Origin of the sequence: Pseudomonas sp. GV105 (genome assembly GCF_003058185.1) — a bacterium.
Taxonomy (GTDB): Bacteria; Pseudomonadota; Gammaproteobacteria; order Pseudomonadales; family Pseudomonadaceae; genus Aquipseudomonas; species Aquipseudomonas veronii.
Window position 1 is genome coordinate 1 of record NZ_QBUF01000024.1, and the last position, 52,715, is coordinate 52,715.

Annotated in this window: 46 protein-coding genes and 3 pseudogenes; 28 read left to right on the top strand and 21 right to left on the bottom strand. The window is 63.4% G+C overall.

Annotation, left to right across the window (positions count from 1 at the left end):
- Positions 1–109: 109 nt before the first annotated feature.
- Together rpmG and rpmB are read right to left on the bottom strand one after the other, a co-directional pair.
- Positions 110–265 carry a 50S ribosomal protein L33 gene (rpmG, locus tag C8K66_RS29670; protein ID WP_003176906.1) on the bottom strand — a complete coding sequence of 52 codons (156 nt, stop codon included), beginning with the start codon at positions 263–265 and terminating at the stop codon, positions 110–112.
- Between the two features lie 11 nt (positions 266–276).
- Entirely contained in the window at positions 277–510 is a 234-nt protein-coding gene (rpmB, locus tag C8K66_RS29675) for a 50S ribosomal protein L28 (protein WP_003176907.1), read from the bottom strand.
- 458 nt (positions 511–968) lie between these two features.
- Here rpmB and C8K66_RS29680 point away from each other — a divergent pair, with 458 nt between their 5' ends.
- Positions 969–2,561 carry an ABC transporter substrate-binding protein gene (locus C8K66_RS29680; protein ID WP_108526672.1) on the top strand — a complete coding sequence of 531 codons (1,593 nt, stop codon included), beginning with the start codon at positions 969–971 and terminating at the stop codon, positions 2,559–2,561.
- Between the two features lie 59 nt (positions 2,562–2,620).
- On the opposite strand, the gene radC is transcribed toward C8K66_RS29680, so the two are convergent.
- The gene (radC, locus tag C8K66_RS29685) at positions 2,621–3,295 is read right to left on the bottom strand and encodes a DNA repair protein RadC (RefSeq protein ID WP_017846051.1); all 675 of its coding nucleotides are present in this window, start codon (positions 3,293–3,295) and stop codon (positions 2,621–2,623) included.
- A 143-nt stretch (positions 3,296–3,438) separates the two neighbouring features.
- Between radC and coaBC the strand changes: the two genes are divergently transcribed.
- The 4 genes and pseudogenes from coaBC (at position 3,439) to argB (ending at position 7,703) form a co-directional block, all read left to right on the top strand.
- Positions 3,439–4,647: a bifunctional phosphopantothenoylcysteine decarboxylase/phosphopantothenate--cysteine ligase CoaBC gene (gene coaBC, locus C8K66_RS29690; RefSeq protein WP_017846052.1), complete on the top strand. Its 1,209-nt coding sequence runs from the start codon at positions 3,439–3,441 to the stop codon at positions 4,645–4,647.
- Positions 4,648–4,652: 5 nt separating this feature from the next.
- A complete protein-coding gene (gene dut / locus C8K66_RS29695; protein ID WP_017846053.1) occupies positions 4,653–5,108 on the top strand; it encodes a dUTP diphosphatase in 456 nt (151 codons plus the stop codon).
- A gap of 242 nt (positions 5,109–5,350) precedes the next feature.
- A pseudogene (locus C8K66_RS29705) lies at positions 5,351–6,775 on the top strand (phosphomannomutase/phosphoglucomutase); the annotation flags it as partial.
- 22 nt (positions 6,776–6,797) lie between these two features.
- Complete coding sequence (gene argB, locus C8K66_RS29710; RefSeq protein ID WP_017846055.1) at positions 6,798–7,703, top strand: acetylglutamate kinase; 906 nt, start codon at positions 6,798–6,800, stop codon at positions 7,701–7,703.
- A 148-nt stretch (positions 7,704–7,851) separates the two neighbouring features.
- On the opposite strand, the gene pyrE is transcribed toward argB, so the two are convergent.
- Positions 7,852–8,499 (bottom strand): orotate phosphoribosyltransferase, encoded by a 648-nt coding sequence (gene pyrE / locus C8K66_RS29715; RefSeq protein ID WP_017846056.1) that lies wholly within the window; start codon positions 8,497–8,499, stop codon positions 7,852–7,854.
- Positions 8,500–8,581: 82 nt separating this feature from the next.
- Here pyrE and C8K66_RS29720 point away from each other — a divergent pair, with 82 nt between their 5' ends.
- Entirely contained in the window at positions 8,582–9,361 is a 780-nt protein-coding gene (locus C8K66_RS29720; protein ID WP_003195493.1) for an exodeoxyribonuclease III, read from the top strand.
- A gap of 60 nt (positions 9,362–9,421) precedes the next feature.
- Here the strand turns inward: C8K66_RS29720 and C8K66_RS29725 are convergent, their stop codons facing one another.
- Together C8K66_RS29725 and rph are read right to left on the bottom strand one after the other, a co-directional pair.
- Complete coding sequence (locus C8K66_RS29725; RefSeq protein WP_017846057.1) at positions 9,422–9,790, bottom strand: DUF4870 domain-containing protein; 369 nt, start codon at positions 9,788–9,790, stop codon at positions 9,422–9,424.
- A gap of 22 nt (positions 9,791–9,812) precedes the next feature.
- On the bottom strand, positions 9,813–10,535 hold the full coding sequence (gene rph, locus C8K66_RS29730) for a ribonuclease PH (protein ID WP_046381645.1): 723 nt from the start codon (positions 10,533–10,535) through the stop codon (positions 9,813–9,815).
- Positions 10,536–10,764: 229 nt separating this feature from the next.
- Between rph and C8K66_RS29735 the strand changes: the two genes are divergently transcribed.
- From C8K66_RS29735 to C8K66_RS29760, 6 genes are all read left to right on the top strand, one after another.
- Complete coding sequence (locus tag C8K66_RS29735; RefSeq protein WP_017846058.1) at positions 10,765–11,628, top strand: YicC/YloC family endoribonuclease; 864 nt, start codon at positions 10,765–10,767, stop codon at positions 11,626–11,628.
- A gap of 10 nt (positions 11,629–11,638) precedes the next feature.
- Positions 11,639–12,259: a guanylate kinase gene (gene gmk, locus C8K66_RS29740; protein ID WP_017846059.1), complete on the top strand. Its 621-nt coding sequence runs from the start codon at positions 11,639–11,641 to the stop codon at positions 12,257–12,259.
- A gap of 167 nt (positions 12,260–12,426) precedes the next feature.
- Positions 12,427–12,690 (top strand): DNA-directed RNA polymerase subunit omega, encoded by a 264-nt coding sequence (gene rpoZ / locus C8K66_RS29745; RefSeq protein ID WP_003176920.1) that lies wholly within the window; start codon positions 12,427–12,429, stop codon positions 12,688–12,690.
- Positions 12,691–12,750: 60 nt separating this feature from the next.
- On the top strand, positions 12,751–14,856 hold the full coding sequence (spoT, locus tag C8K66_RS29750; RefSeq protein WP_017846060.1) for a bifunctional GTP diphosphokinase/guanosine-3',5'-bis pyrophosphate 3'-pyrophosphohydrolase: 2,106 nt from the start codon (positions 12,751–12,753) through the stop codon (positions 14,854–14,856).
- 24 nt (positions 14,857–14,880) lie between these two features.
- The gene (locus C8K66_RS29755) at positions 14,881–15,261 is read left to right on the top strand and encodes a RidA family protein (RefSeq protein WP_003176922.1); all 381 of its coding nucleotides are present in this window, start codon (positions 14,881–14,883) and stop codon (positions 15,259–15,261) included.
- A 56-nt stretch (positions 15,262–15,317) separates the two neighbouring features.
- Positions 15,318–16,061 (top strand): hypothetical protein, encoded by a 744-nt coding sequence (locus tag C8K66_RS29760; protein WP_017846061.1) that lies wholly within the window; start codon positions 15,318–15,320, stop codon positions 16,059–16,061.
- A 128-nt stretch (positions 16,062–16,189) separates the two neighbouring features.
- Here C8K66_RS29760 and C8K66_RS29765 read toward each other — a convergent pair whose 3' ends face one another.
- A complete protein-coding gene (locus C8K66_RS29765) occupies positions 16,190–17,041 on the bottom strand; it encodes an SDR family oxidoreductase (RefSeq protein ID WP_046381644.1) in 852 nt (283 codons plus the stop codon).
- A 189-nt stretch (positions 17,042–17,230) separates the two neighbouring features.
- On the opposite strand from C8K66_RS29765, the gene exbB reads away from it, so the two are divergent.
- The 6 genes from exbB to C8K66_RS29795 all read left to right on the top strand — a co-directional run bounded on the left by exbB (position 17,231) and on the right by C8K66_RS29795 (position 24,092).
- On the top strand, positions 17,231–18,202 hold the full coding sequence (gene exbB / locus C8K66_RS29770; RefSeq protein ID WP_046381643.1) for a tonB-system energizer ExbB: 972 nt from the start codon (positions 17,231–17,233) through the stop codon (positions 18,200–18,202).
- Positions 18,203–18,208: 6 nt separating this feature from the next.
- A complete protein-coding gene (exbD, locus tag C8K66_RS29775) occupies positions 18,209–18,634 on the top strand; it encodes a TonB system transport protein ExbD (RefSeq protein ID WP_017846064.1) in 426 nt (141 codons plus the stop codon).
- Positions 18,631–19,380, top strand: coding sequence for an energy transducer TonB (locus C8K66_RS29780; RefSeq protein WP_017846065.1), 750 nt, complete (start codon positions 18,631–18,633; stop codon positions 19,378–19,380). The genes exbD and C8K66_RS29780 overlap by 4 nt, the downstream gene beginning before the upstream one ends.
- Before the next feature lie 229 nt (positions 19,381–19,609).
- Positions 19,610–20,530 (top strand): hydrogen peroxide-inducible genes activator, encoded by a 921-nt coding sequence (locus C8K66_RS29785; RefSeq protein WP_046381642.1) that lies wholly within the window; start codon positions 19,610–19,612, stop codon positions 20,528–20,530.
- Between the two features lie 8 nt (positions 20,531–20,538).
- Positions 20,539–22,614: an ATP-dependent DNA helicase RecG gene (gene recG, locus C8K66_RS29790; RefSeq protein ID WP_017846067.1), complete on the top strand. Its 2,076-nt coding sequence runs from the start codon at positions 20,539–20,541 to the stop codon at positions 22,612–22,614.
- Between the two features lie 77 nt (positions 22,615–22,691).
- Entirely contained in the window at positions 22,692–24,092 is a 1,401-nt protein-coding gene (locus C8K66_RS29795; RefSeq protein WP_057004017.1) for an aminoacyl-tRNA deacylase and HDOD domain-containing protein, read from the top strand.
- Between the two features lie 108 nt (positions 24,093–24,200).
- Here C8K66_RS29795 and C8K66_RS29800 read toward each other — a convergent pair.
- Positions 24,201–24,314: pseudogene (locus tag C8K66_RS29800) on the bottom strand (helicase); the annotation flags it as partial.
- A gap of 11 nt (positions 24,315–24,325) precedes the next feature.
- Here C8K66_RS29800 and C8K66_RS29805 point away from each other — a divergent pair.
- Positions 24,326–24,547: pseudogene (locus C8K66_RS29805) on the top strand (histidine kinase); the annotation flags it as partial.
- 108 nt (positions 24,548–24,655) lie between these two features.
- Here the strand turns inward: C8K66_RS29805 and C8K66_RS29810 are convergent.
- From C8K66_RS29810 to tagH, 13 genes are all read right to left on the bottom strand, one after another.
- Positions 24,656–25,030 (bottom strand): hypothetical protein, encoded by a 375-nt coding sequence (locus C8K66_RS29810; RefSeq protein ID WP_046385148.1) that lies wholly within the window; start codon positions 25,028–25,030, stop codon positions 24,656–24,658.
- Between the two features lie 124 nt (positions 25,031–25,154).
- Positions 25,155–26,084 (bottom strand): type VI secretion system-associated lipoprotein TagQ, encoded by a 930-nt coding sequence (gene tagQ / locus C8K66_RS29815; protein ID WP_108526673.1) that lies wholly within the window; start codon positions 26,082–26,084, stop codon positions 25,155–25,157.
- An 84-nt stretch (positions 26,085–26,168) separates the two neighbouring features.
- Positions 26,169–27,881, bottom strand: a complete 1,713-nt coding sequence (locus C8K66_RS29820) for an SUMF1/EgtB/PvdO family nonheme iron enzyme (RefSeq protein WP_046381640.1) — start codon at positions 27,879–27,881, stop codon at positions 26,169–26,171.
- Positions 27,874–29,058: an ABC transporter permease gene (locus tag C8K66_RS29825; RefSeq protein WP_108526674.1), complete on the bottom strand. Its 1,185-nt coding sequence runs from the start codon at positions 29,056–29,058 to the stop codon at positions 27,874–27,876. Before C8K66_RS29825 ends, C8K66_RS29820 begins: the two co-directional genes overlap by 8 nt.
- Positions 29,058–29,762 (bottom strand): ABC transporter ATP-binding protein, encoded by a 705-nt coding sequence (locus C8K66_RS29830; RefSeq protein WP_046381638.1) that lies wholly within the window; start codon positions 29,760–29,762, stop codon positions 29,058–29,060. The genes C8K66_RS29825 and C8K66_RS29830 overlap by 1 nt, the downstream gene beginning before the upstream one ends.
- On the bottom strand, positions 29,762–32,731 hold the full coding sequence (locus C8K66_RS29835; RefSeq protein ID WP_108526675.1) for a serine/threonine-protein kinase: 2,970 nt from the start codon (positions 32,729–32,731) through the stop codon (positions 29,762–29,764). The genes C8K66_RS29830 and C8K66_RS29835 overlap by 1 nt, the downstream gene beginning before the upstream one ends.
- The gene (locus C8K66_RS29840; protein WP_046381636.1) at positions 32,728–33,447 is read right to left on the bottom strand and encodes a PP2C family serine/threonine-protein phosphatase; all 720 of its coding nucleotides are present in this window, start codon (positions 33,445–33,447) and stop codon (positions 32,728–32,730) included. Before C8K66_RS29840 ends, C8K66_RS29835 begins: the two co-directional genes overlap by 4 nt.
- Positions 33,448–34,101 (bottom strand): type VI secretion system-associated protein TagF, encoded by a 654-nt coding sequence (tagF, locus tag C8K66_RS29845; protein WP_017849971.1) that lies wholly within the window; start codon positions 34,099–34,101, stop codon positions 33,448–33,450. It abuts the gene before it with no gap.
- Entirely contained in the window at positions 34,098–37,598 is a 3,501-nt protein-coding gene (tssM, locus tag C8K66_RS29850) for a type VI secretion system membrane subunit TssM (protein ID WP_046381635.1), read from the bottom strand. The genes tagF and tssM overlap by 4 nt, the downstream gene beginning before the upstream one ends.
- A complete protein-coding gene (locus C8K66_RS29855; protein ID WP_046488985.1) occupies positions 37,595–38,884 on the bottom strand; it encodes a DotU family type VI secretion system protein in 1,290 nt (429 codons plus the stop codon). The genes tssM and C8K66_RS29855 overlap by 4 nt, the downstream gene beginning before the upstream one ends.
- 6 nt (positions 38,885–38,890) lie before the next feature.
- Positions 38,891–40,225 carry a type VI secretion system baseplate subunit TssK gene (gene tssK, locus C8K66_RS29860; RefSeq protein ID WP_108526676.1) on the bottom strand — a complete coding sequence of 445 codons (1,335 nt, stop codon included), beginning with the start codon at positions 40,223–40,225 and terminating at the stop codon, positions 38,891–38,893.
- An 18-nt stretch (positions 40,226–40,243) separates the two neighbouring features.
- Positions 40,244–40,756: a type VI secretion system lipoprotein TssJ gene (tssJ, locus tag C8K66_RS29865; protein ID WP_046381633.1), complete on the bottom strand. Its 513-nt coding sequence runs from the start codon at positions 40,754–40,756 to the stop codon at positions 40,244–40,246.
- 52 nt (positions 40,757–40,808) lie between these two features.
- Positions 40,809–42,143, bottom strand: a complete 1,335-nt coding sequence (tagH, locus tag C8K66_RS29870; RefSeq protein WP_108526677.1) for a type VI secretion system-associated FHA domain protein TagH — start codon at positions 42,141–42,143, stop codon at positions 40,809–40,811.
- A 394-nt stretch (positions 42,144–42,537) separates the two neighbouring features.
- On the opposite strand from tagH, the gene tssA reads away from it, so the two are divergent.
- The 9 genes from tssA to C8K66_RS31785 all read left to right on the top strand — a co-directional run.
- A complete protein-coding gene (gene tssA / locus C8K66_RS29875) occupies positions 42,538–43,560 on the top strand; it encodes a type VI secretion system protein TssA (RefSeq protein ID WP_046381631.1) in 1,023 nt (340 codons plus the stop codon).
- 54 nt (positions 43,561–43,614) lie between these two features.
- Positions 43,615–44,121 (top strand): type VI secretion system contractile sheath small subunit, encoded by a 507-nt coding sequence (gene tssB, locus C8K66_RS29880; RefSeq protein ID WP_017849978.1) that lies wholly within the window; start codon positions 43,615–43,617, stop codon positions 44,119–44,121.
- Positions 44,122–44,123: 2 nt separating this feature from the next.
- Positions 44,124–45,620, top strand: coding sequence for a type VI secretion system contractile sheath large subunit (gene tssC, locus C8K66_RS29885; protein ID WP_017849979.1), 1,497 nt, complete (start codon positions 44,124–44,126; stop codon positions 45,618–45,620).
- 175 nt (positions 45,621–45,795) lie between these two features.
- On the top strand, positions 45,796–46,284 hold the full coding sequence (locus tag C8K66_RS29895) for a type VI secretion system tube protein Hcp (protein WP_003195562.1): 489 nt from the start codon (positions 45,796–45,798) through the stop codon (positions 46,282–46,284).
- A 78-nt stretch (positions 46,285–46,362) separates the two neighbouring features.
- Positions 46,363–46,878, top strand: a complete 516-nt coding sequence (gene tssE, locus C8K66_RS29900; protein ID WP_005792513.1) for a type VI secretion system baseplate subunit TssE — start codon at positions 46,363–46,365, stop codon at positions 46,876–46,878.
- Entirely contained in the window at positions 46,875–48,734 is a 1,860-nt protein-coding gene (gene tssF / locus C8K66_RS29905) for a type VI secretion system baseplate subunit TssF (RefSeq protein WP_108526678.1), read from the top strand. The genes tssE and tssF overlap by 4 nt, the downstream gene beginning before the upstream one ends.
- Entirely contained in the window at positions 48,698–49,741 is a 1,044-nt protein-coding gene (tssG, locus tag C8K66_RS29910) for a type VI secretion system baseplate subunit TssG (RefSeq protein ID WP_057004025.1), read from the top strand. The genes tssF and tssG overlap by 37 nt, the downstream gene beginning before the upstream one ends.
- Positions 49,734–52,391 carry a type VI secretion system ATPase TssH gene (gene tssH / locus C8K66_RS29915; RefSeq protein ID WP_057004026.1) on the top strand — a complete coding sequence of 886 codons (2,658 nt, stop codon included), beginning with the start codon at positions 49,734–49,736 and terminating at the stop codon, positions 52,389–52,391. The genes tssG and tssH overlap by 8 nt, the downstream gene beginning before the upstream one ends.
- A 148-nt stretch (positions 52,392–52,539) precedes the next feature.
- Positions 52,540–52,715: hypothetical protein (locus tag C8K66_RS31785; protein ID WP_165933324.1), on the top strand; the 176-nt coding region annotated here is incomplete at its 3' end.

Below are 52,715 nucleotides of genomic sequence, written 5' to 3' on the forward strand. Positions count from 1 at the left end.
GCGACCGCATTTCTCCCTGAAATACAAAACGCCCGATGCGGTGCACCGGGCGTTTTGAGACTGAAATAGGTGTAAACCTATTTCAGGACTAGACAAGGAAGAAAATCAATTACTTGATTTTGCCTTCTTTGTAGATCACGTGCTTGCGAACGCGCGGGTCGAACATTTTCTTTTCGAGCTTGTCCGGGGTAGTACGCTTGTTCTTGTCGGTAGTGTAGAAGTGACCAGTACCGGCGCTAGAGATCATTCGAATCAATTCACGCATGATAGAGCTCCTTAGATCTTGCCAGCGGCGCGGATTTCGGCCAGCACGACAGTGATGCCACGCTTGTCGATAATGCGCATGCCTTTGGCAGATACGCGCAGACGCACAAAACGTTTCTCTTCTTCAACCCAGAAGCGGTGATGCTGCAGGTTCGGCAGGAAACGACGACGGGTTTTGTTATTTGCGTGGGAAATGTTATTCCCAGTCACCGGACCCTTACCGGTAACTTGACAGACTCTCGACATGCCTCAGCCCTCTAAAACCACATGCCCAACCCGGCATGGGTTGGCCGCTTAATCTCTCAGTCATTTGGCGCCAGGCGCCGCGTTTCTTTAGGGTCTTACCGGCTACACCTACAAGCGAAGGAACCGGGCCCCTAGAAAAGAGCGCTGCTTTATACCAGAAAGACCCAAGTGCAACAACAGCCCGTGTGTTTTTACCGGCGTAAATCTCGGCGACAGATGGCCGAACCGTTGCCAGGAGGGGCCGCTGCAATAGCCGACCGCTCGTCGCACAGAATGATTTACAACGCCCGCAAGTACCAAAAAGTACAAGGCGAAACGCGCTGAGGCGCCATCAAAACAGCATTTGAGCCAAAAGCACAGGCAAAAATGGACTAGTCATTTATCAATCAGACCACTACGGTAGGACTTTTCCAGACTGCACTCGCAGATGGGCCTTCGATCTGCACAGGAAACCGAACATGCGCCTCGCTGCCCTACCGCTTTTGCTAGCCCCTCTGTTTATCGCGCCGCAGGCCTTGGCGGCCACCAATCTGAGCGTGTGTACCGAAGCCAGTCCCGAAGGGTTTGACGTAGTGCAGTACAACTCGCTGACCACCACCAACGCCTCGGCCGACGTGCTGATGAACAGCCTGGTGAACTATGACGCAGCCAGCGGCAAGCTGGTGCCAAGCCTGGCGGACAGTTGGGAAGTGTCGCCGGACGGCCTGACCTACACCTTCCAGTTGCACCCCAACGTAAAATTCCACCGCACCGACTATTTCACCCCGAGCCGCACCCTGACCGCCGAGGATGTCCGCTTCAGCTTCGAGCGCATGCTCGATCCGGCCAACCCATGGCACAAGATCGCCCAGAGCGGCTTCCCCCATGCCCAGTCGCTGCAATTGCCCGCACTGATCAAGAAGATCGACGCCCTTGACCCGCTGACCGTGCGCTTCACCCTCGATCACCCCGACTCGACCTTCCTCGCCGCGTTGAGCATGGGTTTTGCCTCGATCTACCCGGCCGAGTACGCCGACAAGCTGCTCAAGGCCGGCACCCCGGAGAAGCTCAACAGCCAGCCCATCGGCACCGGCCCGTTCATTTTCACGCGGTTCCAGAAAGATGCCGTGGTGCGCTACAAAGCCAACCCGGACTATTTCGCCGGCAAACCGGCTGTGGATAACTTGATCTTCGCCATCACCCCGGATGCGAACGTGCGCCTGCAGAAACTGCACCGCGACGAATGCCAGATCGCACTGTCGCCCAAACCCCTGGATGTGGGCGAAGCCGAGAAAGATCCCGCACTCAAAATAGAAAAAACCGCAGCATTCATGACTGCATTCGTCGCGATCAACAGCCAGCACCCGCCGCTGGACAAGCCCGAAGTGCGCCAGGCGATCAACCTGGCCTTCGACAAGGACAGCTACCTCAAAGCCGTGTTCGAAGGCACCGCCGAAGCCGCCAACGGCCCCTACCCGCCCAACACCTGGAGCTATGCCAAGGAGTTGCCGGGTTATCCACAGGACATCACCAAGGCCAAGCTGCTGCTGGAGCGCGCCGGGCTCAAGGACGGCTTCAAGACCACGATCTGGACACGCCCCACCGGCAGCCTGCTGAACCCCAACCCCAACCTCGGCGCGCAACTGCTGCAGGCGGACCTGGCCGAGATCGGCATCCAGGCCGAGATCCGCGTCATCGAATGGGGCGAGCTGATCCGCCGCGCCAAGGCCGGCGAACACGACCTGCTGTTCATGGGTTGGGCCGGCGACAACGGCGACCCGGATAACTTCCTGACTCCGCAGTTCTCCTGCGCGGCAGTGAAATCCGGCACCAACTTCGCCCGCTATTGCGACCCGGCCCTGGACAAGCTCATCAGCGCCGGCAAGACCACCAGCGAGCAAGGGGTGCGCAGCAAGCTGTATCAACAGGCCCAGGCGCAGATCCAACAGCAGGCCCTGTGGCTGCCGCTGGCGCACCCGATGGCGTTCGCCCTGACCCGCAAGAATGTCGAGGGGTACCAGGTGAGCCCGTTTGGGCGGCAGGACTTTTCGAAAGTCAGCGTCAAGCCCTGAGCTGCAAGCTGCAAGCCCCCTTGAGGCTTGCAGCTGCAACCTTGCAACTGCTGCCCCTCCTACATCCACCCGTATTCCGCCATCGACAATGGATCACCATCGCCCACGATGATGTGATCCAGCACCCGCACATCCACCACCTCCAAGGCTTTTTGCAGGATTTTGGTCAATTTCCGATCAGCCGCACTCGGCTCCACGCTCCCCGAGGGATGGTTGTGGCACAGGATCAACGCCGCCGCGTTATACGCCAGGGCGCGCTTGACCACTTGCCGCGGGTAAACCACGGTGGCGTCGATGGTGCCCTGGAACAACGCCTCGAACCCCAGCACCCGATGCTTTGAATCGAGAAACAGGCAGCCGAAAATCTCGTGAGGCTCATGGCGCAACAGCGCCTTGAGGTAGTCACGCACAGCGACCGGGCTTTCCAGCACCGAGTCACTGCGCAATTGTTCGGCCAAGTGGCGCCGGGACATTTCCAGTACCGCCTGCAGTTGGGCAAACTTCGCCGGCCCCAGCCCCAACTGCTGGCTGAACAGCACCTGGCTGGCCTCCAGCAGCGGGCGCAAGCCACCGAACTGCGCCAACAGATGCCGCGCCAGGTCCACCGCGCTCCGCCCGGCCACACCGGTGCGCAGGAAGATAGCCAACAGTTCGGCGTCGGACAGCGTTGCGGCCCCCCATTCCAAAAGCTTCTCCCGCGGCCGCTCGGCCACCGGCCAATCACGAATACTCATCCCGCCTCCCTGTGCATGTGCGCCGCTGTTGCCTGGCGGACGCTGTGTTATCGTAGGCCCTCTTTTTTGCATGCGATTTCACCTGGGGAGGGGGCATCGCAGGCGTCACTGAACTGGCTTCACTGAACTGGAAAGGCAAACCAATGCAGCGTCTGTATCGGAAACGCATCGTTCTCGGCGTCGGCGGCGGCATTGCCGCCTACAAGAGCGCAGAGCTGGTTCGCAGGCTTCTCGACCAGGGCGCCGAAGTGCGCGTGGTCATGACCCGCGGCGGCAGCGAGTTCATCACCCCGCTGACCATGCAGGCCTTGTCCGGCCACCCGGTTCACCTGGACCTGCTGGATCCGGCCGCCGAAGCCGCCATGGGCCATATCGAACTGGCCAAATGGGCCGACCTGGTGCTGATCGCCCCGGCCACCGCCGACCTGATCGCCCGCCTGGCGCAAGGCATCGCCGATGACTTGCTGACAACGCTGGTCCTGGCCACCGACGCCACTGTCGCCATCGCCCCGGCCATGAACCAGGCCATGTGGCGCGACCCGGCCACCCAAGCCAATACGCAGCTCCTGCAAAGCCGTGGCCTCAAGGTGTTCGGCCCGGCCTCCGGCAGCCAGGCCTGCGGCGACGTCGGCATGGGCCGCATGCTCGAAGCCACCGACCTGGCACTGTGCGCCGCCGAGTGCTTCCAGCACCTGGCCCTGACTGGCAAGCACGTGTTGATCACCGCCGGCCCGACCCAGGAAAACATCGACCCGGTGCGCTACATCACCAACCATAGCTCAGGAAAAATGGGCTTTGCCCTGGCTGAAGCGGCGGTCGAGGCAGGCGCGCGCGTGACCCTCATCACCGGCCCGGTGCATTTGCCAACGCCCGATCGTGTCACCCGGATCGACGTGGTCAGCGCCCGGGACATGTTGGCGGCCTGTGAGGCGGCCATTCCCTGCGACCTGTTTATCGCCTCGGCAGCGGTTGCGGATTACCGCCCGGAAGTCGTCGCCCCGCAAAAGCTCAAGAAAGACCCTACCAGCGGCGACGGCCTGCTCCTGCAAATGGTGCGTAACCCGGACATCCTGGCCACCATCGCCAGCCGCCCGGACCGTCCGTTCAGCGTCGGTTTCGCCGCCGAGACCGAGCACCTGCTGGACTACGCCGCACGTAAATTGAAAGACAAAAACCTCGACCTGATCGTTGCCAATGATGTCGCCAACCCAAGCATCGGCTTCAACAGTGAGGAAAACGCCTGCAGCGTGATCGATCGCGACCTGCACGCCACCCTTTTCGCCCAGACCAGCAAGGGCAAGATTGCCCGCCAACTGATCTCTTTTATCGCCCAACGGCTGAACCAGGTTTAATTTACATGCACGCTTTGCAAGCCAAGATCCTCGACCCCCGCATCGGCACCGACTTCCCCCTGCCGGCCTATGCCACACCGGGCTCCGCCGGCCTGGACCTGCGCGCCATGCTCAAGGAAGACACCGTCCTCGAGCCGGGCCAGACCCTGCTGATTCCGACCGGCCTGTCGATCTATGTCGGCGACCCGGGCCTGGCGGCGCTGATTCTGCCGCGCTCGGGCCTCGGCCATAAGCACGGCATCGTGCTGGGCAACCTGGTCGGCCTGATCGACTCGGACTACCAGGGCGAGCTGATGGTGTCGTGCTGGAACCGCGGCCAGACCGCCTTCAACATCGTCGTCGGCGAGCGCATCGCGCAGCTGGTGCTGGTGCCGGTGGTGCAGGCGCACTTCGAACTGGTACAGGAATTCGACGCAACCCAACGTGGCGCAGGCGGTTTTGGGCATTCCGGCAGTCACTGACCACACCAAACCGGGGCGGACGCTACCGTCTGACCCGGTTAGATGCCACCGCATGGCCTTTCAGGATGAAGAATGCGCGGACCTGACGAGCGACATTTTCCAAGTAAAATCAATGCATTACGCAAACATAAGCGCGGAGCGGATGCTCCGATGGCCTTTTTGCACCACGAACTCTGCACCGAAAACGCCGTCATACCCTTCAGTTTAAGCCTGCCGGTCAGCCACATTAAGGCCAGCCTTGTCTCTTTCAGATGGAGTTTCCCCCCGCGATGAGTACCGCCGCCCGAGTAGCCCCGACCTTCCCCGACAGCATCTTCCGCGCCTATGACATCCGTGGCGTTGTGCCCAAGACCCTGACCGCCGAAACTGCCTACTGGATTGGCCGCGCCATCGGCGCCCAAAGCCTGGCCCAGGACGAACCGAACGTTTCGGTCGGCCGTGACGGTCGCCTGTCCGGTCCCGAGCTGGTGGAGCAATTGATCCAGGGCCTGGCCGACAGCGGTTGCCATGTCAGCGACGTCGGCCTGGTGCCGACCCCGGCGCTGTACTACGCCGCCAACGTGCTGGCCGGCAAATCCGGGGTGATGCTCACCGGCAGCCACAACCCGTCGGACTACAACGGCTTCAAGATCGTCATCGCCGGCGACACCCTGGCCAACGAACAGATCCAGGCCCTGCACACACGCCTGAAAACCAACGACCTGACCAGCGGCAAAGGCAGCATCACCAAGGTCGACATTCTTCAGCGCTACTCCGACGAAATCACCGGCGACGTCAAACTCGCGCGCCGCCTGAAAGTGGTGGTGGACTGCGGCAACGGCGCGGCCGGCGTGATCGCCCCGCAACTGCTCGAAGCCCTGAACTGCGAAGTGGTGCCGTTGTTCTGCGACGTCGACGGCAACTTCCCCAACCACCATCCAGACCCGGGCAAGCCTGAAAACCTGGTGGACCTGATCGCCAAGGTCAAGGAAACCGGGGCCGACGTCGGCCTGGCCTTTGACGGCGACGGTGACCGCGTGGGCGTGGTGACCAACACCGGCGAAAACGTGTTCGCCGACCGCCTGCTGATGCTGTTCGCCCGTGATGTGGTGGCGCGCAACCCGAATGCCGAAATCATCTTCGACGTAAAATGCACCCGTCGCCTGACGCCGCTGATCAAGGAATATGGCGGTCGCCCGCTGATGTGGAAGACCGGTCACTCGTTGATCAAAAAGAAAATGAAGGAAACCGGCGCGCTGCTGGCCGGCGAAATGAGCGGCCACGTGTTCTTCAAGGAGCGTTGGTTCGGGTTTGACGACGGCATTTACAGCGCCGCTCGTCTGCTGGAGATCCTCAGCAAGGAAAAATCCACGGCGCAGGAGCTGTTTCAGACCTTCCCGAATGATATTTCTACGCCAGAGATCAATATCCATGTGACCGAAGAGAGCAAATTCAGCATCATTGACGCATTGCACGATGCGCAATGGGGCGAAGGCGCCAACCTGACCTCCATTGATGGTGTGCGAGTCGATTACGCCAAAGGCTGGGGCCTGGTTCGCGCGTCCAACACCACACCGGTGCTGGTGCTGCGTTTCGAGGCGGATACCGAGGCTGAGTTGCAGCGCATCAAGGACGTGTTCCACGTCCAGTTGAAACGTGTTGCCCCTGATCTCCAATTACCGTTCTGATTTTTTTGCACCGGAGCCCTGAATGACCCTCGAACGCGAAGCCGCTGCCAACACCGCCAAGGTCCTGTCCGAAGCGTTGCCCTACATTCGACGCTACGTCGGCAAGACGCTGGTGATCAAATACGGCGGCAATGCCATGGAAAGCGACGAGCTGAAAACCGGCTTTGCCCGCGATATCGTGTTGATGAAAGCCGTGGGGATCAACCCGGTGGTGGTCCACGGCGGCGGCCCGCAGATCGGCGACCTGCTCAAGCGCCTGTCGATCGAAAGCCACTTCATCGATGGCATGCGAGTCACTGACGCGCAGACCATGGACGTGGTGGAGATGGTCCTCGGCGGCCAGGTGAACAAAGACATCGTCAACCTGATCAACCGCCACGGCGGCAGCGCGATTGGCCTGACCGGCAAGGACGCGGAGCTGATCCGCGCGAAAAAACTGACCGTAACCCGTCAGACGCCGGAAATGACCCAGCCGGAAATCATCGACATCGGCCAGGTGGGCGAAGTGATCGGTATCAACACCGACTTGCTGAACCTGCTGGTCAAAGGTGATTTCATCCCGGTCATCGCGCCGATCGGCGTGGGCGCCAACGGCGAGTCCTACAACATCAACGCCGACCTGGTTGCCGGCAAAGTGGCTGAAGCGCTGAAGGCTGAAAAGCTGATGCTGCTGACCAACATCGCCGGCCTGATGGACAAGCAAGGCAAGGTGCTGACCGGCCTGACCACCCAACAAGTGGACGAGCTGATCGCCGACGGCACCATCTACGGCGGCATGCTGCCGAAGATCCGTTGTGCGCTGGAAGCGGTACAGGGCGGCGTCGGCAGCTCGCTGATCCTTGACGGCCGCGTGCCAAATGCGATTCTGCTGGAAATCTTCACCGACACCGGTGTGGGTACGCTGATCAGCAACCGCAAGCGTCCTTAAACACAAAAAGCCCCACTCCCTGTAGGAGCGAGCTTGCTCGCGAAAAACGTAAAGGCGCCGCGTTCATCCAGAATAAACGCGTCATCGTTGGCGTTCTTCGCGAGCAAGCTCGCTCCTACAGGGAGTGGGGCTTTTTGTTGTGCGGCGTTTACTGGACGCCGAACTGCTCGCGGTACGCCCGTACTGCCGGCAAGTGCTGCTTGAGCTGCGGATCATCTTCCAGGAACTGCAACACCTGGTTCAACGACACGATACTCACCACCGGGATGCCGAAATCGCGTTCCACTTCCTGGATCGCCGACAACTCACCATTGCCACGCTCCTGACGGTTCAAGGCGATCAGCACGCCTGCGGCCTTGGCACCCTCCTGGGAGGCGATGATCTGCATCACTTCACGGATGGCGGTGCCGGCGGTGATCACGTCGTCGATGATCAGCACGTTGCCGGTGAGCGGTGCGCCCACCAGGCTGCCGCCTTCGCCATGGGCCTTGGCTTCCTTGCGGTTGAAGCACCACGGCAGATCGCGCCCATGGTGTTCGGCCAACGCCACGGCCGTCGCGGCGGCCAGGGGGATGCCCTTGTAGGCCGGACCGAACAGAACGTCGAAGGAAATACCGCTTTCAACGATGGCAGCCGCGTAGAAACGCCCCAGCTGAGCCAGGGCCGAACCCGAGTTGAACAAGCCGGCATTGAAGAAATACGGGCTGGTGCGCCCGGACTTGAGGGTGAACTCACCGAAGCGCAAAACCCCGCGATCGATGGCAAAACGAATGAAATCGCGTTGATACGCCTGCATGAAAAAAGCCTCAGATACCACGGATTTAGCTAATTAGGTAGACGGCGTGTATCATACACGCACGCGATTTTTGGGGCCATTTATGCGGATCATCAGTGTGAACGTTAATGGTATTCAGGCTGCAGTCGAGCGTGGTTTGCTCAGTTGGCTGCAAGCCCAGAATGCCGACGTCATCTGCCTGCAGGACACCCGCGCCTCCGCCTTTGAACTGGACGATCCAGCCTTCCAACTGGATGGCTACTTCCTTTATGCCTGCGATGCCGAAGTGCCCACCCAAGGTGGCGTGGCTTTGTACTCGCGGTTGCAACCCAAGGCGGTCATCAGCGGCCTCGGCTTCGAGACAGCCGACCGCTACGGGCGCTACCTGCAAGCCGATTTCGACAAGGTCAGCATCGCGACCTTGCTGCTTCCTTCGGGGCAGAACGGCGATGAAGACTTGAACCAGAAGTTCAAGCTAATGGACGACTTCGCCCGTTATCTGGATAAACAGCGACGCAAACGTCGCGAGTACATTTATTGTGGCTCGCTGTACGTGGCGCAACAGAAGCTGGATATCAAGAACTGGCGCGACAGCCAGCAATCCCCGGGCTTCCTGGCGCCGGAACGGGCCTGGATGGACGAGATTGTCGGCAACATGGGCTATGTCGATGCCCTGCGCGAAGTCAGCCGCGAAGGCGACCAGTACAGCTGGTGGCCAGACAACGAACAGGCTGAGATGCTCAACCTGGGCTGGCGTTTCGACTACCAGCTGCTGACCCCGGGCCTGCGTCGCTTTGTGCGCAGCGCACGCCTGCCACGCCAGCCGCGCTTCTCGCAGCACGCGCCGCTGATCGTGGACTACGACTGGACACTGACCATCTGAGGTCTTTGCCCAGGCACAAAAAAAACCGACATCGCTGTCGGTTTTTTTGTGCGCGCCTGGTTACTTGATCAGCCGCCAGGTCCATGGGTAGCGGTAGGCCGTGCCGTTGTTGGCCTTGATCCCGCCAATGATCGTCAGCACCAGCGCCGCGACCACCAGGATCAACATCAACAGGAAGCCGATCACCACGAACCCCAGCACCATGCAGACCAGCCAGGCAATGGCCACGGTGATCTGAAAATTCAGGGCTTCCTTGCCCTGATCATCGATCAGCGGGTCCATGTCCTTCTTGATCTGCCACAGGATCAGCGGCCCCAACAGGCTGCCGAAAGGGAACACCAGGCCCAGAAACGCCGCGAAGTGACACAACATCGCCCATTGGCGGACTTCCTTGGACGGTGCCGGAACCGGCAATTGACTGTCACTCATGGCGTTTCTCCTTGAAGCCGGTTCAGTCGGCCAGCGCGGCGTTCTGCAGCTCGAAAATCTCGGTCATGCCTTTCTGCGCCAGCGCCAGCATGGCATTCAGCTCAGACGGCTGGAATGGCGCACCTTCGGCGGTGCCCTGCACTTCGATGAAACCACCGGTGCTGGTCATCACCACGTTCAGGTCGGTCTCGGCGGCCGAGTCTTCCAGGTAATCCAGGTCCAGCACTGGCTCGCCCTGGTACATACCCACCGACACAGCGGCGATCATCTGCTTGAGCGGGTCGCCGGCTTTCAGGCCGCCACGCTTCTTGATCACTTTCAACGCGTCGACCAGCGCAACCATGGCACCGGTGATGGAGGCAGTGCGCGTGCCGCCGTCGGCCTGGATCACGTCGCAGTCGACGTACAGGGTCACGTCGCCCAGCTTGGACATGTCCAGGGCAGCACGCAGCGAACGGCCGATCAGGCGCTGGATTTCCAGGGTGCGGCCGCCTTGCTTGCCACGGCTGGCTTCACGCTGGTTACGCTCGCCAGTGGCGCGCGGCAGCATGCCGTATTCGGCGGTCAACCAACCCTGGCCCTGGCCCTTGAGGAAACGCGGCACGCCGTTTTCGACGCTGACGGTGCAGATCACCTTGGTATCGCCAAACTCGACCAGTACAGATCCCTCGGCGTGTTTGGTGTAGTTGCGGGTGATGCGGATCGAGCGGAGCTGATCGGCAGCGCGACCACTTGGACGTTTCATAGGGGATACCTGTACGGAGGACGAAAAACTGCCGAGCATTATAGAGCCGCGAGCCGATTCGGGGCACGTCTAAAAAATTCGGTTACGAATCGTCGACTGGCGGTGCTTTGTCAGTGCCAGGGTTTGGGGCCAATCGTCCCACTGCGCTACACTCCTGCGCCTTCGCAGCCTGTCGGCTTCAATTTACCCATCAGCCCGCCATCGCGGGACTGCAACGCGAGGTACCTCCATGGTGCACAGCATGACCGCCTTCGCCCGCGTCGAAAAAGCCGGCGCGCAAGGCACCCTGAGCTGGGAACTGCGCTCGGTCAACAGCCGCTACCTGGAGCCGCACCTGCGCCTGCCGGAATCGTTCCGCGACCTCGAAGGCGCGGTACGTGAAGCGCTGCGCCAGGGCATTTCCCGCGGCAAGCTGGAATGCACCCTGCGCTTTACCGAGGAAACCACCGGCAAACCGCTGCAGGTCGACCGCGAGCGCGCCGCGCAACTGGTCGCCGCCGCCGAAACCATCGCCGGCCTGATCAAGCAGCCGGCCGCGCTGAACCCGCTGGAGGTGCTGGCCTGGCCCGGCGTGCTGGTGGCCGACGCCAGCGACCCGCAAGCCCTCAACGCCGAAGCCCTCGCCTTGTTCACCCAGGGTTTAAAGGAACTCAAGGCCGGCCGCGAGCGCGAAGGCGCCGAGCTGGCCCGCCTGATCAGCGAGCGCCTGAGCGCGATCGAAGCCGACGTGGTCACCTTGCGCGAGCTGGTGCCGCAGATGCTCGCGACCCAGCGCCAGAAGGTCCTCGACCGCTTCGCCGACATGAAGGCCGACCTCGATCCGGTACGCCTGGAGCAGGAAATGGTCCTGTTGGCGCAGAAGAGCGACGTCGCCGAAGAGCTCGATCGCCTGAGCACCCACATCCTTGAAGTACGCCGCGTGCTCAAGTCCGGCGGCGCCGCCGGTCGGCGCCTGGATTTCCTGATGCAGGAACTCAACCGCGAAGCCAATACACTGGGCTCCAAGGCGTTCGATCCGCGCAGCACCACGGCGGCGGTCAACCTCAAAGTGTTGATCGAGCAAATGCGCGAACAAGTACAGAATATTGAGTAAGGCAACTTCCATGACCCACAGCACCGGCACCCTTTACATCATTTCCGCCCCCTCGGGCGCGGGCAAGAGCAGCCTGGTCAAGGCCCTGACCGACGCTGACGAACAGATCCGCATCTCGGTGTCCCACACCACCCGCGCCATGCGCCCGGGCGAGGTGAACGGCGTTCACTATCACTTCGTCGAGCGCACCGAGTTCGTCAAGATGATCGAGCACGGCGCCTTCCTTGAGCGCGCCGAAGTGTTCGGCAACCTCTACGGCACCTCGCAAAGCCACCTGCAACAGACCCTGGACGAAGGCCACGACCTGATCCTGGAAATCGACTGGCAGGGCGCCGAGCAAGTGCGCCAGCTGATGCCCAAGGCGCGGTCGATCTTCATCCTGCCGCCGTCCCTGGAAGCCTTGCACCAGCGCCTGACCAACCGCGGCCAGGACAGCGACGCGATCATCGAAGGCCGCATGCGTGAAGCCGTCAGCGAAATGAGCCACTACGTCGACTACGATTACCTGATCATCAATGACGATTTTGCCCACGCCCTGGACGATTTGAAGGCGATTTTCCGCGCCAATCAGCTCCAGCAAAAACGCCAACAACAGCGTTTCGGCAAGTTATTGGCCGAACTGCTCGGTTGATCAGCTCTTCCCAAAACCGCTGCGAGGGCCTTACATTGGCACTTGCAGCGGTTTTGCGAGAGCCTGGGAAAAATCAGCGCTTCCCTAAACGCTGGTGATTTTTTAAACTGTTTAGTCCGCTCGCCCAACCGGGCAGCGCGCATCTTGCATTCGCTCCGAGGAATACCATGGCCCGCGTAACCGTTGAAGACTGCCTAGAACACGTGGATAACCGCTTTGAGCTGGTCATGCTCTCTACCAAGCGTGCCCGTCAACTGGCCACTGGCGGCAAAGAGCCCCTGGTCCAGTGGGAAAACGACAAGCCTACCGTTGTCGCTCTGCGCGAAATCGCTGAAGGCCTGATGAGCTACGAGTTCATCGCCAACGCCGAGATCGTTGAAGACGAACCGCTGTTTGCAGCGTTCGAGGACGAGTCCAACGAGGCCGTCTAAGCCTATGCCTGGTCGACGTAGCACGGCGCGGTGTCAACGCACGCGGCAGGAGTCCATCCTTTGCCGAGCATAGACGCCCTCGCCGATCGCTTATCGACCTACCTCGGCCCAGACCAGGTCAACCTGGTCCGCCGAGCGTATTTCTACGCCGAACAAGCCCACGACGGCCAACGCCGCCGCAGCGGCGAGGCGTATGTCACCCATCCTCTTGCGGTGGCCAATATTCTCGCCGACATGCACATGGACCATCAGAGCCTGATGGCCGCGATGCTGCATGACGTGATCGAAGACACCGGCATCGCCAAGGAAGCGCTCAGCGCGCAATTTGGCGAAACCGTGGCCGAACTGGTCGATGGGGTCAGCAAACTGACCCAGATGAACTTCGAGACCAAGGCCGAAGCCCAGGCGGAAAACTTCCAGAAGATGGCGATGGCCATGGCCCGGGATATCCGTGTGATCCTGGTCAAGCTGGCCGACCGGCTGCACAACATGCGGACACTGGAAGTGCTGTCCGGCGAAAAACGCCGGCGCATCGCCAAGGAAACCCTGGAAATCTACGCGCCCATCGCCAACCGGCTGGGCATGCACGCCATTCGTATCGAATTCGAAGACCTCGGCTTCAAGGCCATGCACCCGATGCGTTCGGCGCGCATCTACCAGGCAGTCAAGCGCGCCCGGGGCAACCGCAAGGAAATCGTCAACAAGATCGAAGAGTCGCTGAGCCATTGCCTGGCGATCGACGAGATCGAGGGCGAGGTCAGCGGGCGGCAGAAGCACATCTACGGCATCTACAAGAAGATGCGCGGCAAGCGCCGGGCCTTCAACGAGATCATGGACGTGTATGCGTTCCGGATCATCGTCGACAAGGTCGACACCTGCTACCGCGTATTGGGCGCTGTACATAATTTGTACAAACCCCTGCCGGGCCGCTTCAAGGACTACATCGCCATTCCCAAGGCCAACGGCTATCAGTCGCTGCATACCACGCTGTTCGGTATGCATGGGGTGCCGATCGAGATCCAGATCCGCACCCGGGAAATGGAAGAGATGGCCAACAACGGCATCGCCGCCCATTGGCTGTACAAATCCAGCGGCGACGAGCAGCCCAAAGGCACCCACGCCCGCGCGCGCCAGTGGGTCAAAGGCGTGCTGGAAATGCAGCAACGTGCGGGCAACTCCCTGGAATTCATCGAGAGCGTGAAGATCGACCTGTTCCCGGACGAGGTCTACGTGTTCACGCCCAAGGGCCGGATCATGGAGTTGCCCAAAGGCTCCACGGCCGTCGACTTTGCCTACGCCGTACACACCGATGTCGGCAACAGCTGCATCGCTTGCCGCATCAACCGGCGCCTGGCCCCGCTGTCGGAACCGCTGCAAAGCGGCTCCACCGTGGAAATCGTCAGCGCACCGGGCGCCCGGCCGAACCCGGCGTGGCTCAACTTCGTGGTCACCGGCAAGGCGCGCACCCATATTCGCCACGCCCTGAAACTGCAACGCCGCTCCGAGTCCATCAGCCTGGGCGAACGTTTGCTGAACAAGGTGCTCAACGGCTTCGACAGCGCCCTCGAGAAAATCCCCGGCGAGCGCGTGCAAGCGATGCTCAGCGAGTATCGCCAGGAAACCATCGAAGACCTGCTGGAAGACATCGGCCTGGGCAACCGCATGGCCTATGTGGTCGCCCGTCGCCTGCTCGGCGAAGGCGAGCAATTGCCAAGCCCGGAAGGTCCGCTGGCGATTCGCGGCACCGAGGGCCTGGTGCTCAGCTACGCCAAGTGCTGCACGCCGATCCCGGGCGACCCGATTGTCGGGCACCTGTCGGCGGGCAAAGGCATGGTGGTCCACCTGGACAACTGCCGCAATATCAGCGAAATCCGCCACAACCCGGAAAAATGCATCCAGCTCTCGTGGGCCAAGGATGTCACCGGCGAATTCAACGTCGAGCTGCGGGTCGAGCTGGAGCACCAGCGCGGCCTGATCGCCCTGCTGGCCAGCAGCGTCAACGCGGCCGACGGCAATATCGAGAAAATCAGCATGGACGAGCGCGATGGTCGCATCAGCGTGGTCCAACTGGTGGTCAGCGTACACGACCGCGTACACCTGGCCCGCGTGATCAAGAAACTGCGCGCCTTGACCGGTGTGATCCGCATCACCCGCATGCGTGCATAGCCCACCTCTTACAAGGAGTCATTCATGACCAAGACTGTTATCACCAGCGACAAAGCCCCAGCCGCCATCGGCACCTACTCCCAGGCGATCAAGGCGGGCAACACCGTCTACATGTCCGGCCAGATCCCACTGGACCCAAAGACCATGGAACTGGTTGAAGGCTTCGAAGCACAAACCGTACAGGTCTTCGAAAACCTCAAGTCGGTCGCCGAAGCTGCCGGTGGTTCGTTCAAGGACATCGTCAAGCTGAACATCTTCCTCACCGACCTGAGCCACTTCGCCAAGGTCAACGAGATCATGGGCAAGTACTTCGAACAGCCTTACCCAGCCCGCGCCGCTATCGGCGTTGCTGCCCTGCCAAAGGGCGCACAGGTTGAGATGGACGCGATTCTGGTCATCGAGTAAAACACCCGGCGCAGCCTCCATAGGCTGCGCCGACTTCGTTTTAAAAGGATTTCATGATGCGCAAAGCGCTTGTAGCCTCTTCGTTGCTCGCCCTGTTGCTCGGCGGCTGTGCCAGCAACCCCGCCGACCTGGATGTGAGCGGCACCTGGATCAACCAGGTTGCCATCGACGCGGCAGCCAAGGGCGGCCCTTTGCGTGAAGCACTGCAGAGCTTTGGCCCGAACCTCGAGTGGGACGTCAACACCAAGGCCCTGCAGGCCCGCTACTACAACGGTTTTGAAGTAGCGGAAGGCAAGTTGCTCGGTGAGAAGCCCGGTGCCTGGAGCGTCGACTTCTACGGCAGCGCCGCCACCGATCTCAAGCGCAAAGGTCGGCAACTGCTGCAAGTGGCCAACGACAACGAGCCCGAACAGCTGTTTGCCCGCGCCAAGGAACCTGCACCGGAAGGCGCGCCATTGGGCGCCAACTTCGAGCGCGCGCTGTACGCCGCTTATATGGGCGGCGACTGGAAAATCGCCAACGGCAATGGCGAAGGCGCCACCGTGCAGTTCCAGGCCAACGGCCAAGTGGCCGGCCTGCCGGGTGCCGATCGATATTCGTTATGCCTGGCGGGTGATTGCGCCTCCATGAGCGGCGGCTACGACAGCATGTGGTTGCAGCGCAACGGCGTGGGCAATGCGTGGATCTTTGCACGCAAGGGCAAGCAGCTGGAAATCTTCCAGGCGATCAATACCTCGCAGGCCGACGAAGTGCCCTCGTTTACACCGGGGCCACGCCAGTGGCTGCTTGAAAAACAATAACCGTCATCCCACAGACCTGAATGTGGGAGGGGCGCTGCGACGATTCGACTTGCTCCCGATCGCGGTGCATCAGCCACTACAACCGTGGCTGACAAAGCAAACCCCCTCCCACCTTTTCTAACCGCGGCTCAGCCCTTCAGGATGGCCGCGTAGCCTTCGCGATAACTCGGATACGTCGGCACCCAGCCCAACGCCTTGGCCCGGGCGTTGCTGCATTGCTTGCTCCCGGCGCGGCGCACACTGGCGTCATCGGACCATTGCGTCACACCCAGGTACTCACGCAACCAGGCCACCACCTCGGCCAACGGCGCCGGTGCGTCATCGACACCGATATAGATCCGATCCAGCGAACCGCCCTGCTCCACATGCCGCAACAAAAACGCCAGCAGGCCAGCCGCATCATCGACGTGGATCCGGTTGCCATATAAAGGCGGATCGATCGCCACGCGATAACCCTGGCGCACCTGCGTCAGCAGCCACTCGCGGCCCGGCCCGTAAATCCCGGTCAAGCGCACGATGCTCGCCGCAATGCCGCTGTTCAGCGCGATTTGCTCGGCTTCCAGCATCACCTGCCCGGAATAGCCCTTTGCCTGGGTCTCGGACGTTTCGTCGACCCATTCGCCCTGCTGCTGCCCATACACACTGCTGCTGGACACAAACAGCAGATGCTTGGGCTCCTGGCCGTAATCCTTCAACCACTCCAACACATGCTGCAACCCTTGCACGTAAGCGGCGCGATAACCGGCTTCGTCGTGATCCGTCGCCGCCGCGCAATACACCAGGTAATCCACCCCGCCGATCGGCCAGGTGTCAGGGCAATCCTTATTGAACAGGTCACCGGCAATGCCGATCACGCCATCGGGCAGGCGCGAAATATCACGCCGCAGGCCATGAACCTCCCATTCCGAGGCGAGTAATTGGCTGGCCAGCCGACTCCCCACATCGCCACAACCGGCAATCACAACAGAAGGCGCAGACATCACAAAACTCCGTACTGAAAGGTCTAGATTAGCCGCCGCAGGAGACCAGCGGCCAGAAAAAGGACAAATAAAGTTACTGTATTACTTCTGTTAACAAGAATTACTTGCAATAATAACGACCCATTTGTCCTCGACCTCGCAGGGTCTGGAAGGACGATCACTCATTTTTTTCTCTCAGGTCCGGCCAGCATGACACGTAATACACACCCCGCTTCGCCAACCAAACTTCACAGTCCATCCCGCGCCTGGCGTGCGATTGCGGCGCTGCTGTTCAGCGTACTGCTGGCACCGACCGCCGCATTCGCTGATGCCACCGCGCCGGCGGCTCCTGCTGCCGCTGAACAAAATGCCACCGCCGCCCCTGCGGTGCCGGCCGCCACAGACCCAGCCCAGGCTGCAGCGCCGGCCACCGCCGACGAGCCCGGCGTAGTGCTGGAAGAAAACAACACCCTTGGCATGGCCCACGACCTGTCGCCATGGGGCATGTACCAAAACGCTGACGTGGTGGTGAAAGCCGTGATGATCGGCCTGGCCATCGCCTCGATCATCACTTGGACCATCTGGATCGCCAAAGGCTTCGAACTGCTGGGCGCCAAGCGCCGCCTGCGCAGCGAGATCGTCCACCTGAAAAAGGCCACCACCCTCAAGGAAGCCAGCGAAACGGCGACCAAGAAGGGCACCCTGGCCAATACGCTGGTACACGACGCGCTGGAAGAAATGCGCCTGTCGGCCAATACCCGCGAAAAAGAAGGCATCAAGGAGCGCGTGGCGTTCCGTCTCGAGCGCCTGGTAGCAGCCTGCGGTCGTAACATGAGCAACGGCACCGGCGTGCTGGCGACCATCGGTTCCACCGCGCCGTTCGTCGGTCTGTTCGGCACCGTGTGGGGCATCATGAACAGCTTCATCGGCATCGCCAAAACCCAGACCACCAACCTTGCCGTCGTCGCTCCCGGCATCGCCGAAGCCTTGCTGGCAACCGCCCTGGGCCTGGTTGCCGCGATTCCCGCGGTGGTGATCTACAACGTCTTCGCCCGTTCGATTGCCGGCTACAAGGCCCAGGTATCGGACGCGTCGGCAGAAGTCCTGCTGCTGGTCAGCCGCGACCTCGATCACCTGCCTTCCGAGCGCAGCTCGCAACCGCACATGGTGAAAGTGGGGTAATCGGCCATGGGCCTGCATTTGAATCAAGGCGACGACGAACTCGTCGAGAACCACGAAATCAACGTCACGCCGTTTATCGACGTGATGCTGGTGCTGCTGATCATCTTCATGGTGGCGGCCCCCTTGGCCACCGTGGATATCAAGGTCGACCTGCCCGCCTCCAGCGCCAAACCCGCGCCGCGGCCGGAGAAACCGATTTTCCTCAGCGTCAAGGCGGACCAGCGTCTGTTCCTGGGCGAAGAAGAAGTCAAAGCCGAAACCCTGGGGCCGGCGCTCGACGCCAAGACCCAAGGCAAGAAAGACACGACTATCTTCTTCCAGGCCGACAAAGGCGTGGACTACGGCGACCTGATGAGCGTGATGGATGCCCTGCGGGCAGCCGGCTACCTCAAGGTCGGCCTGGTCGGACTTGAGACGGCAGCCAAAAAATGATCACGACGCGCCACAAACTGACGCGTTATGGCACCAGCCTCGCCGTCGTGCTGGGCGTGCATGCCATCGCGATTGCCATCGCGCTCCACTGGTCGGCGCCGCGCACGGTCCAGCTGCCACCGGCGGCCATGGTCATCGACCTGGCGCCGATGCCCGCACCGCCGCCGCCGGCACCGCCCAAGGTGGTCACGCCGCCGCAGCCGCCCGCCCCAGTGGAAGAGCTGCCGCTGCCGAAACTGGCCGAGGCGCCCAAGCCGACGATCCAGGTGCCCAAGCCGGTCAAGCCCAAGCCGAAACCCCAGCCGCCCAAGCCGGAGGAGAAAAAGCCCGAGCCGCCCAAGGAGAAACCTTCCGAGACGCCACCAAGCGACACGCCGCCGACCAATACACCGGCGGAAAAATCGGCCCAGCCCGCACCGGGCCCGTCGCCGCAACAGGTCGCCGCCAAAGCCTCCTGGGAAGGCGCCCTGCTGGCGCACTTGCAGAAGTACAAAAAGTACCCGCAAAGCGCGCAGAACAGTGGCAAGGAAGGCATGAATCGCTTGCGCTTCGTGGTCGATGCCGAAGGCAATGTGCTGTCCTACGAGTTGGTGGGCCGCTCCGGCAACGCCGACCTGGACCGCGCCACCCTGGACATGATCCGTCGCGCCCAGCCATTGCCCAAGCCACCGGCCGACATGGTGAAAAGCGGCAGCATCGAGATCGTCGCGCCGTTCGTTTACAACATCGAGAAGCGTCGCCGCTAAAGGCACGCGCAGGGCTATGTGAGAGGGGGCTTGCTCCCGATGACGGTACATCAGTCGACACGTTCTCGACTGACCCATCGCCATCGGGAGCAAGCCCCTTCCCACATCGGGTTTTATCGCTTCAGCAAAATCTCGCACATTCCCCGCTCAATCCTTATCAAAGTTCTGATAACGTGTGTCTATCGATTGCAGCCGGTATGCTTGGCTCGCAACCTCATGGACGCCCGCTATGACTCTTACAGAATTACGCTACATCGTGACCCTCGCCCAAGAACAACACTTCGGCCACGCGGCCGAGCGTTGCCACGTCAGCCAGCCGACGCTGTCGGTGGGCGTGAAAAAGCTTGAAGACGAACTCGGTGTGCTGATTTTCGAGCGCAGCAAAAGCGCCGTGCGCCTGACCCCGGTTGGTGAAGGCATCGTTGCCCAGGCCCAAAAGGTCCTGGAGCAAGCCCAAAGCATTCGCGAACTGGCCCAGGCCGGCAAAAACCAGCTGACCGCGCCGCTGAAAGTCGGCGCCATCTACACCGTCGGCCCGTACCTGTTCCCGCACCTGATTCCGCAACTGCACCGCGTCGCGCCGCAGATGCCGCTGTATATCGAAGAAAACTTCACCCACGTGCTGCGCGACAAACTGCGCAACGGCGAGTTGGACGCGATCATCATCGCCCTGCCGTTCAACGAGGCCGACGTGCTGACCCTGCCGCTCTACGACGAGCCGTTCTACGTGCTGATGCCGGCCTCGCACCCGTGGACGCAGAAAGACAGCATCGACGCCGGCCTGCTCAACGACAAGAGCCTGCTGCTGCTCGGTGAAGGCCATTGCTTCCGCGACCAGGTGCTGGAAGCCTGCCCGACCCTGACCAAGGGCCACGACGGCGCCAAACACACCACCGTGGAATCCAGCTCCCTGGAAACCATTCGCCACATGGTCGCCTCCGGCCTGGGCATTTCGATCCTGCCGCTGTCGGCGGTGGACAGCCATCACTACGCCCCGGGCGTGATCGCCGTGCGCCCGCTCACGCCGCCGGTGCCGTTCCGCACCGTGGCGATCGCCTGGCGCGCCAGCTTCCCGCGGCCCAAAGCCATTGAGATCCTGGCCGACTCGATCCGCCTGTGTTCGGTGGCCAAACCGCCTGCTGCGAGCTGAGCCACTGTATGACTGAGCTGTCGCAGGTGTCGGTGACGGCACTCAAGGGTGTCGGCGAAGCCATGGCTGAGAAGTTGGCCAAGGTCGGCCTGGAGAACCTTCAGGACGTGCTGTTCCACCTGCCTCTGCGCTATCAGGACCGCACCCGCGTGGTGCCCATCGGTCATTTGCGCCCTGGGCAGGACGCGGTGATCGAAGGCACCGTCAGCGGCGCCGACGTGGTGATGGGCAAGCGCCGCAGCCTGGTGGTGCGCCTGCAGGATGGCACCGGCGGCCTGAGCCTGCGCTTCTACCATTTCAGCAACGCGCAGAAGGAAGGCCTCAAGCGCGGCACCCGCGTGCGCTGTTACGGCGAAGCACGCCCCGGCGCCTCGGGCCTGGAGATCTACCATCCGGAATACCGCGCCATTACGGGCGACGAGCCGCCGCCGGTCGACACCACCCTGACGCCGATCTACCCGCTGACCGAAGGCCTCACCCAACAACGCCTGCGCCAACTGTGCCAGCAGACCCTGACGATGCTCGGCCCGAAAAGCCTGCCCGATTGGCTGCCCGTGGAGCTGGCCCGCGACTATCAACTGGCGCCGCTGGACGATGCGATCCGCTACCTGCATCACCCACCGGCCGACGCGGACGTGGACGAACTGGCCCTCGGTCATCACTGGGCGCAGCACCGCCTGGCCTTCGAAGAACTGCTGACCCACCAACTGTCCCAGCAACGCCTGCGCGAGAGCATGCGCTCCCTGCGCGCCCCGGCGATGCCCAAGGCCACGCGCCTGCCCGCGCAGTACCTGGCGAACCTCGGCTTTGCGCCGACCGGTGCCCAACAGCGCGTGGGCAATGAAATCGCCTACGACCTCAGCCAGCCCGAACCCATGCTGCGCCTGATCCAGGGCGACGTCGGCGCGGGCAAGACCGTGGTCGCCGCCCTCGCCGCCCTGCAGGCACTCGAAGCCGGTTACCAGGTGGCACTGATGGCACCCACCGAGATTCTCGCCGAGCAGCACTTCATCACCTTCAAGCGCTGGCTCGAACCGCTGGGCCTGGAAGTGGCGTGGCTGGCGGGCAAACTCAAAGGCAAAAACCGCACAACCGCGCTGGAGCAGATCGCCAGCGGCGCACCGATGGTGGTGGGCACCCATGCGCTGTTCCAGGACGAAGTGCAGTTCAAGAACCTTGCGCTGGTGATCATCGACGAACAGCATCGCTTCGGCGTGCAACAGCGCCTGGCCCTACGCCAGAAAGGCGCGGGCGGGCGCATGAGCCCGCACCAATTGATCATGACCGCCACGCCGATCCCACGCACCCTGGCCATGAGCGCCTACGCCGACCTCGACACCTCGATCCTCGACGAACTGCCGCCCGGCCGCACCCCGGTCAATACCGTGCTGGTCACCGACTCCCGGCGCGTGGAAGTCATCGAGCGCGTGCGCGGCGCCTGCGCCGAAGGCCGCCAGGCGTATTGGGTATGCACGCTGATTGAAGAGTCCGAAGAGCTGACCTGCCAGGCCGCCGAAACCACTTACGAAGACCTCACCAGCGCCTTGGGCGAACTCAAGGTCGGGCTGATCCACGGGCGCATGAAACCGGCGGAAAAAGCCGCGGTGATGGCGCAATTCAAGGCCGGCGACCTGCAACTGCTGGTGGCCACCACGGTGATCGAGGTCGGGGTGGACGTGCCCAACGCCAGCCTGATGATCATCGAAAACCCCGAGCGCCTGGGCCTGGCGCAACTGCACCAGCTACGTGGCCGCGTCGGCCGGGGCAGCGCGGCCAGCCACTGCGTGCTGCTGTATCATCCGCCGCTGTCGCAGATCGGCCGTCAACGCCTGGGCATCATGCGTGAGACCAACGACGGTTTTGTCATCGCCGAAAAAGACCTCGAACTGCGCGGCCCCGGCGAGATGCTCGGCACCCGCCAGACCGGCCTGCTGCAATTCAAGGTCGCCGACCTGATGCGCGACGCCGACCTGCTGCCGGCAGTGCGCGATGCGGCCCAGGCCCTGCTCGAGCGTTGGCCGGATCACGTCAGCCCGCTGCTGGATCGCTGGCTCAGGCATGGGCAGCAATACGGCCAAGTGTGACGCCTGTTTCACTTATCCGACCAACATTTGTATCAAGCTGGTTATACTCCAAAGACTGTACGAATTTGGATCAGGCCATGTCAGAAGTTGCCCACGCCGCCGCACCACTGACCGCCCCGCCGGTTATTCGGGCGCTGCTCGCGAAACTCTCCATCAGCTACACGGAAGTCGCCGAACATCCGGGCCTGAACCCTGCGCGAAAGATCCAGGCGGTGCTGCTGGAAGATGCGGTGGGCGCGCTCATGGTGCTGTTCCCGCAGAACCAGTTGCTCGACCTCAACCGCCTGACCGAACTCACCGGCCGCCGCCTGACATCGGTGTCGCCGGAACGTATCGAACGCATGCTCGGCAAGCACGACCTCAGCCTGCTGCCCGGCCTGCCGGCGCTGACCAGCTCACCTTGCCTGTATGAAGGCAGCCTGCTCGATGAGTCGAGCCTGCTGGTTCACTCGGGCGAAGCCGGTTTGCTGCTGGAGATCGCCAGCGTCGACTTCAAGACCATGCTGACCAAGGCCAGCGCCGCTCAATTCGGCGAGCCGCTGAGCAACATCCGGCCCAACCTCGACCGGCCCCATGATGACCGCGAGGAAATCACCCAGGCCATGCAGGCGTTCACGGCCCGGCGCATCCAGCAACGCCTGGAAGCGACCATCGAGATTCCGCCGCTGGCCGACACTGCGCAGAAAATCATCAAACTGCGCGTCGACCCCAACGCCACCATCGACGACATCACCGGCGTGGTCGAAACCGACCCGGCGCTGGCCGCCCAGGTGGTCAGTTGGGCCGCCTCGCCCTATTACGCCTCGCCGGGCAAGATCCGCTCGGTGGAAGACGCCATCGTGCGGGTGCTGGGCTTCGACCTGGTGATCAACCTGGCGCTGGGCCTGGCCCTGGGCAAAACCCTGAGCCTGCCCAAGGACCACCCGCACCAGGCCACGCCGTACTGGCACCAGTCGATCTACACCGCCGCCGTCATCGAAGGCCTGACCCGCGCCATGCCGCGCGCGCAACGCCCGGAAGCCGGCCTGACCTACCTGGCCGGTCTGCTGCACAACTTCGGTTACCTGCTGCTGGCCCACGTGTTTCCGCCGCACTTCTCGCTGATCTGCCGACACCTGGAGGTCAACCCGCACCTGTGCCACAGCTATGTGGAGCAGCATTTGCTGGGTATCAGCCGCGAACAGATCGGCGCCTGGCTGATGCGCTACTGGGACATGCCGGACGAACTGTCCACCGCCCTGCGCTTCCAGCACGACCCGTCCTACGACGGCCAATACGCCGAGTACCCCAACCTGGTGTGCCTGGCCGTGCGCCTGCTGCGCAGCCGGGGCATCGGCTCCGGGCCGCACGAAACCATTCCCGACGAGCTGCTTGAACGTTTGGGCTTGAGCCGTGACAAGGCTGAAGAAGTCGTGGCCAAGGTGCTGGATGCCGAGGTGCTGTTGCGCGAATTGGCCTCGCAGTTCAGCCAGGGCTGAATCGGTAGCTTGTTAGATCGCTATCGGGGGCAAGCCCCCTCCCACATTTTGATCTGCGAACACGGTCAAGTGTAGGAGGGGGCTTGCCCCCGATGAATCCACCTCGGTCTACTTCTTTTTCTTCGGCTTCAAATACTTGGTCAAGCCCTGGAACCAGATCACCAGCGCCGGGTTGCCCTTGATCTGGATCGACTTGTCCTGAATCCCCGTCATGAACGCCAGGTCTTTGTCACCCAACCTACGACGGCCAATACGCCGAGTACCCCAACCTGGTATGCCTGGCCGTGCGCCTGCTGCGCAGCCGGGGCATCGGCTCCGGGCCGCACGAAACCATCCCCGACGAGCTGCTTGAGCGCCTGGGCTTGAGCCGTGACAAGGCTGAAGAAGTCGTGGCCAAGGTGCTGGATGCCGAGGTGCTGTTGCGCGAATTGGCCTCGCAGTTCAGCCAGGGCTGAATCGGTAGCTTGTTAGATCGCTATCGGGGGCAAGCCCCCTCCCACATTTTGATCTGCGAACACAGTCAAGTGTGGGAGGGGGCTTGCCCCCGATGAATCCACCTCGGTCTACTGCTTTTTCTTCGGCTTCAAATACTTGGTCAAGCCCTGGAACCAGATCACCAGCGCCGGGTTGCCCTTGATCTGGATCGACTTGTCCTGAATCCCCGTCATGAACGCCAGTTGCTTGTTCTTCGCCTGCATCGTGGCGAAGCCATAGGCGGCGTCTTTAAAGGCAATGGCGAAGGCCGGCGCAGGGTGGACACCCGAGCGGCTGGTGATGCGCTGGTCTTTGACGATGAAGTGACGGGCAACCTTGCCGTCGAGGGTCTGCAACTGGAACGCCAGGTCTTTGTCACCCAACTGCTGCTGGAACGCAGGGTTGGTGCGGCTGGCTTTGCCCATCATCAGGCCCAGTACCCAGAGGAGAAGACGAAATTTCATGCACACGGCCTCGGTGTAATTATTGAGTGGCCGCAGCAGTGTAACGAATTGCCGAAAGAACGCCACCGATCTCGCGCTTTAGCCGGAGATCGGTTGGCGTTTACCGCTTATAGCAACAACTTGCTTATACGTTAGGGCACGGTACCGGCGCCCAGTCGGCCAGGTTCGGATCGCGGCAAGTGCCTTCGATCTGTGCTTTACCGGCGCTGGCGACCTTCTTGCTTTCATCTTGCTTGGTCTGGGCAGTCTGGAAGGTTCTTTCGGTGGCGACCGCTTCTTTCGGCACCACAGGCAGCGGCGGACGCTTGGTCACGACTTTGCTGGGCAACTTACCTTTCTTGGCCGGTACGACCGCCGGAGTGGCATCCGCTGTCGCCACGGTGACTACGTCGTTGCGCTGCACGCCCACCTGTTGCAGGTCTTTCTCGTAAGCCTGGGTGTAGTTGTTCAGGTCTTCGCTGGCCTTGCCGTTGACCGCGACGATCAGGTCATTGGATTCCTTCAGGCCGGAGACGATTTCCGCCAGGCGCTTGCGGCCTTCGGTGTCGTTGACGGTCTTGGCTTTACGGTCGGCCACCAGCTTGGTGAACGCGCTCTGGTAGCACTGCTGGGAGGCCTTGGCGTAGGCGGTGCTGCGGTCGATGTCGGAGGCGCTTTTATTGACGTCGGCTGCGTAGGAGCCAATACGCTGGTTGTCATCGGCGATCTGCTTCTGACGCTCGGTGTAGTAACCCGCCGCGCCGCCAGCCAGGGCGCCGCCCGCGGCACCGATTGCGGCGTTACGGCCGCGCTTCTCGGAGTCGCCGGTCAGGGCGCCGAGCAATGCACCGCCAGCAGCGCCGATGGCCGCGCCGGTGACGACCGACTTGGTCATGTCCGAATCGGTCGCGCGCAGGTGCTGCACCGGCTCGTAGCAGTTCGGGTAGTACTCGACCTTAGTGCTCGACGCGACCTTGGACGTCGGCGACGTGGCACAACCAGTCAACACGGTGCTGAAACCGGCTGCGATCAGCAGCAAGTGACGCTTGGAAACCGCCTTACGGGAAAAAAGCATAGGTGTGTTCTCTTTTAAGTTTGACTTGCCCAGCACGGCCCACCGCCGCCTGAGTCCCTTCCAAGCTCGCTCTATAGCCAGCGATCAAGACCGCTGACCACTGGCTGCGAGCAATTCCTTCAAGATCGTTGCCGGGTCGGCCCGCTGTTGCTTTCGGTAGTTGCCGACATGGCGAACGAACAGTGTCGCGCGCGTCACCAGGCTTTTGCCGAGCACTGGCTTGCGATCCAACTCTTCCTTGATCCGTTGAAACTGCGCCTGGATCACCGCATCGGTGTAACGCGTGCCGGTGGCCAGGTTGTCGATATAGATCGCCACTGCGCCGTCGAGGGCGCTGCGCCCGTTGGCAATGGCTGCGGCAAACAGCTGCGCGCTGGCCTCGTCCTTGGCGTCCACGGCCTGCTGGCGGCTCTTCTGCAGATTGGTCAGGCGGATGTTGTAGTTATTGATGGTCTCGGCCACCAACGCCGCCGACTGAATCAGGTTGCCCGCCGCTTCTTCGCGTTGCTGGGCGATCAGCGAGACGTTGCGCTTGAGCTCTTCGTTGACCAGCCCCAGCTCGGCTTGCAGGCGTGGGTCGACGCTGGCGGCGATGATGCTGTCCAGGCGCTTGGTCGGGTCCTGGGCGTCATCGATGGCATCGGTCAGCGAGGCCAGGCGGCCTTCTTTCTGCCACTGCGCGAACAGCTCCTTGTAGCGCGAACGCGGTGCCGACAGCGCGCCGATCGCCACGCGAAAACCGGTGGTCTCGTTGCTTTGCTCGGTGCCGTCGGCGGCGAACAACGGGTACTCGCGGCGCATGCCGGTGAACAGCGTGCCTTCGCCCTCCAGGTAATTGCCGCCCTTGACCACAAAGCCGCCATAGGCGCCCTGGCGACGCCCGGCGTGTACCAGCTGGAAGGATTCCTGGACCATTTCCGCCGCGTTGCCGATCACATCGAACAGGCCGATCGGGTTGGGCAATTTGGTGCCGATGGGCATCAGCCGCGCGGCCTGGCCGGTGCCGCCGGCGACTTGGTTGAACACCGCCCAATCGGCCAGCGGGCCGTCGCTTTCGCTGCCTTCGATGCGCCGCGGGAACAGGCGCCCTTCCAAGTCCTGGCGGCTCACGGCCTGGGCCCCGCGTGCGGCGAACTCCCATTCCACTTCGGTGGGCAGGCGCACAAAACCCAGGCCGCCGTCGTCCGCCGAAGCACCACGCCCGCTCACCGGCAGCAACTCGCGGTGGTATTTCATCAGCCAGGCGCTGTACACCGCCGAGAAGCGTTCGGCTTCAAAGCGCGACAGCTTGACCTTGGGCAAACGCCCGGCCATGCCGCTGGGCGCATCGCACGCGGGCGCCGGTTCGCCACTGGCCAGCGATTGCGCCTGGGACATCACCAGGGCGTATTGGCGCGCGGTCACTTCGTACTTGCCGATGAAGTAGAGCATCGGCTTGAGCGGGGTCTTGGCGTCGGTCTTCGGCATCAAGGGCGTGATGACGTTGTTCCAGTCTTTCGGCAGGTCCTTGAGGCTGAACTGGCCGTTGATGAAGTCGCGGCGATAGCCGGAAATGAACGACTGCTGATAGCCCGCTTCGCCTTCGGCAAAGGGGTAGCCGAGGCTGATCTCGCGGTCGTCCAACGTGCCTTGGGCCAGCACATAGACGTAACGGAACACCATGTTGCCTTCGCACGGCAGCGGCAGGCTGACGTCGTCCGGCAACGGCTTGGGGTTGTCGAGCTTATCGCTTGCCTCATCGGCCCACGCCAACGAGGCGAGGCTCAGCGCCAAGGCGGCGCCCAGTAACTTATACATCTCGGATTCCTTCAGAAGCCTGGATACGCGCCACGCGCCAACCGCCACACGCTGCCGCCACGGCGCTGACGCCGAGCACAGCCACCAGGGCCAGGCCGTAATGACGCGCCAGCAGGTGGCTGGCGTGTTCGCCCGGCACCTGCACGAATAATTGATTCAAGCCCGCCTCGGCCAGGCCATACAAACCCGCACTGAACACGGCGGCCAAGCCGGCGCTGTAGAGCGCCTGCAGCACCACAAACAGCAACAGCGCGGCGGTGGAAAAGCCCAACAGACGCAACACCGACAACTCCCTGCGCTTGCGCGCCACGGCGGCCAGCGCCCCGGCGAAGATCGCCGCGAACGCCCCCGCCAAGGCCAACCCGGCGATGATCCAGAACACGATCGACAGGTTGCGGCTCAACGACTGCACCTGGGCGATGCTCAATGCCTGGGTCGCCACCAACAGATTCTGCCCGGCGAAAAACACCCGCAGCGGCTCCACATCGGTGAGGTTGCGCGCATACAGGCGAAACGCCGGATACACCCGCTGCTCGCCCGCGCCGACCGCGTCGCCGTCCCAGCCCAGCGCTGGCACGGCACGGCCGTCGCGGTAGTCTTCCACCGCTTCCAGCAGGCTCAATTCAGCAAACAGGCCGTCGCGGGCGAAGGCTTCCAGCGGCAGTACCGCGAGCACCTGCAAACGCGTGCGCCGGGTTTCGACGCGCCCCGCGACCTGGCGCGCAAAGCCGGTTTCCAGCCAATCCCCGGGCCGCGCCGCGAGCTTCTCGGCGGCGGTGTGGCTCAGCACGATCTGCGCCAGGCCCTGGGGCACTGGCAAACCGTTGAGCAGTGGATCGCCCGGCGCGGTCGGCAGCATTTCCAGGGTCAATGTGCCCACCTGCGCGGTCGCCGCGATCTGCCGCGTGCGCGGGATGGCGAACGCCACGTCGCCGCGCTGGCCCAACTGCTCGACAAAGGCGCGGTTGAATCGACCACCGCCCAACGGAATAATTTCACGGGTGGCCGGGTCGTTCTCCAGGCGTTCGGTCAGACTGCTGACCAGCCCGAACTTCAGGCCGAACAACACCAGCAACGGCGCGACGACGGCGACCAGCGCCAGCACCGCGCAGGCCGACAGCCACGCATCGTTGCGGTAATCCTGCCAAGCCAGGGAAGCCACCAGGCCGAGGCGCATCAGCACACCTCCCCGAGGGTGGCGGTGATGCCGCCATCAGTGTCGCGACGGCAAGCGATACGGCGCACCTGCAAGCCGCTGGCGCGAGCCAGGGGTTCGTCATGGGTGGCGATCACGCAAGCGGCGCGGTGTTCGCGAGCGCGGGCCAACAGCGCCTGCATCACCCGTTCGGCGTTAAGCGGGTCGAGGGACGCGGTCGGCTCATCGGCCAAGACCAATTGCGGCGCATGGGCCAGGGCGCGGGCGCAGCTCACGCGCTGGCGTTGGCCGACCGACAGCGCCGCCGGCTTCTTGGCCAGTTGATCGCTGATTTCCAATTGCTCGGCCAGGCGCGCCACGCTGCCATCGTCCTTCAACCCCAGCAGTTGCCGGGATAAGGCGATATTGCTGCGCACATCGAGAAAGCCCAGCAAGCCGCCGGTTTGCAGGACATAACCGAGGTGCCGGCTGCGCAGCTCGGCCAGGGCGGTCTGCCGATCGGCGCGCCACAACCCGCCGATATCGGTCTGATTGAATTCGAAGCGGTCCACCTGATCCGGCGCGAGCACCAGGGCCAGCAGGTCGAGCAAGGTGCTTTTGCCGCACCCGCTCGGCCCGACAATCGCCACTTGCTCCCCCGCGCGCAGGTGCAACGCCGGAATCACCAGGCTATAGCGCTGGGCGCCGACGCCCCGGCTCTTGTGTACCGCGTTCAGGTTCAGCATTACGGCAGCGTCGACAACGGGACGCGGTACAACGCATCGCCCGGCTCGGCAGCGCCGAAACGGACCCAGTTGGCCAGGTCATTGTGGAAGGTTTCATAGAGGCGGATCTTCGAATCCAGCTCGTCGATAAAGTCTTCCTGCTCGGCCACGCTCAACGACAGCCACAGGTCCTGGGTCATGTTCAGCGACTTGCTGCGGTATGGCAGGCCTTCCAGGTATTCGCCGAGAATGCCGCCATCGGCCAGGTTGCCGCCCTTGCGCAGGGCCTGCGGGTCGCGGCTCATATAGGCCGAGGCGCTGGCGATTTCCTGGAAGAAGTCTTTGGGCGAGGTCTGGGTTTTGCGGGCGGCGTCGACGATCAGTTTCAGCGACTGCTGCAGGTCGTTGAGCTGCAATTTGGTCAACATCACGCACACCTGGAACGCCGGCAGCGCCGGGTTGGTCAGGTCGCGGTCGGCGGTCCAGGCGCTGACCAGTTGCGGCGCCTGGCTCGCGGCTTTGCGCCCGAGGAAGTCCATGTGCATGGCGTAGCCGATGGCGGCGGATTTATCCGCCAGGCTTGGCGCGGCGCTCAGCAAGGGCAGCGGCTGCGGCGTGTCATTGCGTACCTGATGCACCAGGTTGGCGAACACCGTGCCGATCTCATCGACGCGCTCGCCCAGCTTGCGTACATCGCCACCCGGCACCTTCGTATACAGGTCGCCGATCTGCGGGTTGGCGTCGGCGGTGAGGATGCGGTACTGGCTTTCGGCGCCGGCGTGGGTTTTCTTGCCGGCGTCGGTGCGCAGGTGCAGGGCGTAGATCTTGATCTGCTTGCCCAGCGCCGCCTGGCGCACTTCGGCTTCGTTCATCTGGGTGGCGGCAAACGGGTCGTTCTTGCGCAGCGCGCCAGCGTCGGTGACCAGCAGGATGATACGGCCGCCGTAGCCGGACCAGTCCATGCCTTCGACAGCCTGCATCACTCCGGCAAACGCGTCCTCGTTGAAAGAGTGACTGGACACGGTCGACGCCTTGACCCCGCGCGCCAGGTCGAGGAAGCGCTGCGGGTCGCGGCCCTGGTCGAGGGTGATCAGGGTCTTGGCCACGTATTCCAGGCCCGGGGTTTTCTTGATGCTGTTGCGAAAACCCACCAGGCCGAAGCTGACGCTGTCCAACTCGCCGCGTTCGGCGATACGGGTTTGCAGCTCGTGGACCACATCGCGGATCTGGTCGATATACGGCTGCATCGACACGGTGGTGTCGACCACCAGCACTACCGCCGTGCGGAAGGCATCGGCATTGGCGTTGATCAGCGCGGTCGCGGGCTTGGCGACCGCGCTGCTGCCAGGGTCGATGGACGCGACGTTGAGCAACTGCACCGGCTGGCCGTTGTCGTCGAAGCTCTCTTTGGAATCGAAGATCGGCAGCAGGTAGAACTGGTTCTGCGGCACCGCGCTGGCGGCCGGCTCCAGGGCCAGCACCTGGCCGTTGTCGTCGCGGTTGTTCTGCGCCTTGGCCAGCACGCCTTTGGCAGCGGCGGGGTCGGCCAGCAGCTTTTCCACTTCGCCGGATTGGCGCAGGAACATCACCGGTGCCCGGCCGGAGCGTTCGGTGAACTTGAGCACCAGGCTTTGCTTCCAGTCGCTGACCTGGGCGGCCGGCAACCAACCGTCGCTGCGCCCATCGGTGGCGGCGCCGACGCGCAGCCATGGGCTGCCGTCGACGTCCTTGCGCTGATACACATAGAGCACGGAAAACGCCGGCAGAGCTTTGCCTGGCGCGCTGCCGGCAGCGCTGGCGAGTTTCGCGCCGGGTTTGCTGAGCACGCGCTGGAACAGGGTTTTCTTGCCCGCCATCAGCAAGGGCCGTTGACCGCCGTCCACTTCGGCAACCGCCACCGGTGGCGTCACCTTGGGCACTGCCGCAGCCGGTGGCTTGGCAGGCTGATCACTGCCGCTCAACCACCAGTAACCCGCGCCACCTATGGCCAAGGCAACCGCCACCGCCACGGCGGCCAACGCCAACACCGGCCCACGGCGCTGCTCGGACACCGTGTGCCGCGGGGTTGGCGGCACCACCGGCTGGCGCGCCGGTTGCGGCTTGTCGGTCGGGATCTCGATGGATTGCGGAGTGATGCCGGCCAGATCGAAACTCAGCGGAATCGGCAACGGCCGCACCTGCGTGGCGTCCGGCGACTCGGTCGGCAGTTGATCCAGCGCCAGCAGCAACGCCGCCGCATCCGGGAAGCGCTCATTCGGGTCCTTGGCCAACAGTTTGCGCAGCACGTCCTGATAACGCCCGTGATGCAGCGGCAGTTCCGGCAGCGGCTCGGTCAGGTGGGCCAAGGCCGTGGAGAGCGCGTCGGTGCCGTTATAAGGCAGCTTGCCGACGAGGATTTCATAGAGCACCACGCCCAGCGCATACAGGTCTGCGCGGCCATCGATTTCCTGGCCACGCGCCTGTTCCGGGCTCATGTAGCTCGGCGTGCCCACGGCGAAACCGGCCTGGGTGAACTGGGTGCGGTCGTCCAGGGATTTGGCGATGCCAAAGTCCGACAGCACGGCGGTGCCGTCGGCGCGGAACAGAATGTTCGCTGGCTTGACGTCGCGGTGGACCAACCCCTGCGCATGGGCATAACCCAGCGCCGAAGCGATCTGGCGGATCAGCGTGAGGCCCTGCTCCGGAGTGAGGCCGGCGGCGATGCGCTCCTTGAGCGTGCCGTTGGGCAGGTACTCCATGGCCATGTAATACAGCTCGCCGACATTGCCGATGTCATGGATGGTCACCGTGTGCGGGTGCGACAGCCGCGCCAGGGTCTTGCCTTCGCGCAGGAAGCGCTCGCAGAAACTCGGGTCCGCCGCCAGCGCCGCCGCCATCACCTTGAGCGCGACCTTGCGCTCCAGCGAGCGCTGGGTCGCCAGGTACACGCTGGCCATGGCGCCTTCGCCGATCTCGCCTTCGATGTCGTAGCCCGGGATCACGATGTTCATGCCGATACCTTCACGACGATGGCGGTGATGTTGTCCGGTGCGCCGCGGTTCAGCCCCAGGTGGACCAGGCTGCGCACGATTTCATCCGGGGCGTCATGGCTGAGCACTTCACGGATCTCGTGGTCCTCGACGGTCTTGTTCAGGCCATCGCTGCACAGCAGGTAACTGTCGCCGGGGGCGATCAGCAGGTCGACCACCGCCAGTTCCAGTTGGGCTTCCACACCGATGGCGCGGGTGACGATGTTGGCGCGCGGATGCACGCGGGCATCGGCCTCGCTGAGCAGGCCGCTGTCTTGCAGGTCTTGCACGTAACTGTGGTCGCGCGAAATGCCGTCGAGCACGCCGTCGCGCAGGCGATACAGGCGACTGTCGCCGGCCCACAGGCACACGCCGCGCAAGCCGCGTGCGGCGAACACCACCACGGTGCTGCCCATCATGGTCACGCCACGGTTGGCGGTTTCTTCACGCACGGCCGCGTTGATGCGGATCAGGTCGTTGCGCAAGGCCGCCGAGTATTCCTCGAGGGAACGCCCCAGCGGCACACTGCGCAGGCTGTCGACGATCAGGCTGCTGACGTAATCCCCCGCGGCGTGCCCGCCCATGCCGTCGGCCACCACCCACAGGCGATTCTCGGGCAGGTCCAGGCACGCGTCTTCATTGACCTGGCGAACCATGCCCACATGGCTTTTGCTCGCGGATTTGTACGTCGACCCCATCTACATCACACCTTCTTGTCCGAGCAAAAACTGCGCAAAATCGCTGGTGGCGGGCAGGCCCTGACACCGCAATAAACCAGGGGAAATCGTCTGCGAACCACGCCCCCACCACAGGCTGGCGCCTTCGCAGGCCTGTTCGGCGAGTGCGGTCATGCGCGCATGGGGTTCCGTGGCGGCTACCCGCTGCAGCCCGGCGAAACGGCTGTCCACCGCGCGCGGTTCCGTCGCCGGCAAGCCCAGGCAGTCGAGGCCGGCGTTGAAATTTTCGAAGGTGGCACCGGCATCCAGGGTGCCGAGCAACAGCTCTTCGGCCTCTTCAAACCAGCGGTCCGGGCCGCCCACCAGGGACGCCGGATTGGTGTCGTGATCGAGCAACGCGACCACGGCCAGCGGAAAATACCGCCCGACCCGGTCGATGCTCGGCATCACCACGCCCGCCGCCGCGTTCGGCCCGCACACGCCGGGCGCCAGCACAAAGCGCCACAGCGGGCTGACCAGATACACGTTGAGCCAACCGGCGCCGAGGCTGTGTTGACTGGCGAGCAGGCCCGCCGCCAGCCAGCTGTCCCACGGGCCGATAAAACTCTGCGGCAAGGCGCGGCTGACAAAATCGCCGCGACTGGCCAACTTGCCGTAGAAGCCCAACGTCGTCATAACCGCTCCGGCAGGCTGAAGCCACTGAGCACGCGGCTCTTGAACGGGTTGAAGGCGCTGTTGGCACGCAATTCGTAGGCGATGCTCGCACCGTCGACCCGCAGGCGCAGGTTGAAGCGGTCCGGCGCATTGCCGGGCGTGAGGTCCGATTGTTCCAGCAGGCGGAACCAGGCCCACGGGCCGTCCAGGGTCACGCCGGAACGACCGCTGGCCGACGGCGGCATGATCGAAATACGCACCACGCCAATGCTGCCGGGGTTCGGCCATTGCATCGCCACCGGGCGGCTCGGGCCGTGGTCGTAGCTCAATTGCTGGCCGTCGAGGTCGAGCAGGAACTGGGTGATGCTGGCGTCCATCGCCACCGGCTTGAGCTCGAAACGCACGATCGGCTGAGTACCGCCTGAGCGAAAGAACGCATCGCGGATCGTCGCCGCGCGCTGGAAGGTTTGCAGCACACCCGGCGCAATCCCGAGTTTCTGCGCCGCGCCCGGCTGCCAGCGCCAGGTCTGTGCGGAGGTATCGACGTAGGGCTGCAGGTATTTGCGGAAGTAGTTATCCATCACCCCGCCCACGCCGAAGAACTGGCCGAAATCATCCAGGGTGGCGTCACGGGCGCTGCCCGGCGACATCGGATAACGCCCGGCCAGGGACTGGCGATACACGTTCACCACTTCGCTGACCCAGGCCGCGTTCAGCTGGTTGCGCACGCCGCCCATCATGCTGTTGGTGGTCGAGTTGACCACCGACTTGACCATGCCCTGCACCAGCGGCGGCTGGCGCTCGGCGTTCAGGCTGACCCGCGTGGCCGCCGCTGCCGCCTGGTTCTTGGCCTCACCGAGCAAGGCATCGCCGCTGGCGCCGACCATGGCGCTGACTTGCACGTACAGCGCGTTCATATCCGCCAGCAGGCCGTCGATGGCCGCCGGCTCGCCTTCGTTCTTGCTGACGATGCTGTTGAGCTCGGCGAAGTGCGCGGTCACCGGGTCGTCCGCAGCAGCCGGCGCATCCGCGTTCGGTTGCGCCTGGCCGAGCAGGTTGCCCAGGCGTTCCTTGAGCTTGTCCACGCCGCCTTCGACCGGCACGCCCTTGGCCGCCAACTGGCGTTCCTCTGCCTGCAAGTCGGTTTCCCTGGCCACCGCCACCAGCAGTTTTTTCAGCGGCGAGGTCGGCCCGGAAATCACCCGCAACACGTCCGCCGCCTGGGCCACGCTGGTGATCGGCACAAAGTCGATGTCGGCAAGCAACGCATCCCACTGACGCTGGTAGTCCTGGAAGTACAGACGGCGCACGTCGGCGGCCAGGCTGACCACGTTCTGCTGGTCGGCCTGCTCATGGCCGAGCACCCATTGCTCTTCGGCCAGGGTGCCGGTCTGGTTCAGGCTGCTCAGCAGGAACGCCTGGCGATAGCCCTTGGCGGTGAAGAAACCACTCAGCGGCTCGCCCAACGGCTTGCCGCTTTTGCGGCTGAACACCAATGCGGCGTCGCGACCGGCGGCTTCGTTGAGGCGGAAGTCTGGAATGCCGTCGGGCAGTTTCTGGCGTTTGACCCGGTCATACACGCGCTGGGCCACCGGCAGTTGTTGCAACTGCCGACGCAGGTCGTCGATCAAGCGCGCATCGAGGCGTGCGCTCGGCGGGTGACGTTCGAACAACGCCTGCAAGTGTTCGGCCAGCGCCTGGCGCTGATCGGCGGGCAGGTCGCGCGGCAGGTTGCGGTCCCAGTCGAGGGCGATCCAGGCCTTGATGAAGTCCGCGTCGTAATGCTCGGTGTCGGCGAGCATCAGGTAAGCCTTGAGGCCTTCGTAGAGGAAGTCGGAGTTACCGCCGCCGTGCAGTTGCTCCTCGATGCGCGTCACCAGGCGCGGCGCGAAGACGGCGATCAACAGCTTGCGATAGACGCTGGCGGATTCGGCTTCGAGCATATCGCCCTGATACAGGCCCAGGCCCTCGGACCAACTTGGCGAATCCCCGGCGAGGTGTTTCACCGCGTTGAGCAACGGCAACACGGCGAGCACTTCGCGCTGTGCCGGGCTGAGGTTCTGTACGGCCTGGCCCAGGGGCGCGACCTTCTGGTCGACCTGGGCGATATACGCCTGGTTGGCGCGATAACTGACCCACCACAGGCTGCTGACCACGATCACCAGCGCCACGGTGGCCGCGAGCACGCCGCGTGCGATCCATTTGCGCCGCCGCTCGACCTGCGGGTTGACGCCCACCAGCCCGCGCTCGGCAAAGGCGACCGCGCTGAACAGTTTCTCGATGAAATAACTGCGCCCGCTGCCGCTCTGGCGTGCCAGGTGCTGGCGGTCCAGGTTCATGCTCTGGGCCATGGTGCCGATCAAGCGATCGATCGGGCTGCCTTCCTGGGTGCCGCTGGTGAAATACACGCCGCGCAGCAAGACGCGCTCTTCAAAGGCGTTGGGTTTGAACACGCCTTCGAGGAAGCTTTGCAGGCAATCTTTCAATGCACCGAACTGCTGCGGGAAGCCGTAGATCAGGTCGCGCCGCGCCGGGTCGCGTTCCTGTTGCAGGCGTTCGACCAGGCGTTCGTTGAGGCGCTGTTCGAGGCCGGCGAATTCGCTTTGCAGGTGCGCCAGGGGGCTGTCGCTGTGCTTGCCGTCGTCCAGGGCAAAGGTCATGCCCCACACCTGGGCGCGTTCTTCCTTGCTCAGGTTGTCGAAGAACTCCATGAAGCCCGGCACCAGGTCGAGCTTGGTCAGCATCAGGTAGATCGGGAAACGCACGCCCAGCTGGGTGTACAGCTCCTGGATACGCAGGCGAATCGCCGCCGCGTGGGCAGCGCGTTCGGCTTCGCTGCCCAGCAGCAGGTCCGACAGGCTGATGGCGATAAAGGCGCCATCGATCGGGCGGCGCGAGCGCTGCTTTTTCAACAGGTCGAGGAAGCCCAGCCAGGCGGCTTTGTCCACCGGGGAGTTGCTGTCCTGGGTGGTGTAGCGGCCGGCGGTATCGAGCAATACGGCCTGGTCGGTAAACCACCAGTCGCAGTTGCGCGTGCCGCCGACGCCCCGCACCGCCCCGGCGCCCAATTGGGCAGCCAGCGGGAAATGCAGCCCGGAATTGACCAGCGCGGTGGTCTTGCCCGAACCCGGCGGGCCGATGATCACGTACCACGGCAGCTCGTAGAGGTTGCGCCGCTCATCCCCGCCGAGCTTGGCTTTTTTCAGCAGGGCCAGGGCTTCGTCCATGCGCTGGCGCAGGCTGGTGAGTTCTTCGGCGGTGGCGACGCTGTTGGGGTCGGCCGGGGTTTGCGCGGCCAGGCTGCGCATCACTTCGGCGGCCTGGCGACGGGCCTGGAGGATGCGGAACACACGGTAGGCGAGCCAGGCCGCAAACAGCAGGACGATCAGCGCCCAGCGCCGCCCTTCGGGCACCAGCACGTCGAGCAGGGGCCCGACAAACCAGATGATCAAGCTCAGGGCGATCAGGCCCAGCAACGGGATCACCCAGCGAATCATGAAACTGAAAAACGCCTTCACTCGACGCCCTCCGCGAGTACGGTGATTTCAACCCGACGATTGCGGGCACGGCCTTCGGTGGTGGCGTTGGTCGCCACCGGCTCGGTGTCGCTTCTGCCCTCGGCACTGAAGCGATCGCCCTGGCCGGTCTTGGCCGCGAGGATCTCCAGCACCGACTTGGCCCGCGCTTCGGACAAGGCCCAGTTGGACGGGAAGCGCAGCGTGGCAATCGGGCGGTTGTCGCTGTGCCCGGTGACGCGCACCTGGCCCTTGACCTTGCGGATCGCGTCGGCGATGCGCAGCATCAGCGGCTGGTAGTCGTCGACGATGCTGGAGCTGGCCGACGCAAAGAGCTCATCACCGCGGATCGTCACGACGGAACGGTCGACCTTGTCTTCCACCGCGACGCGCCCGGCCTTGATGTCTTCCACCAGAAAACCGGCCAGGCGCGGGCGCTCGATCACTTTCGGCTGCGCCACGGGGCGGTCGATGGCCTGCACCGGGATCTCGCCCAGGGCATGGATATTCTTGAACACCGGCTCGGCGTCTGCGGCCAGCTTCAGGCGCAGGCCGAACAGCAACGCCAGCAGCAGCGCCAGGCCGATGGCCACGGCGATCCACGGCGGCATGAACTGCGCCAGGCGATCGCGCGCCACGGTCACGCCGCGCCAGTGCGGCGACAGCTCGCGCTCGTGGTCGCCCCGGGCGCTGCGAATCGCCGCGGCGGTACGTTCACGCAGGGCTTCCAACTGGCTGCGACCATCGTTCATCACGCGGTAGCGGCCTTCGAAACCCAGGCACATGCACAGGTACAACAGTTCCAGCAGGTACAAGCGCTCGCGCGGGCTTTGCAGGCAATGGTCGAGTAGCTGGAAGACCTTTTCGCCGCCCCAGGCTTCGTTGTGAACGGTGATCAGCAGGCTCTGCTTGCCCCAATCGCTGGTGCTGCCCCACGGCGTGCTCAACACCGCCTCATCCAGTGCGGTACACAGGGCGTAACGCGCCAGCAGCACTTCGTTGCGCGCCACGCCAGCAGCTTCGGCGCGCTCTTCGAACTGGCGCAGATAGGCCAGCAACTGCGCACGCAAACTGGCCGGCGCCGGGTGGGCGATGGTGTTGCGCAGGCGTGTCAGCAAGGCCAGCAGCGGGCCGGCGGCGCTTTCCAGCGGGTTCAGGCCGTGGCTTTTGCCGGTCAGGATCGGCGCGGCCGGCATCGACAGCGGCGCCGGTTCGGCACGCACGGGTTCGGGCGCACGGCCACCCGGGCGCGGCATGAACTGGGTGCGGTCATCATCATTGGGGTGCATCGCGGATTATCCTCGGATCGCCCAGAAGGCCAGGTTCAAGCCCGGGAACTGCCCGGCGATATGGAAGGCGAAGCCGCCGGAATTGCTCAACTGCTGCCAGTGCTCGCTGCCCCGGTCCAGCTCGTAATAGGTCGAGCCTGCGTGGTACGGCAGTTGGCGCGGCGCCACCGGCAACGGCAGCAGGCCAATGCCGGGCAGTTGCAGGTTGACCAGGTCGCGAATGTGCTCCACCGAGCCGACTTTGCTCTGCTGGCCGAAGCGCGCGCGCAGGGTCTCGCCGGGCACATCGGCGCGTACCACGAGGATGAAACTGGCGCTGTCGATCAGGGTTTTGTCGGCGAGCATGGCCACGTGGATGCCGTAGGCTTTCTCGACGATCGGGATCGGCGTGGCCTTGCTGTCGATCAACATCGACAGCGCTTCACGCAGGGCCTGCATCACCGGGGCAAAACTCAAGGCCAGGTCGTCGTGCTGGTACTGCGGGTATTCCTGGGGGCGCCGGCCGCTGGTGGAGAAGGTAGCGAACTCACCGGCCAGGCTGACCAGTTCGCTGAACAACCGCTCCGGGTGCAGCGGGCTCAGTTGGCTGAGGTGCTGGATCAGCGGCTGGGCACGGTTGACCAGTTGCAACAGCATGAAGTCGGCAATCTCCGACGCGCCGCCCGCGCCCGAGGCGACCACACGCCCGGCCAGGGCTTCGCCGCGCTGGTGCAGCAGGCCGAGCAGTTCGCTGCGAAACGCGGTCAGCGGTTTGCTCGCGGCCACATCGAGGACTGGCGGGATGTAGCTGTCGTCGAGGACCAGCGCACGGTCGGCGCGTTTTTCCTTGATGCGTACCAGGCCGATCGCGGCGTAATCGCTGATGCCGTCCTGCGCGGTCAACAGGCGCAGCGCACGGGAGCCGACGGCCACCGGGGCGCGATTCTCGAACGGTGCGTTGTCGTCACGCACTTCGCGCACCTGGCTCACGTAGCGGGCGGCGCCAAGCGCTTCGCCGTCGTCGACGGTGTCGCGGGCCCCTGCGCGCTTGAGCGGCAAGGCCAGGTAGACGAGGCCGTCACGCAGGCTGTCGTCGATATTCAGCGGGCTGGGCGCCAAGTCATCCTGGGGGATATTGAACGGCGTGCCGTCGGGCAGCAGGCCGCGTGCCGACACAATCGCCAGCTTGCCCTGGGCCAGCAGGCCCTGATCGATCAGCAGCTCGGAAAACCCCCAGGCCCCGGCCGACAACGGGCGACTGCGGGCGTCGATCAGGTTTTCCAGGTAACGGTCATGCTGCTGGAAGTGCTGCGTTCCGATGAACATGCCTTCCGACCAGACCACGCGATTGTTCCAGGACATGGGGGCTCCGATTGCTTGTTATTGGGCTGGGCTGGATGGGGAAACCACGACGTCCGCACGCACGGCGCGCACATCGAGGCTGATCTGGTATTCGGTGTATTGGCGCGGCGGCACGTTGAGCACCGTGCGCCATTGCGCGCGGTCCAGCTCGCGGTAGCCCACCAACAGGCCGATCTGGCGGGTGGACGGGTCGAGGTCGCGCTGGATGCTCAACTGCTGGCCGGGCTGCACCATCACTTCGTCCTGGTCCAGCAGGTCGAGACCGAGGGTGGATTGCGCACGGTCAGCCAGGGCGAAGTAATCCGAACGGCCGAAGGTGGCGGCGTTTTTCAGTTCGAAAATCCGCACCCGCACCGGGGCGGCCTGGCCGTTGGCGCCGGGGTTGAGCCCGGCAATCGCGTGAAAGTGCAACTCGACGGCAGCGCTGTTCGCTTCAACCTCGGCGGCGCTGGCCTGGGGTTCGGCGACATCCTTGGTACACGCCGCCAGCATCAGCAGGCTGGCCACTGCGAGTAAAAACCTGGGAATCATCCTTCGTCCTCAATGACGTACTTAGCTTTCCGTTTTATCCATGCGTTGCGGCTCAGCGACGCTGGCGTGCGCTGTGCTCTTCGTAGGCTCGGCTGAATTCGCGGCCGAACAGGTCCTGGAAATCTTCCTGGGCCTCGCGGGAAATATTGCTGTAGAGCTCGGTGAACTGCTGCCAGTACTGGGCCTGGCGCGAGCCGCTGAACAGGCTCGACAGCCCGCCGGGCTTGCCCATGCGTTCTTCCAGCTGCGCCGGTTCGAAGCGGCTGAGCAGGTGTTTGATCGCCGCTTCCACACCGGCCATCACCGCCAATTGGTGAGCGCGCAGGTCGTCGAAACTGTCGCGCACTGCAATGTCCGGTGCCATAAACGCTTGGTTGCCATGACGCAGCAGCAGCTGTAGCGCTTCGTCGGCATTCGGGGCGAATTTCAACGGATTGTTTTCCGCGGGCTGGATCATCGTCTGCTGCATGCGGAATTCGCCCTTGAGGCTGGCGCGGGCACGCAACACGTCGATCAGGCCTTCGACCATCAGCCGGTAGCTGCGGCCGATGCTTTCCATCTGGGCTTCGGCCTGGGCCTTGTCCAGGCGCAATGGGTCCAGGCCGGCGCCGCGCAGGAAGGCGTGCAAAAGATCGGGTTGCTGGGCGGCGGCCACCGGGAGCACAGGCTCGACCACAGGTGGCGGCGCGATCACCGGCGCAGGCGGTGGCGGTGGCGGTGCGCTGACCACCGGCGCCGGTGTGTCGCCAAACAGGTCCCAATCCTCAGGGATGACCGAGCCCGACGCGGCAGGCGGCTCGACCACCGGCACCGGCACGGCCACCGGGGTCGGCGGGCGGAAGTCGTGTTGCTCGGACGGCACATGATCGGCCACGGTCGGCGGCGGCACGGCGGTCGGGCTGAGAAAATCGAAGAGGTCCGGCAAGGTGTCCATCGACGACGCGCCCTGGAACTGCGGCGCGATCACTGGCGTGGCTACCGGCTTGCTGGCGACGGCGCCCATCAGCGCTTCAAAACTGTTCGGGGAATCCCCGGCAAACGCCTGGCTATCCACGGCCTGTACGTTGAAATCGATGCGCGCCTGGATTTCGTAATCACCGATGCGGATCAGCTCGCCATCCTGCAACGGCTCGCTATTACCCCGGCGCAGACGGATGCCGGCGTTAACCAACTCCACACCGTTTGTACTGTTATCGGTTAAATAATAACGACCATCTTTGTATTGAATTACGCAATGTTTCGAGGACACCAGACGCTCAGGATCAGGCAATACCCAGTCATTATCCGAGCTGCGGCCGATAGCCATCGAGCCCTGGTTCAAGGACTTTTCGGCACACTGCCCAGGGGTAATCTTGTGATAACTAGTGATAGTCAAACACAGCGACATCTTGCCTCCTTGCTGATACTTCGCGCGCAATCGATTCCCGGCGAGCGCCTTTCCCGAGAGATCGCGCCAGGCGACGCAAACCACGGTCATAATCTGCTTTTTGCCAGCATGATCGCAGATCTTAACTGGCCTCAATGACAAAAACCCTATCGTGGAACACCACTCGACTCACCAGTCGCGCAGGTTGTTAAGTACCGCACATCTGTCACAGAGGGCGAATAGCTTACCTTGACAAGCCATAACTACTACACCAAAAATGCACAACTTCTTGAATACCAGTGATGGCACATTAGTGGCGCCACACGTATATGACCAAGAAAACATGCAAAGTTCATCACGCAACTAATGCATGAATTGCCCGTCATCTAACGGGCCGATAGGGAGATCGATTTCAGTGGATGTGCCGTTGCTGCTCGCCGCCGTTTCCGCGACTTCGCCATGTGGCGAAGACATGGAATATGACGCGCAATTTCTACAACTGGAGCGTGATGCCAAGGGGCAGCCCGAGCGCAGCATGGGCGACGCCATCCTGCCTGCCGAACCGCCGGACTGGCGCAGCATCCAGCAGCAAAGCCTCGACCTGTTGCAACGCAGCAAAGACCTGCGCATCACCCATTTCCTGCTGCAAAGCGCCCTCGCCCTCCAGGGTGTGGTCGGGTTGGCCGACGCGCTCACGCTGATCAACGCGCTGCTGCGCGAATACTGGGCCGACCTGCACCCGCGCCTGGATGCCGACGACGATAACGACCCCACCGTGCGTATCAACGCCCTGTCCGGCTTGACCGGCGACGCGACGATCCGCCTGCTGCGCGAAAGCATCCTCACGCGCTCGCGCACCTTCGGCGCCGTGAGCCTGCGCGCCGCGCTGAACGCCAGCGGCCTGATGAGTTTTCCCGATGAACAACTCGGCGCCCAGCAGCTCAATGCCGCGTTCCTCGACAGCGACCCCGAGCAACTGCAAGCCACCCGCGACGCCTTGAGCACCGCGCGTGCCGCCTGCGAAGCCATCGAACAACAGGTCAGCGACCAGGTCGGCTCGGCCCAGGGCGTCGACCTCAGCCTGTTGAAGCAACCGCTCAAGCAGGCGCTGCAGATCCTCAGCCAATTTGTACCGAACGGTGAGACCAGCAGCCGCGAACCCGAGGCCGTCAGTGACGACAATGCCCCCTCGGCCGACTTCGCCGCCGCCCCCACCGCACCGCGCCCCAGCGGCGACATCGCCAACCGCGATGACGTGCTGCGCAGCCTCGACAAGATCCTTGCGTACTACACCCGTCACGAGCCTTCGAGCCCGCTGCCGGTGCTGTTGAACCGCGCAAAGCATCTGGTGCATGCCGACTTCGCGGCCATCGTGCGCAATCTGATTCCCGACGGCATGTCCCAATTTGAAAACCTGCGTGGCCCGGACGGCGAGTAAGCCGCCCGACTGCGCAGTAACAACACCGTCGCTCAAGCGACCAGGAGCAGCAACGTGGCGAAGCAAAGTTCTCAGAAATTCATCGCGCGCAACCGCGCGCCTCGAGTGCAGATCGAGTACGACGTCGAGCTCTACGGCGCCGAGAAAAAGGTCCAGCTGCCCTTCGTGATGGGTGTGATGGCCGACCTCGCCGGCAAACCCGCCGAGCCCCTCGCGCCCGTGGCCGACCGCAAGTTCCTTGAAGTAGACGTCGACAACTTCGACTCGCGCCTCAAGGCCATGCAACCGCGCGTAGCGTTCCACGTACCCAACGAGCTGACCGGCGAAGGCAACCTGAGCCTGGACATCACTTTCGAAAGCATGGACGACTTCAGCCCGGCCGCCGTGGCCCGCAAGGTCGATGCGCTGAACAAGCTGCTCGAAGCCCGTACCCAGTTGGCCAACCTGCTGACCTACATGGACGGCAAGACCGGCGCTGAAGAAATCATCATGAAAGCGATCAAGGACCCGGCATTGCTGCAGGCCCTTGCGAGCGCGCCGAAGCCGGCAGGGGAGCAGTAATCATGACCGAGAATACCGTGCGCGAAAGCGCTCAGAACCTGGGCGCCACCGAAGAAACCAGCGAGTTCGCCTCGCTGTTGCTGCAAGAGTTCAAACCGAAGACCGAGCGTGCCCGCGAAGCCGTGGAAACCGCCGTGCGGACACTCGCCGAGCAGGCGCTGGCACAGACTGACCTGGTGTCCAACGACGCGATCAAGTCGATCGAATCGATCATCGCCGCCATCGACGCCAAGCTCACCGCCCAGGTCAACCAGATCATCCACCACCCGGATTTCCAGCAGCTGGAAAGCGCCTGGCGTGGCCTGCACTACCTGGTCAACAACACCGAGAGCGATGAGCAGCTGAAGATCCGCGTGCTCAACATCTCCAAGCCGGACCTGCACAAGACCCTGAAGAAATTCAAGGGCACCGCCTGGGACCAGAGCCCGATCTTCAAGAAGATGTACGAAGAAGAATACGGCCAGTTCGGCGGCGAACCTTACGGTTGCCTGGTCGGCGACTACTACTTCGACCAGTCGCCACCGGATGTCGAGCTGTTGGGCGAATTGTCCAAAGTCTGCGCCGCCATGCACGCCCCGTTCATCGCGGCCGCTTCGCCGACCGTGATGGGCATGGGCTCGTGGCAGGAACTGTCGAACCCGCGCGACCTGACCAAGATCTTCACCACCCCGGAATACGCCGGCTGGCGCTCGCTGCGTGAATCGGAAGACTCGCGCTACATCGGCCTGACCATGCCGCGCTTCCTCGCGCGCCTGCCGTATGGCGCCAAGACCGACCCGGTGGAAGCCTTCGCCTTCGAAGAAAACACCGACGGCGCCGACAGCTCCAAGTACACCTGGGCCAACGCCGCTTACGCGATGGCGGTGAACATCAACCGTTCGTTCAAACACTACGGCTGGTGCTCGCGCATCCGTGGCGTGGAGTCCGGCGGTGAAGTGGAAAACCTGCCGGCCCACACGTTCCCTACCGATGACGGTGGCGTGGACATGAAGTGCCCGACCGAAATTGCCATCAGCGACCGTCGTGAAGCGGAGCTGGCGAAGAACGGTTTCATGCCGCTGCTGCACAAGAAGAACACCGACTTCGCCGCGTTCATCGGCGCGCAGTCGCTGCAGAAGCCGGCCGAGTACGACGACCCGGACGCCACCGCCAACGCCAACCTGGCGGCGCGCCTGCCGTACCTGTTCGCCACCTGCCGTTTCGCGCACTACTTGAAGTGCATCGTGCGCGACAAGATCGGTTCCTTCAAAGAGAAGGACGAAATGCAGCGCTGGTTGCAGGACTGGATCCTCAACTACGTCGACGGCGACCCGGCGCACTCCACCGAAACCACCAAGGCCCAGCACCCACTGGCGGCAGCCGAAGTGATCGTGGAAGACGTCGAGGGCAACCCGGGTTACTACAACTCCAAGTTCTACCTGCGCCCGCACTACCAGCTCGAAGGGCTGACCGTGTCGCTGCGCCTGGTATCGAAACTGCCGTCGGCGAAAAGCGCGTAAAAAATCGGGACTGGCTCGCTCCCTGTAGGAGCGAGCTTGCTCGCGAAAAACTTGAAGGCGCTGCGTTCATCCAGGATGCCCGCGTCACCGTTGACGACCTTCGCGAGCAAGCTCGCTCCTACAGGGGTCGGCGGCGTTAACAAATACAGTGGCTGAGTCCACACAGGGAGAAAACATGGCTGTTGATATTTTCATCAAGATCGGCGACATCAAGGGCGAGTCCATGGACAAAGCCCACAAGGACGAAATCGACGTACTGAACTGGAGCTGGGGCATGTCCCAGTCCGGCAACATGCACGTAGGCGGTGGCGGCGGCGCGGGCAAGGTGAACATCCAGGACCTGTCGCTGACCAAGTACGTCGACAAAGCCTCGCCGAACCTGATGATGCACTGCGCCAGCGGCAAGCACATCGACAAGGTCAAGCTGACCGTGCGCAAGGCCGGTGGTGAAAGCCAGGTCGAGTACATGGTGATCAACCTGGAAGAAGTGCTGGTCACGTCCCTGAGCACTGGCGGTTCGGGCTCCGATGATCGCCTGACCGAAAACGTCACCCTGAACTTCGCCCAGGTGATGGTCGACTACCAACCGCAGAAAGCCGACGGCACCAAAGACGGCGGCGCAATCAAGTTTGGCTGGAACATCCGTTCCAACACCAAGCGCTGATAGCCCTGGCGGCCGTGGCCCAGCGCCACGGCCCCAGGCACTTTGTCCCTCTCGCAACCCGTCCGTGGAGCTGCTTTGGTGGTAACTGAAATCGCTTCCCGCGACCGTCTGCAACCGTCCCTGTTGGACCGGTTGACCGACGACGACCCAACCAACCCGAAGGAAAGCGCCGACAAGCGCGTGCTGTCCCTCACCCAATTGAAGGCCTCGGTGCTGCGTGACCTGGCGTGGCTGCTCAACACCACGTCGTTGCTCGATGCCGATGCCACCCTGCACACCCCGGCCGGCACCTCGGTGGTCAATTACGGCCTGCCGGCGCTGGCGGGCAACAGTGTTTCCAGCGTCGACATCAAGGCCCTGGAAGCCCTGATCTACCAGGCGATCGCCACCTTTGAGCCACGTATTCTGCGCCACACCCTGCGCGTCAAAGCCCGTGTCGGCCATGGCGAGATGAACCACAACGCCCTGAGCTTCGAGATCGAAGGCGACCTGTGGGCGCAGCCGGTGCCGTTGCGCCTGCTGCTACAAACCGACCTGGACCTGGAGTCGGGCCATGTACGCGTGGTCAACGCCGACCAGCGGAGACGCCCATGAACCCGCGCCTGCTGGAGCTGTACAACCAGGAACTGCACCACGTGCGCGAAAGCGCCGCCGAGTTCGCCAAGGAATACCCGAAGATCGCCAGTCGGCTGAGCCTGTCCGGCATGGACTGCGCCGACCCCTACGTCGAACGTCTGCTCGAAGGCTTTGCCTACCTCACGGCCCGCGTGCAGCTCAAGCTCGACGCCGAGTACCCGACCTTCACCCACAACCTGCTGGAGATCGCCTACCCGCACTACCTGGCGCCGACCCCGTCGATGACCGTGGTGCAACTGCAGACCGACCCGGATGAAGGCTCCCTGGCCAGCGGTTTCCCGTTGCCGCGCGACAGCGTATTGCGTGCCGCGTTGGGCCGCGAAACCCAGACCTGCTGCGAGTACCGCACCGCTCACCCGGTGACGCTGTGGCCGTTGCAGGTCAGCCACGCCGAGTACTTCGGCAACCCCGCCGCCGTGCTCGGGCGCCTGGCGGCCAGCGAACCGAAAGCCAAGGCCGGTTTGCGCCTGACCCTGCGCACCGGCGCCGAGTTGCCGTTCAACAGCCTCGCGCTGGACAACCTGCCGCTGTACCTCAGCGGTGCGGATGAGCAACCGTTCCGCCTCTACGAACAATTACTGGGCAATGCCTGCGCGGTGTTTGCGCGCAAGCCGGGGGGCGATTGGGTCGAGCGCCTGCCGCAGGACGCGCTGCGCTCGCGCGGTTTCGACGACGCCGACGCGGCCATGCCCGTGGTGGCGCGGGCGTTCCAGGGCTATCGGTTGCTGCAGGAATACTTCGCCCTGCCCCACCGCTTCCTGTTCGTCGAGTTCGCCGAGCTGAGCCGTGCGGTCAAGCGTTGCGACGGCCAGGAACTGGAACTGATCGTGCTGTTCGACCGCCACGAACCGAGCCTGGAAGGCAGCGTCGGTGCCGCGCAGTTCCTGCCGTTCTGCACCCCGGCGATCAACCTGTTCCCGAAACGCGTGGACCGTATCCACTTGTCCGAGCGGGTCAACGAACACCATGTGATCGCCGACCGCACGCGGCCGATGGATTTCGAGATTCACTCCCTCGACGGCATCACCGGCCACGGCACCGGGCCGGAGCAGCCGTTCCTGCCGTTCTATGCGGTGCGCGACCCCTCGCGTTATGGCCGCGACCAGGCGTACTACACCGTGCGCCGTGAGCCGCGGGTGCTGTCCAGCGACCAGCGGCGCAACGGCCCGCGCTCCACCTACGTGGGCAGCGAAACCTTCGTCAGCCTGGTGGACAGCCAGCAAGCGCCCTATCGCCACGACCTGCGCCAACTCGGCGTGAGCGCGCTGTGTACCAACCGCGATTTGCCGCTGTTCATGAGCGTGGGCAATGGCAAGACCGACTTCACCCTCGCCGACAGCGCCCCGGTGCTGGCCGTGCGCTGCGTCGCCGGGCCGAGCCGCCCGCGTGCCAGCCACGCCCATGACGCCAAGGCCTGGCGCCTGATCAGCCAGCTGTCGCTCAACTACTTGTCCCTGAGCGAACAGGGCCAGGGCGCAGGCGCCTTGCGCGAACTGCTGCGCCTGTATGGCGACAGCAACGACGCCGCCCTGCAATTGCAGATCGAAGGCCTGCGCGAAGTCAGCAGCAAAGCGGTGACCCGGCGCCTGCCGATGCCCGGCCCGATCGTGTTTGGGCGCGGCCTGGAAATCACCTTGGAATTCGATGAAAACGCGTTTCGCGGCACCGGCGTGTTCCTGCTCGGTGCGGTACTGGAACGCTTCCTGGCACGCTACGTGTCGATCAACAGTTTTACCGAGACGGTGATCCGTACCACCGAACGCGGCGAGATCATGCGATGGAAAGCCAAGCCCGGACGTCGTCCGACCCTGTGAGTACCCTGGATGCGATGCACCAGGAGCCCTGGGAATACGATTTCTTCCAGGCGCTGCGGCGTATCGAGTGCGAATCGCCGGACCTGCCGCGCCTGGGCCAGTCCCTACGCCTGGCGGACGACCCGCTGCGCCTCGGGCAACAGGCCGACTGCACCTTCGCCCCGGCCACCCTGGCCTCGGTCGACCCCGCTGGCGAGGGCAAGCCAGCGCGGCTGCAGCAGTACTTTTTCGGCCTCGGCGGCCCCAACGGCCCGCTGCCGCTGCACATCACCGAGTACGTGCGCGAACGCCAGCGCAACAATGCCGACAGCACCAGCAAACAGTTCCTGGATATCTTCCACCATCGCCTGTTGAGCCTGTTCTACCGGGCCTGGGCCGAGGCGCGGCCGACCGTCAGCCACGACCGCCCGGACGATGATTACTGGTCGGCGCGCCTCGCGGCCTTGAGCGGTCGGGGCATGCCGAGCCTGCTCAACCAGGGGCTGATCCCCGACACGGCAAAGCTGCATTACAGCGGCCACCTGTCGGCGCAGACCCGCTACCCGGATGGCTTGAAGGCGATCCTTGGCGAGTACTTCGGCCTGCCGGTAGAGATCGAAGAATACATCGGCCAATGGCTCGAACTGCCCGAGCGCAGTCGCGTCGGGGTCAGCGCCAACCGGCTCGGCGTGGACTTCTGCCTGGGCAGCCATGTGTGGGACCGCCAGCACAAATTCCGCATCCGCCTGGGCCCGCTCGCGCTGGACGACTACATGGGCATGCTGCCCGGCAGCCAGCCGTTCAACGAGCTGGTGGCCTGGGTGGCCGAGTACCTGGGCCATGAATTGGACTGGGACTTGAACCTGGTTCTGCAACAACCCGAAGTCCCGGCGCTGCAACTCAACGGCCGGTTCCGCCTGGGCTTCAACACCTGGCTCGGCCGCCCTGCGGTTGATGCCAACGACCTAATCCTGGCCCGGCATTACGCCGATCACGCCACCACCTCAAGGAATCCAGAGCATGGGTGAAATCAGTCGCGCCGCACTGTTCGGCAAACTCAACAGCGTGGCCTACAAAGCCATCGAAGCCGCCACGGTGTTCTGCAAGCTGCGGGGCAATCCGTATGTGGAACTGGCCCACTGGTTTCACCAGTTGCTGCAACTGCAGGACTCGGACCTGCACCGCATCATCCGTCAGTTCAACGTGGAACCGGCGCGCCTGGCCCGCGACCTGACTGAAGCCCTCGACCGCCTGCCGCGGGGCTCGACTTCGATCACCGACCTGTCCTCCCATGTGGAAGAAGCCGTAGAGCGCGGCTGGGTCTACGGCAGCCTGATGTTCGGCGAAAGCCAGGTGCGTACCGGTTATCTGCTGCTGGGCATTCTGAAGACGCCGAGCCTGCGCCATGCGCTGTTGGGTTTGTCGGCGGAGTTCGACAAGGTCAAGGCCGAAGCCCTGAGCGAACGCTTTGACGAGTACGTCGGCGACTCGCCGGAGAATGCGTTGACGGCCAGCGACGGTTTCAACGCCGGCGCCGTTCCGGGCGAAGCCAGCGGTGCGATGGCGCCGAGTGCGATGGGCAAGCAGGAAGCGCTCAAGCGTTTCACGGTCGACCTGACCGAACAGGCACGCAGCGGCAAGCTCGACCCGATCGTCGGCCGCGACGAAGAGATCCGCCAGTTGGTGGATATCCTCATGCGTCGACGCCAGAACAACCCGATCCTCACCGGTGAAGCCGGCGTGGGCAAGACTGCCGTGGTCGAAGGCTTCGCCCTGCGCATCGTCGCCGGCGACGTGCCGCCCGCGCTGAAAGACGTTGAACTGCGCAGCCTTGACGTCGGCCTGCTGCAAGCCGGCGCCAGCATGAAAGGCGAGTTCGAACAACGCCTGCGCCAGGTCATCGAAGACGTCCAGGCCTCGCCGAAGCCGATCATCCTGTTCATCGACGAAGCCCACACCCTGGTGGGTGCCGGTGGTGCCGCCGGCACCGGTGACGCAGCCAACCTGCTCAAACCGGCCCTGGCCCGCGGCACCTTGCGTACCGTGGCCGCGACCACCTGGGCCGAGTACAAGAAACACATCGAAAAAGACCCGGCCCTGACCCGCCGTTTCCAGGTAGTGCAGGTGGCCGAACCGTCGGAAGACAAGGCGCTGCTGATGATGCGCGGCGTGGCCTCGACCATGGAGAAACACCATCAGGTGCAGATCCTCGACGAAGCACTGGAAGCCTCGGTGAAGCTGTCCCACCGCTACATCCCGGCGCGCCAGTTGCCGGATAAATCCGTCAGCCTGCTGGACACCGCCTGCGCCCGCGTCGCCATCAGCCTGCATGCGGTGCCGGCCGAAGTCGACGACAGCCGTCGCCGCATCGAAGCCCTGGAAACCGAGCTGCAGATCATCGCCCGCGAGCATGCGATCGGCATCGCCATCGGGGCGCGCCAGAGCAACAGCGAAGCCTTGCTGAGTGCCGAGCGCGAGCGCCTGGCCAGCCTGGAAAGCCGCTGGGCCGAAGAGAAAACCCTGGTCGATGAGTTGCTCGCCACCCGCGCCACGTTGCGTGAAAAAGTCGGCGTGGTCGACAGCGGCAACGATGAGTTGCGTGCGCAATTGGTCGACCTGCAGCAGCGCCTCACCGCGCTGCAAGGCGAAACCCCGCTGATCCTGCCGACCGTGGATTACCAGGCGGTGGCCTCGGTGGTCGCCGACTGGACCGGCATCCCGGTCGGCCGCATGGCGCGCAACGAACTGGAAACCGTGCTCAACCTCGACCAGCACCTGAAGAAACGCATCATCGGCCAGGACCACGCCTTGCAGATGATCGCCAAGCGCATCCAGACCTCCCGCGCCGGCCTCGACAACCCGAGCAAGCCGATCGGCGTGTTCATGCTGGCCGGCACCTCCGGCGTGGGCAAGACCGAAACCGCCCTGGCCCTGGCCGAAGCCATGTACGGCGGCGAGCAGAACGTCATCACCATCAACATGAGCGAGTTCCAGGAAGCCCACACCGTGTCGACCCTCAAGGGCGCGCCACCGGGCTACATCGGCTACGGCGAAGGCGGCGTGCTGACCGAAGCGGTACGGCGCAAACCCTACAGCGTGGTGCTGCTGGACGAGGTGGAAAAAGCCCACCCGGACGTACACGAGATCTTCTTCCAGGTGTTCGACAAGGGCGTGATGGAAGACGGCGAAGGCCGGGTCATCGACTTCAAGAACACGCTGATCCTGCTGACCACCAACGCCGGCACCGAGTTGATTTCCCAGGTCTGCAAAGACCCGGCGAACATCCCCGCGCCGGAAGACATTGCCAAAGCCCTGCGCCAGCCGCTGCTGGAAATTTTCCCGCCCGCACTGCTCGGCCGACTGGTGACCATCCCGTATTACCCGCTGAGCGACGAGATGCTCAAGGCGATCACCCGCCTGCAACTCGAGCGCATCAAGAAGCGTGTGCAGAACACCCACAAAGTCGCCTTCGATTACGACGACGCGGTGGTCGATTTGATCGTCTCGCGCTGCACCGAGACCGAAAGCGGCGGGCGCATGATCGACACGATCCTCACCAACAGCCTGCTGCCGGACATGAGCCGTGAATTCCTCACGCGCATGCTCGAAGGCAAGGCGCTGGCGGGTGTGCGGATCAGTAGCCGGGATAATGAATTGCACTATCAGTTCAACGATTGACCTGAAGAAACATAATCAAAAATGTGGGAGGGGGCTTGCCCCCGATGGCGGTGAATCAGTCACCTGATACATCAACTGACACACTGCTATCGGGGGCAAGCCCCCTCCCACATTTTGATTGGGTTCCTTCAGCTATTAGGGTACTTCGATGCTATTCAACCAAACCTCACGCCTGGCCAAAATCACCAGCCCCCTCGGGCCGGACGTGCTGTTGCTCAATCAAATGGGCGGCGGCGAAGAGTTGGGTCGGCTGTTCGCCTATGAGCTGCAACTGACCTCCCTGGACGCCAACATCGACCTCAACCAGTTGCTCGGCAAGCCGAT

Coding starts and splice junctions, on each gene's coding strand:
- tssG (WP_057004025.1), top strand. CDS start 48,698: ATGGAAAGCCAAGCCCGGACGTCGTCCGACCCTGTGAGTACCCTGGAT.
- tagQ (WP_108526673.1), bottom strand. CDS start 26,084: ATGCTTTTTTCCCGTAAGGCGGTTTCCAAGCGTCACTTGCTGCTGATC.
- C8K66_RS29720 (WP_003195493.1), top strand. CDS start 8,582: ATGCGGATCATCAGTGTGAACGTTAATGGTATTCAGGCTGCAGTCGAG.
- exbB (WP_046381643.1), top strand. CDS start 17,231: ATGACACGTAATACACACCCCGCTTCGCCAACCAAACTTCACAGTCCA.
- C8K66_RS29735 (WP_017846058.1), top strand. CDS start 10,765: ATGGTGCACAGCATGACCGCCTTCGCCCGCGTCGAAAAAGCCGGCGCG.
- C8K66_RS29810 (WP_046385148.1), bottom strand. CDS start 25,030: ATGAAATTTCGTCTTCTCCTCTGGGTACTGGGCCTGATGATGGGCAAA.
- radC (WP_017846051.1), bottom strand. CDS start 3,295: ATGAGTATTCGTGATTGGCCGGTGGCCGAGCGGCCGCGGGAGAAGCTT.
- C8K66_RS29755 (WP_003176922.1), top strand. CDS start 14,881: ATGACCAAGACTGTTATCACCAGCGACAAAGCCCCAGCCGCCATCGGC.
- argB (WP_017846055.1), top strand. CDS start 6,798: ATGACCCTCGAACGCGAAGCCGCTGCCAACACCGCCAAGGTCCTGTCC.
- rpmB (WP_003176907.1), bottom strand. CDS start 510: ATGTCGAGAGTCTGTCAAGTTACCGGTAAGGGTCCGGTGACTGGGAAT.
- rph (WP_046381645.1), bottom strand. CDS start 10,535: ATGAAACGTCCAAGTGGTCGCGCTGCCGATCAGCTCCGCTCGATCCGC.
- C8K66_RS29855 (WP_046488985.1), bottom strand. CDS start 38,884: ATGCACCCCAATGATGATGACCGCACCCAGTTCATGCCGCGCCCGGGT.
- C8K66_RS29840 (WP_046381636.1), bottom strand. CDS start 33,447: ATGGGGTCGACGTACAAATCCGCGAGCAAAAGCCATGTGGGCATGGTT.
- exbD (WP_017846064.1), top strand. CDS start 18,209: ATGGGCCTGCATTTGAATCAAGGCGACGACGAACTCGTCGAGAACCAC.
- tssH (WP_057004026.1), top strand. CDS start 49,734: ATGGGTGAAATCAGTCGCGCCGCACTGTTCGGCAAACTCAACAGCGTG.
- gmk (WP_017846059.1), top strand. CDS start 11,639: ATGACCCACAGCACCGGCACCCTTTACATCATTTCCGCCCCCTCGGGC.
- C8K66_RS29795 (WP_057004017.1), top strand. CDS start 22,692: ATGTCAGAAGTTGCCCACGCCGCCGCACCACTGACCGCCCCGCCGGTT.
- tssF (WP_108526678.1), top strand. CDS start 46,875: ATGAACCCGCGCCTGCTGGAGCTGTACAACCAGGAACTGCACCACGTG.
- tagF (WP_017849971.1), bottom strand. CDS start 34,101: ATGACGACGTTGGGCTTCTACGGCAAGTTGGCCAGTCGCGGCGATTTT.
- C8K66_RS29760 (WP_017846061.1), top strand. CDS start 15,318: ATGCGCAAAGCGCTTGTAGCCTCTTCGTTGCTCGCCCTGTTGCTCGGC.
- rpoZ (WP_003176920.1), top strand. CDS start 12,427: ATGGCCCGCGTAACCGTTGAAGACTGCCTAGAACACGTGGATAACCGC.
- tssC (WP_017849979.1), top strand. CDS start 44,124: ATGACCGAGAATACCGTGCGCGAAAGCGCTCAGAACCTGGGCGCCACC.
- tagH (WP_108526677.1), bottom strand. CDS start 42,143: ATGTCGCTGTGTTTGACTATCACTAGTTATCACAAGATTACCCCTGGG.
- C8K66_RS29680 (WP_108526672.1), top strand. CDS start 969: ATGCGCCTCGCTGCCCTACCGCTTTTGCTAGCCCCTCTGTTTATCGCG.
- dut (WP_017846053.1), top strand. CDS start 4,653: ATGCACGCTTTGCAAGCCAAGATCCTCGACCCCCGCATCGGCACCGAC.
- C8K66_RS29895 (WP_003195562.1), top strand. CDS start 45,796: ATGGCTGTTGATATTTTCATCAAGATCGGCGACATCAAGGGCGAGTCC.
- tssJ (WP_046381633.1), bottom strand. CDS start 40,756: ATGATTCCCAGGTTTTTACTCGCAGTGGCCAGCCTGCTGATGCTGGCG.
- C8K66_RS29785 (WP_046381642.1), top strand. CDS start 19,610: ATGACTCTTACAGAATTACGCTACATCGTGACCCTCGCCCAAGAACAA.
- C8K66_RS29780 (WP_017846065.1), top strand. CDS start 18,631: ATGATCACGACGCGCCACAAACTGACGCGTTATGGCACCAGCCTCGCC.
- C8K66_RS29835 (WP_108526675.1), bottom strand. CDS start 32,731: ATGAACATCGTGATCCCGGGCTACGACATCGAAGGCGAGATCGGCGAA.
- C8K66_RS29765 (WP_046381644.1), bottom strand. CDS start 17,041: ATGTCTGCGCCTTCTGTTGTGATTGCCGGTTGTGGCGATGTGGGGAGT.
- C8K66_RS29825 (WP_108526674.1), bottom strand. CDS start 29,058: ATGCGCCTCGGCCTGGTGGCTTCCCTGGCTTGGCAGGATTACCGCAAC.
- recG (WP_017846067.1), top strand. CDS start 20,539: ATGACTGAGCTGTCGCAGGTGTCGGTGACGGCACTCAAGGGTGTCGGC.
- coaBC (WP_017846052.1), top strand. CDS start 3,439: ATGCAGCGTCTGTATCGGAAACGCATCGTTCTCGGCGTCGGCGGCGGC.
- rpmG (WP_003176906.1), bottom strand. CDS start 265: ATGCGTGAATTGATTCGAATGATCTCTAGCGCCGGTACTGGTCACTTC.
- C8K66_RS29830 (WP_046381638.1), bottom strand. CDS start 29,762: ATGCTGAACCTGAACGCGGTACACAAGAGCCGGGGCGTCGGCGCCCAG.
- C8K66_RS29725 (WP_017846057.1), bottom strand. CDS start 9,790: ATGAGTGACAGTCAATTGCCGGTTCCGGCACCGTCCAAGGAAGTCCGC.
- C8K66_RS29820 (WP_046381640.1), bottom strand. CDS start 27,881: ATGTATAAGTTACTGGGCGCCGCCTTGGCGCTGAGCCTCGCCTCGTTG.
- pyrE (WP_017846056.1), bottom strand. CDS start 8,499: ATGCAGGCGTATCAACGCGATTTCATTCGTTTTGCCATCGATCGCGGG.
- tssK (WP_108526676.1), bottom strand. CDS start 40,225: ATGTCCTGGAACAATCGCGTGGTCTGGTCGGAAGGCATGTTCATCGGA.